Origin of the sequence: Comamonas sp. BIGb0124 (genome assembly GCF_003752175.1) — a bacterium.
Lineage (GTDB): Bacteria > Pseudomonadota > Gammaproteobacteria > Burkholderiales > Burkholderiaceae_C > Comamonas_F.
The window spans coordinates 1-57,671 of the sequence record NZ_RJVF01000009.1 but is presented as its reverse complement, the minus strand read 5'-3'; the positions used below and the strand labels follow the sequence as shown (position 1 = coordinate 57,671).

Here is a 57,671-nt window from a genome sequence, read left to right as displayed (position 1 = left end):
GGCTGTCCAGCAGCGCGGGCTGCACGAAGGCGCTCGAGCCCATGGCGCCCGGTGCAAAGCGGGAGCCTTCCTCGTTGGTCCAGGCGACGATTTCGATCGCCCGGCGGGTGCGGATGCCGGCGTCGTCCAGCGCCCTGCAGACCTCGTAGCCGGCCATCACGCCGTAGGCGCCGTCGAGCCAGCCGCCCACGGGTTGCGTGTCGATATGGCTGCCCACCAGCACGGGCGGCAAAACGGGCTCGCGGCCTTCGCGCCGCAGGATGAGGTTGGCGGCGTCGTCCTGCAGCCAGCGGTAGCCGGGCGCATCAAACAGGCTGCACAGCCATTGTTTGGCGGCCAGTTCTTGCGGGGTGAGCGTCTCGCGCCGCACGCCGTCGTTCAAGGCCTCGCCTCCGCCGAAAGAGGCCAGCCGCACCAGGTGCGCGATCAGCCGTTCGCCATCGACGAAACGCATGGCGTCCGGATGGGCCAGGTTGCCGTTCCGAATGGGCGGGGTTGCGTTCATGCCGGCAGCTCCTGCTGTGCGGTGCCGACGCTCAGGCCGTTGCGTTGCCGCCAGGTCTTCAAGAAGGCGCGCAGGCGGTCGGTTTCGGGGTTCTCGAACAGGGTCTTGGGCGGTCCGGATTCGACGACGCGGCCGGCTTCCATGAACACCACGCGGTCGGAGACCCGCGCGGCAAAGCCCATTTCGTGGGTGACCATGACCATGGTCATGCCATCGGCAGCCAGCGACAGGATGACCGACAGCACCTCGTCGACCAGCTCCGGATCGAGCGCCGAGGTCGGTTCGTCGAGCAGCATGGCCTGAGGTTTCACCGCCAGGGCACGGGCGATGCCCACACGCTGCTGCTGCCCGCCGCTGAGCTGATGCGGAAAGGCCTTGCCCTTGGCGGACAGCCCCACCCGCTCCAGGGCCTGGGCGGCACGGGCCTCGGCCTTGTCGCGCGGCACGCGGTGGGCGACGGTCAGCGGCAGGCAGATGTTGTCGATGACGTCGAGATGGGGCCACAGATTGAACTGCTGGAACACCATCGCCAGCGGCGAGCGCACTTCGGCAATGCTGCGTTCGCTGGCCGGCTGGCGTTGGCCGGCCGGGCCTTCTTCGTAACCCAGCAGGGCGCCGCGGATGCGGACTTCACCCTGCTGATAGGTTTCCAGAAAATTCGCGCAGCGCAAGGCCGTCGTCTTGCCCGAGCCCGAAGGGCCGATCAGGCTGACGACCTCGCCGGGCATGACGTCGAGGCTGAAGTCGTGCAGGACCTGGTGGCTGCCGTACGACTTGCCCACGCCGCGCATCGAGATCATCGGGATCGTGACTTTGTCCATATCAAACCTTTGCAACGAGATGCGCCGACATCCGGGCCTCGGCCAGCAACCCCACCCGGCTGAGCGCCAGGGCGATCACCCAATAGATCAGGCCCAGCAGCAGGTAGGGCTCGACATACGAAAACGTCTCGGCCACGACCGTGCCGGCACGCATGGTGAGCTCGGGCACGGTGATGATGGAAGCCACCGACGACTCCTTCAGCACCAGGATGAACTGGTTGGTCATCAGCGGCAGGGCCAGCCGCAGCGCCTGCGGCAGTTGCACGTGGCGCAGCGTCTGCCAGCGGTCGAGTCCAAAGACCCGTGCCGCCTCGACCTGGCCGGCCGGAATGCCTTGCCAGCTGGCCCGGAAGATTTCTGCAAAATACGCCGAGCTGTAGATGCCCAGGCCGATCACCGTCGCCTCGATCGGCGAGAAGGTGATGCCGATCTGAGGGAAGCCGTAATACAAGACAAACAACTGGATCAGGAACGGCGTGCCCCTGAAGAACCAGACGAACAGTGAATAGAACCGGCGAAACGGAAGCCAGGTGTCTTGCACCACATTGAGCCAGAAGCCCAGCACGACGCCCACCAGCACCGCCCCGGCCGAGACCAGCAGCGTGATGGCACCGGCCTGCGCAAAGGCGGGCAGGATTTGAACGATGAGATTCCAGTCCATGTCTACCTCGCCTGCGCAAACGAATGGCTCAACCGCTTGCCCGCCCATGCCACCAGACTCGTGAGCACCAGATAGGCCAGGGCCACGCACAGATAGACTTCGAGCGGCCGGTAGCTGGTGGCGCTCAGCTGGCGACCGATCCGCATCAGGTCGGTGATGGCGATGACCGAGATCACGGCCGAGCCCTTGATGATGTCGATCGACTCGGAGACCAGCGCCGGGAACGTGAGCCGCACCACCTGGGGCAGTTGCACGTGACGGAAGATCTGCTGCCGGCTCAGGCCGAAGATCTGGGCCGCCTCGATCTGCCCAGGCGGAATCGACTGGAATCCGGCCCGCAGGATCTCGCTCTGAAACGCAGCCGAATTGAGCGCCAGCACGCCGATCGCCGCCACCCAGGGATCGACGTCGATGCCGAACTGGCCGGGCAGGTAGAACAGCATCAAGACCTGCACGAGCAGCGGCGTGCCTCTGAAGAAACTCACATACACACCCACCGCCACCGCCCCGCCGGCCAGGCGCGTACGCAGCAGGTACAGCGAGCAGGCCAGCACGAACCCCAGCACGATGGCCGTGGCAGACAGGCCGGCGGTCACCGCCAGTCCCGATGCCAGGGGCTCGAGATAGGTTTGCAAACGGGTCGGAAAAGACGTCATCGGGCGCGCTCCAGGCTCAGTCGGTCTTGTCTTCTCACATCTCGGGCTTGGGCAGATGGTCGGCCGGCACGCTCATGGTGAAGCCGAACCACTTGGTCTGCAGCTGGCTCATCTGGCCGCCGGTATTGGCCTTGGCAATGCCGTCGCTGAAGAGCTTGACCAGGCTGGCGCTGTCGGCATCCTTGCGGCCCACCCAGGCGTAGTAGGTCTTGGGGCCGATGGCCGGCTGCACCACCGAGAACACATCCGGGCGCGCCTTGACCAGCGGTCCGAGGTTGGAAAGCGATTGCGTCACCGCATCGAGCCGGCCGGCCGCGAGATCGGCATAGGCCTCGTCGAACGACGTGTATTCACGGATTTCCTTGAGGCCCGGCTTGCCCTGCGACTTGAGTTTCTGATCGAACTCGCGTGCCACTTTCAGTTGCGCCGATCCGGCCTGCGAGCCCACCACCTTGCCGCTCAGGTCGTCGGGCTTCTGCACGGCGGCGTTGTCGCTGCGCTTGAGCACGGCCACCGTGGCTTCGGCGATCGGCAGCGTGAAGGCGAACTTGTCGTCGCGCTCTTTCGTGACCGTCACCGAGGTCACGATGAAGTCGAACTTGCGAGCCGCCAGGCCCGGCAGGATGGCTTGGAACGGCACATCCTTGCGATCGGCCTTGACGCCCGGCAGATCCTGCATCACCAGGGCCAGCAGATCGGTGCTGTAGCCGACGATCTTGCCGTTCTCCATGGACTCGAACGGCGCAAACTGCGCTTCGGTACCCAAGGTGAGCAGCTTCTTTTCCTTGACCTTGTCCAGCAGATCCGCGGCGCCGGCATGCGCCAGGAACACTCCGACGCAAAGACCGATAGCCATTCTTGCAAACGCTCGTTGACCCAGACGCATACGACATCCTCTCTGATGGATTTCAAACACAATTCACATGATTCAAGTAACTTGAACAATGTGCATAGAGCATGAAACATGCCAGGCAGCCTGGGCCCGGCACCGCGCGGGCCGACACCCGGGAGAGAGGTGGAAACGGAAGGCCGGCCGGGCAAAGCGCAGCACGCCTTGGTGCTTCGCGCTGCGGCAGGCTGCGCCGGTTTGGTGCAGCGCACGGCCCGATGGCGGCAGCAGGCGCCGGAACGGTGCACTGTAGGCCGCAGCCGCCGGAAAGACCGGGAGGACGAACGGCGAAAGGCGAAAGGCGAAAGGCCGAAGCCTGACGGTTACTCGCGGCGGAAGTGCTGCACGTTGCGAGGCGTGTACGGGTGGGCCAGGCAGCCCTCGGGGTGCAGGGTCACCCCCAGGCCGGGCGCATCCGGAATGACGATGCGGCCGTTCTTGGCCAGCACCTCGCCGGTGACGTACTCGTCGCGCCACGGCGGAATGAAAGGCTCCTTGCGCACAAAGGTCTCGAGCCACGGAAAAGCCGGCGCCGCCGCTGCGAAATGCAGGGTCGCCGCGGCATTGAGCGGACCGATGGCGTTGTGCGGCACCACCGGAATGCCGCGCGCCCAGGCGTGGCCGGCGATGAGCAGCGCTTCGTTCAAGCCTCCCACGTGCGAGATGTCGGGCTGCAGGAAATCCACCGCCTCGCGCTCGACCAGTTCGATGAAGCGCGAGCGTTCGTAGATGCGTTCGCCGGCGGCGATGGGGATGGGGCTTCGGCGCCGCACCTGGACCAGCGACGCGATGTCTTCGGGCGAGACGGGCTCTTCGAACCAGTAGGGGCGGAAGGCCGCGAGTTCGCGCGACACGGTGATGGCGGTCGCGACCTCGAAGCGTCCATGACCGTCGATCATGATCTCCACTTCGTCGCCCACGGCATCGCGCACGGCGGCGACCCGGTCGTAGGCTGCGATCAGCTCGGCCCGGTCGGGGGTGCCCCAGGCCTTGTCGAAGGGATCGAACTTCAGCGCGACAAAACCGTCCGCAACGGTCTCGCGGGCGGCCTGGGCAAATTCATCGGGCGTCTTGGCGGAGCCGAACCAGGCATTGGCATAACAACGCACATCGTCGCGCGCCCGGCCGCCCAGCAGGTCGTAGACCGGAATGCCGAGCGCACGGGCCTTGATGTCGTGCAAGGCCACTTCGATCGCCGACAGGGCCGAGCGCAGCATGACGCCCGTGCGCCAGTAGCTCTCGCGGGTCAGCCTCTCGACATGCAGGGCGATGCGGAAGGGGTCCTGCCCGACCAGGTACCCGGCGGCATGGTGAATGGCGGCCTCGACGGCCAGCTCGCGGAACTCGACGGTGCCTTCGCCGTACCCGACGATGCCGGCATCGGTGCCGATTTCAACAAACACGTGATTGGCCCGCAGGCCGTTCACGACATAGGTCCGCAGGGTTTCAATACGCATGGCAAAGGCGCTCCGGGTGGGCGGCTGGGTGATAAGGGGTGGGCATCATGGGGCCGGGGGCGACAGCAGCGGCGCGTAGAGGCTGGGGTCGAACTCCCGGTCTTCGGGCACGACACGCATGCGCCGTTCATGAACGGCCAGGTCTTCGCGGAAGAAGCTGTCGAACACCGCCTGCGACAGGTGGTTGACCGCGAACCGCATCGACGGCACATCGCCGATGTAGCGGCCGAACGAGAGCCCGGCAGCCGGGGTGAAGGCGTGCAGATTGCCGGCCCAAGGCAAAGGCTCGGCCGGGTCTTTCGGCAGAAACTCGAAGGCCGCCCCCAGATAGGGGTAACGCGAGAGGATCGCGTTGGCTTCGTCCTGGCCCGGCCGATGGCGATCCGACCATTGGGCCAGCCGGTGCGAGACGCCGGACAGCGCCGTGCACGTGTTCGCATCCTGCGCGTAACCGGTCCCGGCGACGATGAAGTCCAGCGCCGGGCCGTCGAAAGGCAGTCGGATGCGGCCGCCTTCGAGCGACAGTCCGCTCAGGTCGCGCCCGGTATGCAGACGAAAATTCGCATGCCCCAGCAAGCGCCGCACCGAGTCTGCCGGGGGCGCCGTGCCGGCTTTCTGGGCCCTGTCGAACAGCGTCCAGCGCAAGGCATCGGGCAGCGTGAAGAAGCGGTCCTGGGCGGCGATGTAGTTGCGCGACTTGTTGATCTGCAAGGTGGGGGGAATGTCCTTGCGGCAGAACATGTGCACGTCGGCGGCCCCCTGCTCCAGCGCCACGGCCGCCGCATCGAAGGCCGATGCGGCCGAGCCGATGATGCCCACCGATCGGCCGCGCAGCGCCTCGAAGTCCAACCGGTCTGCCGTGTGGCCGTAATGGGCCGGCGGCAAGGCCTGGGTCAGGAACGCCGGCAACACCGGCTGGCCCAGTCCGCCGATGCCGTTCGCAAAGACCACCTTGCGCGCCACCTCGGTCCAGGTGCGGCCGGGCGACTCCAGATGGACACGGAAGAACGCGCCCTCGGGCGACAGCCCCGCCACGCGGATCTCGTGCCGCACGCCGATGTGGGCGGCCTGCTCGAACCAGCTCAGATAGTTGCCCCAGTCGATGCGATCGATCTGGCCGACCGAATCGAAGGCGCCTTCGCCCTGATGGGCGTCGTACCAGGTGGCAAAGGACAAGGGCGTGAACCCCATGTCCGGGCCCGTCAGGGTCTTCTGCGTGCGCAGCGTGCGCATGCGCGCCGTATCGTGCCAGATCCCGGCCTGCCCGGCCGGCTTGGCCTCGATGGCCGTCACGCGGCGGATGCCGAGGTGTCTCAGCGTCCAGACCAGCGCCAGGGCGTTCTGGCCGCCGCCGACGATCAGCACGTCGTGATCGGTGCCTGCTGCCGGTTCGACCCAGTTGTCCGGCGGTGCGCCGCGATAACGCAGCGTCCGTTCGATGCCCTGCTGCAGGGCGTTTTCGATGGCATCGTCGCGAATCACGCTCATCCTGCGATTCCTGCGACGGGTGCGGCGACCGGCTCTGCCGCGCTGTCGATCAGCGCCTTGCCGAGCGAGACGGACAATGCATCGGGCTGCTCGCGCATCATGAGGTAACGCAGGTCGTTCGAGCGCAGCGTCAGCTCGCTGTCTGCATCGAAGGCGCTCGGGCCGGCAATGCGCGTGGCGGTCTCGAGCACCTGCTCTGCGGCCTTGACCGCCTGCACCTTGGCCGACTGCGATGCCGGTCCGGCAGCGCCCTCGTCCCGCGTTTCCCACAGTTTGGCGGCCCCGTAGTAGTGCCAGCGGGCCGCCGCCAGCCGCGACCAGGCTTCGCCCAGGCGCAGCTCGACCGCCGGCGATGCGGCGACTCCGCGCCGTCTGGCGGCCCGGACGGTGCTCTCCAGAATGCCGTGGGCCGCCCCCACGTACTGCGCGGCAAAGCCCAGATCGGCCTTGACCGACCAGTTGCCGTCGGCATGCGCACCCGGCGGGCCGATGAGGGCATCCTCGGGCACCTCATGCCGGTCGAAATGCACCAGCGGACTGACGCCGGCACGCATGCCATACGGATTCCAGCCCGTGTCTTCGATCCGCACCCCGGGCGCATCGACCGGCACCAGCAGCGCGAGCCGCTGGCCGGCGACATCGCTGTCGGGGGCGCCATCGACCAGCACCAGCAGGTGGCTGCACGCAGCGGCCAGCGTGGCGAAGTTCTTGGTGCCCGAGATGACAAAACCCTGCCCGTGCCGGTGCGCCAGCGTGGTGTGGCGCGGGCCACGCGCCGTGCGTCCCGGTTCGCTGCTCAGCGTCGTCGTCAGGCCCTCGGCCGCGATGATCGGCGCCAGCAGCCGGCGGCGCTGCGCCTGGGTGGCGCACTGGTCGACGAAATGCAGCGCATGGCTGTGGACCTGCAACGAATGGCTGGTCGCCAGGCCCGCATGGCGTGCGATCTGGTCCAGCACCAGCAGGTAGAGCAGCGGATCCTGCCCCATGATGCCGCTGCCGCCGCCGCCGATGTCCTCGCCTGCAGCCAGATTCAGCAGCCCGGCGCGGGCCAGGTCCTTCAGGTCGTCGACGGGCAGCGTCCGGCTCTCGGCATGGTGGCCGGCGCGGGCCGCAAAACGTTCGTGTGCCAGCAGGCCGGCCTGGTTGTAGGCCGCGCGCTGGCGGGCACTGAGTGGAAGATGATCCACGTTCTAGGTCCTTTCGGAAGATAACAAGCCGGGCAGGACCGACTCGCCGAAGCGCCTGGCTTCGTCGAGCAGCGGCAGCCCGGACAGAATGAAGGTCGATATGCCCTGCGCGCGGTAGCGGTCGATGACCCGGCGCACGGTTTCCGGCCCGCCGACGATGGCGGCCGAATTGCCGGCAAACTGCAGCAGGCCCAGCCCGAGCCACAGACCGGGCTCGATCTCGAGCTCGCGTGCCGCATCGATGCCGCGTCCGGCATACAGGGTGGCCATGCGGCCCATGCCGACCGAATCGCTGGCGGCCTTGGCCGCGGCATTGCGCTGCAGCACCTCGCGCGGCACCGAGCGCAGCAAGGCGTCGGCGGCATCCCAGGCGGCTTCGTCGCTGTCGCGCAGAATCACGTTCAGGCGCACGCCCAGGCCCGGACGGCGGCCCAGGGCCGCAGCGTTTGCGATCAGCGGTGCCAGCTTGTCGCCCAGTGGGCCGGGCGGTTCGCCCCAACTGAGGTAACGGTCGATGTGGCGCGCGGCGATGTCCAATGCCAGCGGCGACGAACCGGCCATCCACAGCTCGGGGAGGGGTACGTCCGGGCCCACCAGCCGGGGAATCCGCCCCTGGGCCGACAGGTGACGGCCGTCCGCCGAATAGGGCTCGCCGGCCACCGCCTGGCGGAACAGCGGCAGCCATTCGTCGGTCAGCTCGTAGCGCGCCTGATGCGACAGCTTCGAGCCCAGGCTCAAGGCCACATCCGAGGTGCCGTTGACGATGTTCAGCGCCAGCCGCCCCGGAGCCGCATGCTCGAAGCTCTGGGCCATCTTGGCCGCCAGGATGGGCGAGATCAGCATCGGATAGGTCGCGATCAGAAACCGCAGGCGGCGCGTCGCCGCGACGACACGGGCGGCCAGCACCCAGGTGTCTTCGGCCCCGGTGCCGATCAGCGCGCCGTGAAACCCGATGCGGTCGAGCTCGCCGGCCAGCCGCAGCGCATGATCGGGATCGAACGGCCGGCTGCCGCCGGGCACCCAGGGCATGGGGCCGTCGGGCGGGCCGATGTACCAGTAGATGTCGGGAGAAGGCAGGGTGGCGGTCATGGCGTGGCCTCGTTCTGCAGCAGAGACAGCGCGCTGCGGATGGCGGCGGCGACCCGGTTGGCCGCACGCCGCAGCCCGATCTCGGCAAAGCGGCGTTGCTCGGCCGGCAGGCCGGGCCAGTCGAGCGCGGCGCTCAGGCCGGGCAACAAGGCGCTTTGGCGTGTCATGTCGAACTCGGTGGCCGAAAGGCCATGGAACAGCACCGGGTTGAGGGTCTTGGTCAACGCCACGCGTTGCCCGTCCGACAGCGCACGCGTGGCCACCGAATCGGCATAGGTCTCGGCCAGCGCAAGCAGCTCGGGGGCCAATGCCAATTCGGGGGCGGATTCGACGACGGCCTGCAGCGCGGCGACCAGGTCCCGTGCCTGTGCGGCCGGGTCGATGGGCAGCGTCTGCGCGTTCACCAGCCCCTCGACCAAGGCCACATGCACCGCCAGATCCCGCGCCAGCACGGCGTGATCGCAATACGCCGGCTTGTCCTCGTCGGTGTGCCACCACCACGGCAAGCCGGTGCCCGGGATGCGGTCGGCAGCGTCTTCGGCCAGCCACGAAGCCACCTGAAGACTGGCCAGACCCAGGCCGCCGAAACTCTGATCGCCGTTGCGTGCCGGACGCGACGCGGGAATGCCGCGATCCTTGCGGGCCGGCAGCAGGGTGCGGGCAAAGCCGGCGGCTGCAGGGTCGAGCGGAGCCAGCCGGTCGCGGATGCCGGTTGCATAGTCGTGCAGCTCGGCCCCGGTGTTCTGCACTTGCCAGATCGTCGCGCCCCGGCTGCCCACGTTGTCCACCGACAGGTAGGCCAACGCATGGGCCGCCAGCACGTCGTGGAACACGTCGGCAAAATGCGCCGAGCCGGCGTAACCGCCCTGCTCGTGTCCCGTCCACCAGGCCAGCCGCAGGCCGAATCGCGGCCTGGGCCCACCGGCATGGCGACGGGCCAGATCCAGCATCAGGGCATTGCCTGCCGCGTTGTCGGTGGCGCCCGGCCCCCAACTGCAGTAGTGACCGCCGATCAGCAGTTCGCCCGCCTCGCGGCCGGGAATCGACACCGTGGGCATGACCACACGGCGCCAGCCGCTGTCGACCGGTGCGACCAGCCTGACGGCGCCTCGATCGCACGCCAGTTGCGCGAGGCGTTCGCCATCGCTGCGCGACACCTGAAGCGCGGGGATCGGCGCCATGCGCGCCAGATCGGCGGCGCGTGCCGGCGAGCCCCAGAGCGGAGAGATCTGCCAGTAATGCGCGTGATCGTCGGCCGAGACCGCGACGACCGCCTGGGCGCCGCGGCTCGCGGCGGCCTCCAGCCGCGCGAGATGCGGCAGGCCGTCCACCAGAACGATGGCACCGTCGAGCCGTCCGGGCTCGTCGAGCCGGCGCAGCGGGCCGCGCACGCCGGCTGCACCGCTGTCGGCGGCAAAGGCGACGCCCTTGCCCGCGATGCGCACCCCGTCGGCGGTCTCGATCCAGGCTTCCTTGGCCGGCAGGCTGATCCAGGCATCCCATTCCAGAAGCTCGGGAGACAGCCCTGCCGCACGCAGCTCGGACACGATGTAGTTGGCCGCCGCGCGCTCGGCAGGCGAGCCGGCCACACGCGGCCCGCAGGCCACCAGCGCCTCGACGTCGCGCAGCAGCGAGGCGCCGGTCTCTTGGGGGTTTTCAAGGCCGGACTGCGTCATATGCCCTCCCCTGCATCCGCACTCGCCCCCGCATTCACCTTCGCACCCGGGCGAAATCGGGCCGCAGGATGGCTGTCCGGCAAGGTCCGCCAACCGAACAGCTTCTCGCGCAGCGTGCCGGGCGCATAACCCGTCTTGTAAGCGCCGCGTGCCTGAAGCTCTGGAACGATCAGGTCGACGAAGTCCGCATAGGTTTCGGGCATGACGGCGTAGGCCAGGTTGAAGCCTTCGATATCGGCGCCCTCGGCCCACCGCAGCATGTCGTCGGCCACCGTCGCCGGCGAGCCGACGAAGACCGGGCCGTATCCGCCGATGCCCATGAAGCGGGCGATGCGCCGGGGAGTCCACACCGTGTCGCTCTCGGTCGTGAACTGGGCCAGTGCCGACGAAACACCATCGTCGCGCGCCTGGTAGCGGATGGGTTCATCCGGCCCGTAGGCCGACAGATCGATGCCGGTCGTGCCGGAGAACAGCAGCAATGCACCTTCGATGCTGACGTATTTCTGGTATTCCTCGAACTTGTCGCGGGCTTCGGCATCGGTCGGCGCGGTGATGACCGTGGCCTTGGGAAAAAACTTCAGGTCGCGCGGATTGCGCCCGTAGCCTGCGGCCAGCCGGCGGATATCCTGCACGGCCGACGCGACCTGCGCGACCGTCATGCCCGAGAGAAAAACGCATTCGGCATGGTGTGCAGCAAAGGCACGGCCCGGTGCAGAAGCACCGGCCTGGAAAAGCACCGGTGCGCGCTGAGGCGAAGGCGTCGAGAGATGAATGCCCTCCATGTCGAAGTGCGCGCCGTGGTGCACGACACGATGGACCTTGGCCGGATCGGCGAACTGCCCGGTTTTGCTGTCCCAGAGCACGGCGTCGTCTTCCCAGCAGCCTTCCCACAGCTTGTAGGTCAGCGCCAGAAACTCGTCCGCGATCTCGTAGCGCGTCTCGCGCGGCGCCACCGCACGCCGGCCCATGCCGCGCGCCGCACTGTTCGATGCGCCGGTGACGACATTCCAGCCCACGCGCCCGTTCGTCAGCTGGTCGAGCGTGGAATAGCGCCGGGCCAGCAGATACGGGTGCTCGAACGAGGTCGTGGCCGTGACGGCAAACCCCAGGTGCGTGGTCGCCTGTGCCATGGCGGGCACCAGCAGCACCGGATCGTTGGTCGGCACTTGCGAACCGGTCCGCAGCGCGGCGTCGGCCGTGCCGCCGAAGTTCTCGTTGACGCCGATGCCATCGGCCAGAAACAGGGTCTCGAACAGGCCGCGCTCGAGCACGCGGGCCAGTTCGCACCAGTGATCGAGACTCTGGTAGTTCCGCGAGGTATCGCGGGGATGCCGCCAAAGGCCCGGCGACTGGTGCACCGGGCGGTTGACGACAAATGCGTTGAAGCGCAATTGACGGGTCATGACGGGCTGCCGCTGCTAGTCGAGGGCCAGGGGCGCAAAACGCACATCGGGATCGCGCGCCACCTGCGCCGGCAAGCCCAGCTCCCAATCGAGATATTCACGGGCATGGGCCGCCTGGTCTCCGCTGCGCTGGGTGGGCGACAGCCAGACGTCGGTGCCGCCCTGGCCCAGGGTACGCGGCGCCCCCGTTTCGAGCGGCAGACCGGCCTCGGCCCAGGCCGCCGTACCGCCCTTGAGCCAGGTCACCGGCCGTGCGGTCGCGGCCGTCAGCGTCGACGCCGCGATGCGGGCCAGCACGCCGTCTTCCGACGTCAGCACGATCCGGGCATCGGCCGGCAGATCGCCGATCACGGTTTCGAGCTCGACCCGCCGGGCCAGCCAGGCACCGGGGACATGCGCCTCGCGATGACGGGCCGAAAGGCCGATATCGATGACTGCCACCGTCTCGGTCTTCGACTTCTCGAACAGTGTTCGGGGCGACTCGGGCCGCTCCCGGGTGGAGACCGATCGAAGGCCGAGCACGGCCGGCCGATGGGGGCCCGTCTTCAAGGCGTGGCCGCCCAGGCCGCCCGACAGCACGTAGACCTCCTTCAGCCCCAGTTGCACCAGCCAGGATCCGGTCAGGCGCGCCTGCGACAGATCGCCGTCGTCCACCAGCACGACCCGCGCGCCATGCACGACGGCATAGCTGTCGGTCTCCTGCACCAGCTGGCCGCCCTGTGCCGGCAGCGATCCGGGCAGATGGCCGTCTTCGTAGGCTTCGGGGCGGCGGACATCGAGCAGATAGGTCGTCCGCGCCGCATCGGCCCGAAAGGCGGCCAGTCCGGCCGCATCGATTTCGCGCACGCCGGCCCGCTCGGCCAGCGCGGCGGCAGAGGCCTGGCCCCAGCGCAGCGCTTCGTCCGTCGGCGAGACCGGCACGCGGTCGGCCCCGACTTCGGGTTCGAGCCCCGCCAGCCGCCAGGCCAGCAGGCCGCCGCGCAGCGAAACCACGGGATTCGGCAGCCGGCCGTTCAGCAACGCCTGTGCACCGATGATGCTGCGCGTGCGTCCCCCGCAATTCACGACCACCGGCGTGGTGTCGTCCGGCACCAGGTCACGGATGCAGCGCAGCAGGTCGGCGCCCGGTATGCCATAGGCCCCCGGAACCGTGTTGCGGCGGTACTCGTCGGTGGTGCGGCTGTCGACCACGACCAGCGGCTCGCCCGACGCCTGCCGCCTCACCAGTTCCTCGACATCGATCGCAGGCGTGTGCAGCGACTCTTCGATGACCTCGGCAAAGGCCTTGCTGGGTGCGTGAACGCCGGTGTACACCGGCAGGCCCGCCGCACGCCAGCCCTCGACGCCGCCGCCGAGCACGTGCACGTCCGTATAGCCCAGCTCGGCCAGCCGGCGTGCACCGTGGCGCGCGCCCTCTGCATGCGTGGCAGGGGCGGCCCGGGGGGCATCGACGATCACGACGCGTGTGTCGAATCTCGGGATGCGGTCCGCGATCAGCAGTTCGATGCGCGAGAGCGGAATGCAGCTCGAAAAGAAGATATGGCCTGTCGAGAAATCGATCTCCTCGCGCAGATCGACGACGGCCAGTTCGCCGGGCAGCCCATACCAGGCGCGCAGCGTCTCGGGGGTGAGGATGTTGACGTCCGCCATGGCTCAGGCCGCCAGCCAGGCTTGGGCAAAGCTGTCGAAGCTTCCGGTCGCAAAGGGCGCATTGCCCTGCACCGAGGTGCGCGAGGTGATGTTGCGCGTGGCCACCACCTGGGGCAGGATCGGGATGTCTCGCAACAGCACCGCCTGCAGCTTGGAGAAGATCTCCCGGCGCTTCTGGGGATTGACCTCGATCGCCGCAGCATCCCACAGCGCATCGGCTTCGGGGTTCTCGTAACGTGCCGGATTCGTGAACGGCACGCCCACCTTGAAGCTTCGGCTGTGATAGAAGCGCTGGGTGCCGACCGTCGGGTCGAAGGTCGAGCCATACCGGTCGATGGCCAGATCCCAGTCGCGATCCGTGTAGATGCGCTTGGTGAAGGCCGCAAAGTCCGAGGTCTGGATCTCTGCGCTGATGCCCACGGCCGCCAGCGCCTGGCGGTAGAGGATGGGCGTCGTCGGGGGAATGGCGCCTTCGGTGTTCCAGGTCAGCTTGATCTTGAAGCGGGTGCCGTCGGCGCCGCGCGGCAGTCCGGCCTCGTCCAGCAGGCGATTGGCCAGCGCGGGGTCGTAGGCATAGGGTTTGAGCGATGCATCGAAGAAGGCCTGGTTGTAGACCGTGATCGCCGTGGGCGACGCAACGGCCTGGCCGTGGTAGATCTTGCGGATGATCTCATCGACATTCAGCGCATGGGCGATGGCACGCCGCACACGCACGTCCTTCAGCACCTCGCGTTCGAGGTTGAAGGACAGACCCTGCTGAATCGAGCCGTAATAGGCATACGGACCCGGATCGATCCGCACGCCCGGCTGCGCCGACACACGCGCGATGTCGGAGATCGGCACCAGGTCTTCGGGCAGCAGGTCGATGTCTCCGGCTTCGAAAGCCGCGACACGCGCTGCCGGGTCGGAAATGAACCGGATGACGATTCGGTCCAGGCGAGGCTGGCCCGCGTTCCAGTAATCGGGATTGCGCTGGAGCAGGATGTGGCTTCCGACCCGCCATTCGGCGATGCGGAACGGGCCCGAGCTGACGATCTTGTCGGCCGGCACGCGTTCGCCCTTCTTCAGCGTTTCGTAGATGTGCTTGGGCACGATCGGGCTTTCGGCCGCCGTCAGGGCCAGGATCAGGTAAGGCACGGGGCGCGAGAGCCGGATCACGGCCGTGCGCGCATCGGGGGTCTCCACCGCCGTCACCGCAGCAAAGGTCGTCTGGCCGCGCGGGTGCACCTCCTTGAGCCTCAGGATCGAGAACGCGACGTCGGCCGAGGTCAACGGCGTGCCGTCGCTGAACTTCACGTCCTTGCGCAGCGTGAAGCTCAGGCTAAGGCCGTCCGCGGCCAGTTTCCAGCTCTCGGCCAGGTTCGGCAGGGGGCGCAATTGCGCGTCGTACGACAGCAGCCCGTCGAACAGTTTGGCCCCCACGAATTGCGTCGAGCCCGAGCTGGTGTTCAGGGGCACGAAATCGGTCGGCTCGCTGCTCCATGCGACACGCAACGTGCCGCCGGCGACCGGCGTGGCGGCCAGACTTCTGTTCGAAAAAGAGGCCAGCGGAACAAAGCCCGAGGCCAGCAAGGCGGCGTTGAATGCACGACGTGACGAATTCATTGAGGTCCACTCCTGTTGGTCGGCGGGACATGGCGCCCCGATCGACTGTTTGCGATGGAGATAAGATTTCCGGCCCCTCGCCGAAAACATAATTTAAGATATGTTTTTCAATTGAAACTTATCGCCGACGGCGGCAATGGTAGCAAGCCGAACCCTTCTCGGCGTCCCCTTTTGGACCCGGTCGCTAGACCGATTGGTAATATGCTTTCTCAAGAAAACATTTAGGAAGACTGGAGAATTCGTCCGCATGTACCCTGGCTCAAATCTTGGACCCGCCTGGCTGGCCGCACGGCTCAACGGCCGGGGGTCGCTGGAGATCTACACCGGCGTTTCCCGCCTGATCGACTCCGGAGAATTGCCTGCGGGCGCCCGCCTGCCGACCGTGCGTGAACTCTCGCCGCTGCTCCAGGTGAGCAGCGCCACCCTGATCGAAGCGTGGACCCGGCTGCGGGACGAGGCGTACATCGAAACGCGGCGGCGCGGCGGCACCATCGTGCTCGAGCGCCCGGGCAGCCAGGGCCTGGGCACGCATCCGCAGGCGCTGGCGATCGACATGTCGCAGTCGATCGCCCGGGCCGAGCTGCAGCCCGACCTGCAGGCGGCGCTGCTCGCCGGGCTCAAGGTGGCCACGCTGCACAGGCCCGAGCGCGAATACATCACGGAAGCGCTGCGCGAGGCGGTCAAGCCCACCTGGCCTTTCAAGCCCGCTGCGCTGACGACCGTGGCCGGGGGCGCAGAGGCCACCTTCTGCGCCATGGCCGCCACACTCGGTGACAGGCGCCACATCGCGCTCGAACACCCGACCAGCCCGACCCTGATCACCGTGGCGGGCGAACTCGGCGCGCGGATTTCATCGGTGCCCTGCGATGCGGAAGGACCCGAGCCGTCGGCCCTGAAGGCCGCACTCGAAGCCGGTGCCGACAGCTTTGTCTACCAGCCCTGCGCACAGGTCCCTGTCGGCCATGCCGTGAGCGAACGCAGGCGCAGCGAACTCGCCGACGTCCTGCGTGCCTACCCACAGGTCAAGGTCGCCGAAATCGACCTCGCCGGCCCCCTGGCCGTGTCGGAGACCCGCAGCCTGGGCCAGGTGCTGCCCGATCAGGTCATCTATTCGCGTGCGTATTGCCGGGCCTTCGGCATCGACCTGAAGAGCGCGGTCATCGGCGGCGCCGAGCCCCTCGTCCGGCGCCTGATCGATCTGCGATGCAAGGGTTACACCGTCACCAGCCGGATTCTGCAGACGGCGTTGGCCTGGCTGCTCACCGATGCGTCCGCGCTGGCCGACCTGCGTTATGCCCGCGATTACTATGCAGCGCGCCGGCTTGCACTGGCCGGTGCCCTGCAGGCCCGCGATGTCGACTGCCGCGCCGAAGACGGATTGTTCGTCTGGGTGCCTGTGCGCCAGGAAGCGGCGGCCCTGAGCTACCTCTCGTCGCACGGCATCGAGGGCAGCCCCGGATCGCGCTGCAATGCAGGGCATGCCGCACTGGCTCCCCACATCCGCCTCGCCGTGACCGGATTGCCCGAGAACGCGGACTTCGTTGCGACGGTCGCCGACGTGGTCCAACAGGCATGCGTCGCGACGGCCGAGCTGGATTGATCCGCAGCGACTGATTTCGGCCAGCCGAGCCGAGCCCGATCGGGCCCGCCCAGGCCGCCCGCACGCCCGCCGATTACACCAGGGGCGTCAGCAGCGCGCGCCCTTCGCGCATGGCGGCGACGTTGGCGCTCAGCAACTCGAACTGCGCCGCCGCTGCGGCAGCCGAGATGCCGGCCACATGCGGCGACAAGACCAGATTGGGGCAGCGCAGCAGACAGTCGGGCACATCGGGCTCGGATTCGTAGACATCCAGCGCGGCGCCGGCAAGCCGCCCCTCGTTGAGCGCATCGGCCAGGTCCTGGGTGTGGACCGATGTCCCCCGCCCCACGTTGACGAAGATGCCGTCAGGCCCCAGCGCCCTGAAAAACTTCGCGTCGACCGCATGCAGCAGATCCTGCGTGCCGGGCAGACTGCAGACGACGATGTCCGAGCCTTCGGCCAAGGCGACGAGCGAACCGCAGTGACGCGCGGACGCGACCCCGCGATCGCTGCGCGAGAAGTACCGCGTCTGCATGCCGAAACCGGCGGCACGCTGTGCCACGGCCTGCCCGATGGCACCGAACCCCAGCAGGCCCAGTCTTTTGCCGTACAGGGTGCCGAGCGCCGGCAGACCCTGCCGCCAGGCGCCTTGCCGCGTGCGGGCGTCCAGCAGGGGCACTTGGCGAACCAGCGACAGCAGCAGCGCCAGCGCATGGTCCGCAACCGTTTCGGCATTCGCGCCGGCCCCCGTGCACACGGCGATGCCTCGGCGCCCGGCCTCGGCGACATCGATGTTTTCGTGGCCGCTGCCCAGGCAGGCGATCAGGCGCAGCGCGGGCAGCACCGCCATCTCTTGCGCCGCCGCCCCGATGGCCCCGCTGGTCACGATCGCATCGATCCGCGCGCGTACCGCAGGATCGAGCGCATCGAATCGGCCCTCGACGAAAAGGATGTCGGGAAAGCGGCGCCTCAGGCCTTGAAACAATCCATCCACGTCCAACCGCGTGGCGACGACAGGTCTCATCATGGTGTTCGGCAACTCCCTCGAATCCTCGGCATTCAAGCCATTTCAGCTTTACATTAAGGAAAGCGGTCCGGCCTGGGGATTGCCGCTTATTTTCAGTTCGATATGACCGTTACGCCACCTATCAAACAGACTTCAGCCGTCAAGCGCAAGTCCGGGACTCAAGCCCGAACCACGACCCTGCAGGGCACCGCAGACCGGGACAAGGAACCGCCTCTCTACCAGCAGGTCGTACATGCACTGCGGCAAGACATTGTGCAGGGAGTCTATGCCGTGGGTCAGAACCTGCCTGCCGAACACGAGCTCTGCGAACGTTTCGGCCTCAGCCGCCATACCGTGCGCGAAGCGCTCCGCGAACTGCGGGCCAGCGGGCTGGTGGTCTCGCGGCAGGGATCGGGCACCACCGTGGCCCGTCAGGACAGCGGGGCCCAGTACTACCTGCATCAATCGGGTTCGCTGTCCGATTTGCTCCAGTACACCAACTCGGCGCGCTGGGATTTCGAACTCACCGAAGAGACGGTCGGAAAATCGATGGCCGCACGACTCGAAAGCCGGCCCGGCGAGCGCTGGCTGCGGCTCGAGGGCGCCCGTTACAGCCCCTCGTCCCCCACCCCCATCTACTGGACCCAGGCCTATCTCCATGGCGACTATGCGGGCGTGGCGCGCCTGCTCGAACGCCGCACCGTACCGATCTTCGAGCTCATCGAAGACATGTACGGCGTACGGGTCGGCGAAGTCAAGCAGGTGATGCGCGGCCGCACCGCCCCTGCAGGCGTGGCGGCCTTGCTGGGGTTGGGCAAGGCAGCGGCAGTGATCGAGCTGACACGGCTGTACCGGCTGACCACCGGCAGGATCGTCGAGCTCTCGACCAACATCTATCCCATCGAGAACTTCAGCATCGAGATGATGCTCAACCGGCGGCCGGACGCCAACTGACGTGGCTTGAATCCCCGGCCGGCCCGGACCGGCTCAGCTCAGCAAAGGCGAACGGCGCAGATGGTGATCGGTCTCGCGCTGGAAGGCGATGCCGGCCTGGAACAGCAGGTCCTCCTGCCACCATGCGGCTTCGAGCTGCATGCCGATCGGCAGGCCCTGGGCATCGAAACCACAGGGCACCGACAGGCCCGGCAGCGCGCCGACACTGCCTGCATAGGTATTGCGTGTGGATGCCTTGGTGGCTTCGAGCAGATTGGCACCGTCGTCGATGAGCGGAGCCGTCTGCGGTGCGGTCGGCGAAAGCACGATGTCGACCTGGCTGTAGATCTCGCGCAGCATCACACGATAGCGGTTGCGGAACGCCAGCGCCTCGGCGTACTGGACGCCCGTCACCGCCAGGCCATGGCGCATGCGCTCGACGACCGATGCGGTGATGGACTCCGGACGGTTCGTCAACGTGTCGTCGAACTGGTGGCAGATGTCGGAAAACACGGCGCGCGACTGATGCAGATGGGCCTCTCCGGCCAAGGGAACGTGAATGTCGACCAGCACCGCACCCGCCTGCTCCAGGATGCGGGCGCCGGCCAGCACGGCCTCGCCGACACCGGGGCCCAGCGCCTCGAAGTAGTGATTGCTGGGCAAGCCGATGCGACGTCCCTGGATACCGGCGTGCAGGTGCGGCAGGAAATTCGGCACCGGCCGGTCGACGCTGACGCCGTCGGCCGCGTCGTAGCCGGCGAGCACCGAAAACAGGCGTGCGACGTCATACACGCTGCGGGCGATCGGGCCCACGGTGTCGTAATGTTCGCTGACCGGCACGACACCGGTGTTGGGAATGCGGCCCAGGGTCGGCCGCAGTCCGCTGACGCCGTTGTAGCAGGACGGCAGCCGCACCGATCCACCGGTGTCGGTTCCGAGCGAGCCGGTGCACATGTCGGCGGCCACGCTGACGGCCGATCCGCCGCTCGAGCCGCCGGGAATGTTGCGGTCGTTCCAGGGATTGCGGCACTGCCCTCCCACTGCGCTGTACGAGCGCGAACCGAAGGCCAGCTCGGCCATGTTGGCCTTGGAGACCAGAATGGCGCCGGCCTGGCGCAGGCGCTGCACGACCGTCGCGTCGCGAGCGGCCAGGTTGTCCCGCAGAAATTCCGCACCTGCGGTGGTGGGCTCTCCGGCTATGTCGATGTTGTCCTTGACGGACACGGTCATGCCATGCAGCACACCCATGGATTCGCCGCGCGAGGCAATCCGGTCCGCCTCCTGTGCCTGCGCGATCGCCTGGTCGCGGCGGATCGCGATGAGCGCATTGAGTCTGGGATTGAGCCGCTCGGATTGCTCCAGATGGGCTTGGGTCTGTTCGACGGCGCTGCCGTAGGGGGTCATGGTTTGCTCCTTTTGGGCGGGGTGAGGTGGCGGGGTGTGGCGATGGAAGCCGTGGCGGCCGAGGGCCCGCGGCGGCGGCAAGCGAGATGCGTCGAAAGACACAACCCGATGCCGGCGAGGCAGAGCGCGGCAAGCACCGCAAAGGCCCAGCGGCAACCGGTCAGGAACTGCAGCACGTCCTCGGGCGTGGTCTGATCGAGCCGGCCGTCGTAGACGGCGCGCTGCACGTCCGGGGCGAGGCCGGCGATGGCGATGCTCATGGCAAGCGCAGCGCCCAATACGAGGCCGGCGTTCTGCAGCGTCGAACGGATGGCGTTGGCGACACCGCGCCGCTGGGCCTGCACGCCGCCCATGATTCCGCTGTTGTTGGCGGTCAGGAAAAGACCGGTTCCCAGGCCGATGGCCAGAAGGCCGACACCCAGCATGGCGGTGTGCACTTCGGCGTGCAGTTGCCAGACCAGCCAGCACAGGCCCACCATGACGAACAGCAGCCCGGTCGCGCTGAGATGCAGACTCGAGAAGCGCCCCATCAGCCGGCCTGCCACCGGCGAGGCCAGCATCATGCCGACCGGCACGGGCGCGACGCTCAGGCCGGCGTGAAACGCATTGGCACCCTGCACACCCTGCAAAACCAGGGCGACGAGCAACACGCTCGAGGTCTGTGCCATGCAGATGAGCAGCACGCAGGCATACGCAGTTGCACGTTCACGGTCGGCAAACAGACCGAGATCGATCAGCGGGTGGCGGGTGCGCCGCTGCGCGGCCACGAAGACCGAGAAGCACAAGACCGACAACGCCAGCGCCAGCCAGCAATGGGGGCTGCTCCATCCCTTCGGGCCCGCCATCGACAGCCCATAGACCAGACCGGACAGAGCCATCATCGACAGCAGTGCCCCCCTCACGTCGAACGGTTCGTTCTGGCGCGGCAGCACATCCTTCAGCGTGCGATGGGCGCGGTGCAGCGCGTAAAGGCCCAGCGGCAGATTGAGCAGGAAAATGGCCCGCCAGCCGAGCGTCGAGACCACGGCCCCGCCGAGCATGGGACCGAAACTCTGCGCGGTTGCCGAGAGGGTCGAGTTGAGCCCCAGTCCGAAAGCCAGCGTCCGCGATGAAAACGCATCGGTCAGCAACGCCGTGGTATTGGTGATGACGGCGGCAGCGCCCACCGCCTGCAGACACCGGAACAGCAGCAGCCAGGCGGTATCGGGGGCCAGGCCGCAGCCGACACTGGCCCCGGTCAGCAGCGCCAGCCCGCCCATGTACAGCCGCCGGCGTCCGAACAGGTCGGCCAGACGGCCGCAGACAGGGATCAGAGCCGTGGTCACGAGCATGTACGACAGCAGGATCCAGCTGGCCTGGGCACTGCTGCTGCCGAGATCGTGGCTGACCACGGGCAGCACCACGTTGAGCGTACTGGCATTGACGAAGCACAGCATGACCCCCAATGCAGTGACCGAGAGCACCCGCCAGCCGTAGCGGTCGGCCTGCCGGTCGGCGGCTTCGGCCGATCCGACAAGGACTGCATCCTCGTGGTCCGTCTTCAGGGGCATAGCCGGGCCATCGCATCGCGCACCATGGGCGGCACGGACAGGTGGTGGGCGGTGGCCGACTGGTAGTGGGCACCGAGCGCGAGCACCCGCGCGTCGTGCCAACGCGGCGCAATCAACTGGATGCCCACCGGCAGGCCGTTCGCGGCATGCCCGCACGGCACCGACAGCGCCGGCGTGCCCGCCATCGCCCAGGCATAGGTGAAGCGCGAGATCTTGCGTGTGGTCTCCAGCATGCGCGCGGTGTCGGTGCGCAGAGGCGCGGTCACCGGACAGGTCGGTGTGAGGACGACATCGACCTGCCTGAACACGTCGTCCAGCACCCTCAGCCAGCGCTCCTTGAAGCGCATCGATGCCGCGTACTGGGGACCGGTGACGGCTTGGCCGTGGCGCATCCGGTCCAGCACATCCGCACCGAACACCTCGGGCTGCTCGGCAAGACGCCGTGCATGCACCTGGGCCGCATCGGCGTGCACCATGGGCATGAGATGGGCCTGTGCCTGCTCGACACCCGGCAATTCGATTTCGACGACCTCCACGCCCATGGCACGCAGATCGGCAATGGCCGCACGCACCAGCCGTTCGACATCCGTCTCGATGTCGCCGAAACACCAGTGTGCCGGCACCCCGACCCGCAAGCCGCGAACGCCCCGCGTGTACGCATGCGCCCAGCTCTCGACAGGCCGGTCTTCGCAGCAATCGTCGCCCGGCGCCAGGCCCGCGATGGCTTCGTGGGCCCACGCGACCTCGGCCACCGTACGCGCCAGCGGGCCGATCGTGTCGTATGCGGCACTCACCGGAAAGCAGCCTGTATTGGGCACGCAGCCATGGGTCGGGCGCAGCCCGGCCACGCCGTTGAGGGCCGCCGGAATGCGGATCGAGCCGCCGGTGTCCGTCCCCAGGGAGATATCGCACATTCGCGCGGCTACGCTCGAGCCCGAACCGCCGCTGCTGCCTCCCGGTATGGCGTCGGCATTCCAGGGATTTCCGCCCAATCCGTGGTGCGGGTTCTGGGTGGTTCCGCCAAAAGCGAACTCATGCAGGTTGGCCTTGCCGATGATGACGGCGCCGGCCGCACGCAAGCGGGTCGTGACCGGTGCATCGGCCACCGGTACGTGGTCGCGGAAGAACGCCGACCCCATGGTGGTGGTCCATCCTGCAGTGTCGATGTTGTCCTTGAGACTGACCGTCAGGCCCGACAGCGGCGTGAGCGGAGCGTGAGCCGCGCGCTCGGCCACCGCCTGAGCTTGCGCCAGGGCATCGGGGTTGGAAGAGATCAAGGCCTTGAGCGCAGGATTGAGCGCTTCGGCCATGGCCAGGTGCAGCCGGGTACGGGCGACCGGATCGAAAGAAGTCATGATGCTCTCGTATCGTGATGGGGGCTGGACGCTCAGGCCATGCGGATCGGGGTGAGATCCTGGAACCAGGACTGCGCCTGGACAAAACCCTGCACCTTGCCGCTGAGCGCGCGAGGATTGAGGTCGTGTGCCGCATACAGGAACAGCGCACGGTCCACCACTTCGCCATGAACCTGGGCCAGCAGCGCGTCCTGCTTGGCGCTATCGGTCTCGGTCTGGATCTGGGCAAACAGCTTGTCCAGCCCCGCATCGCTGAACTTGCTCCAGTTCACGCCGGCCGGCGCGGCCATGTTGGTCTGCAGGATGCGCGCGAAGGCCCGGAACGGGTCGAACGGGCCCTGGGAGATGTTCAATGCATGGCAACCGCGCGCACTGGGCGATCCGGCTCCGGCCTTCCAGCATTCGATGAGAGCCTGCCATTCGAAGACTTCGAATTCCACCTCGATGCCGATCTCGCGCAGGTTCTGCTGGATGAACTCGTTCATCGGCAGGGGTTGCATCTGGCCCGAACCGCTGCTGGAGATCGCAACCTTGGTACGAAGCGGTTTCTGCGGGCTGTAGCCGGCCTCGGCCAGCAGCTTGCGCGCCGCGTCGGGGTCGTGCTTGAGCTCGAAAGTGGGCTTGCCATACCAGGGGTGCCCCTTGGGTACGACGCCCTGCCCTTCGACCATGAGCCCGCCCAGCAGGGTTTTCAGGCCCGAGCGGTCGATGCCCAGGTTGGCCGCCTTGCGCACACGCAGGTCGGTCCAGGGCGAACCCGGAATCTGCGCAAGGAACCAGGTCCAGTTGTGCGGATAGATATTGGTGACGATCTGCATGCCTGCCGCCTTGAGGGACGGAACCGCATCGGGAGCCGGTGCCTCGATGAAGTCGACCTGCCCGGAACGCAATGCCGCGACACGCGCATTGGCATCCGGAATCGGCATGAGGATGAGTCGGGCCGATTTGGGTATGCGGTCCTTGTTCCAGTAGTCCGCATTGCGTACCAGCACCGCGCGCTCGCGCTGGTTGTAGCTCTCGAGTTTCCAGGGGCCGGTGCCTATCGCCTTGTTGGTGTAGGCGTTCCAGTCCTTGCCCGCAGCTTCCCATGCGCCGCGATGCACGATACCCATCCAGGTCAACGCATAAGGCAGCGTTGCATCCACCACGGCGGTTTCGACCCAGAACGTGTTCTTGCCCTCGGCACCCCAGGCCACCACCCCGGGGATCTGAGGCAGCGCCTGGCTGAAGGCGCGCTGGTCGAACCAGGCGGCATCGCGCTTGAAGGCCCGATCGAAGCTGAAGACGATGTCGTCGGCCACCAGCTCATGGCCGTCGTGGAACTTGACGCCTTCCCGCAGCGTGAAAACCCAGCGCTTCGGATTGCCGGCATCTGTCTTCCACGCCGTGGCGAGACAGGGCATGAGCCGGGCAGGACGATCGGCGTGCGACAGCTCCCAGGCCACAAGTTGATCGTACAAGGTGACATTCATGAAGCGCGCCCCTTCGCCGCCCTGGTCGGGGATGCCGTTGGTATTGGGCACTGCGCCCACGGTCATGCCCACGCGAAGGGTGCCCGAAGCGGTCTGCGCCTGGGCCAGATCGATACCGAGAAGGGCCGGTGCTGCCGCGGCCGCACCGCTGAGCAACAAGCTTCGCCGATTGATCGTGTATGCCATGAAAAACTCCTATGTGGTCGGGACTGGATAAAGTTGTCCATGCAACTTGTGCGCCAGTTTTTTCGTATGCCCGATTGAAACCCCACCCATAGGCAATGTTGTACGTACAGAAAAAACGATCAATCAGCCCCTGACTGGTGCAATTCCACGTTGCGACTCGGTGCACCGCGCCCTGTGCTTGTGCACATCGTCGACCCCATGACTCGTCCGTACAAGTTGGCGAGACCTGGCCTGCCAATTGCTTGGAGGCCTTCATGAATCCAATCCCCACGAATCCAGCCACCCAGGCCTTGGCCGCATCCCTCGCACCGCTGCCGGATGTCGGCGGTCCGGCGCAACCGTTGCTCAGCGTGCGTGGTCTGTACAAGCACTACCCCTTGGGCAAACGCTCCGGCACGGTCCGGGCGGTCGACGGCATCGATTTCGATGTACGCAAGGGCGAGACCTTGGGCGTGGTCGGAGAATCCGGCTGCGGCAAGTCCACGACTTCGCGGCTGATCATGTCGCTGGTGCAACCGACGCAGGGCGAGATCGTGTTCGACGGCTTGGCCGTCGGCAGCCGGCAACTGCCCATGAAGGAATACCGCCGGCAGGTACAGATGGTGTTTCAGGACAGCTATGCCTCGCTCAACCCTCGCCTGACGATCGAAGACGGCGTCGCCTTTGCACCGCAGGTCCACGGCATGTCGCGCAGTCATGCACGCGCACAGGCACGCGAGCTGCTGGAAGCCGTCGGTCTCGACCCCGCGCTGTTCGGTCCGCGCTTTCCTCACCAGCTCTCGGGTGGCCAGCGTCAGCGGGTCAACATCGCACGGGCGCTCGCCCTGAAGCCGCGGCTGCTCATCCTCGACGAACCCGTTTCGGCCCTCGACAAATCGGTCGAGGCCCAGGTCCTGAACCTGTTGGTCGAGCTCAAGGCGCGCTACGGACTCACCTATCTCTTCATCAGCCACGACCTCAACGTCGTGCATTACATGGCCGATCGCGTGCTGGTGATGTATCTGGGCCGACTGGCGGAAATCGGCGACGTTCAGTCCATCTACCGTCACCCCGCGCACCCCTACACCCAGGCGCTGCTGGAGAGCCGCCCGTCGATGGACCCCGCGCGCAGGCGCGAACGGGCACCGCTCTCGGGCGATCCGCCCAACCCCATCGATCCCCCTTCGGGATGCCGATTCCGCACGCGCTGCGTCCATGCGCAGGATGTCTGCGCATCCACGCTGCCCCCTCTGGTCGAGGCCGGTCCGGGTCAGCAGGCCGCGTGTCTCATGGCTCAGCCCGGCAGCGGCTGGCACTCGCCTCAATCCCTGTCGGAGGTCCGATAATGATGCAACCCTTGCTTCAGGTCGACGACCTGACAGTGACATTCCATCCCAAGAAAGGCGAAGGCCTGCCTGTACGGGCCGTGGGCGGCGTGAGCTTCTCGCTCGATTCCCGCGAAACCTTGTGCATCCTGGGCGAATCGGGATCGGGAAAATCGGTGACGCTGCGTGCCCTGATGGGACTCAACCCGCCACGGCGGACCGAGCTGGGCGGCCGCGTGAGACTGGCCGGCCAGGACATCGTGGGGGCCAGCGAATCACGGCTGAGCGCCCTGCGCGGCGGCACGGTGGCCATGATCTTCCAGGAACCGATGACCGCGCTCGATCCGGTATTCACCATCGGCACGCAGATAGCCGAGACCGTTCGTCGTCACGAGGGAATCGGCAGGCGCGAGGCCCGTGCGCGTGCGCTGGAATTGCTGGAACGGGTCCAGATCCCATCGGCTGCGCGCCGCCTGGACGCCTACCCTCACGAGCTCTCGGGCGGACTGCGCCAGCGCGCCATGATCGCCATGGCCCTATCGTGCCGGCCACGCCTGCTGCTGGCGGACGAGCCGACCACCGCACTCGACGCCACGGTACAGATCCAGGTTCTGCTGCTGCTGAGGCAATTGCAGCAGGAACTCGGCATGGGCCTCATTTTCGTGACGCACGACCTGGGCGTGGCCAGCGAGGTCTCGGATCGCATCGCGGTGATGTATGCGGGACGCTTCGTCGAGGAAGCCCCGATTGCGCGCTTCATGGCCGGCCCCCTGCATCCCTATGCCAAGGGCCTGCTGGGCGCGACGGTGCATGGCGACTCCAAAGGGATGCCCCTCACCACCATCGGCGGCGCACCGCCCAGACTCGATCGGCCGCCGCCCGGATGCGCATTTGCCCCGCGCTGCACCGCGGCCCGCCCCGAGTGCTCGCAGGCATTGCCCGAACTGCGTGAGGTCGGCCCGGCCCGCACCGCGCGCTGCATCCTCGTGCCCGGCACCCGTCACACCGAGCTGGAGGCCGCATGATCGTCTACCTTCTTCGACGCGTGCTCTACGCCGTGCCGATCGCACTGGCGGTCAGCATCGTCTGCTTCCTGCTGGTGCATCTCGCACCGGGCGACCCGGTGAACGCCATCGTCTCGGCCGATGCCCCCGCCGATGTCGTGGAACAGGTGCGCCGCGCCTACGGCCTCGACCGCCCCCTGCCCGTGCAGTTCTGGCTGTGGCTCGGACACGTGGTGCAGGGCGACTTCGGACAATCCCTGGCCAGCGGTCGTCCCGTCTGGGAGGAGATGTCCGGCGCGATCGTCAACACGCTGCGCCTGTCGCTGGTCGCGGCAGGACTGGGCTTCGCCATGGGCAGCCTGCTGGGCGTGCTGGCTGCGGCACGCCGCAACACCCGGATCGACAAACTGGTGGTCGGCCTGGCCGCTGCCAGCGTGTCGGTGCCGCACTACTGGCTCGGCATGGTCATGGTGGTGATCTTCAGCGTGCGGCTGAACCTGCTGCCTGCGCTCGGCGCCGGCGCCGGGGGTTCCGAGGCCTGGACCTGGGACTGGGAGCACCTGCAGTACATGGTGCTGCCGGCCGCCACGCTGGCCGTGATCCCCATGGGCATCGTCGCCCGCACCGTGCGCGGCGTGGTCATCGACGTCCTCACCCAGGACTACATCACCACCTTGCGGGGCAAGGGACTGGGCCGCACGGCCACGGCGCTGCATGTGCTCAAGAACGCCGCTCCCGCCGTGCTGTCGGTCATGGGGCTGCAGCTCGGCTACCTCATGGGGGGCTCCATCCTGGTCGAGACCGTGTTCTCCTGGCCGGGCACCGGCTTCCTGCTCAACGGCGCGATCTTCCAGCGCGACATTCCCGTGCTGCAGGGCACGATCCTGATCCTGGCCCTGATCTTCGTGTTGATCAACCTCGTGGTCGATTGCCTCCAGACCGTTCTCGACCCTCGCATCAAACGCCAATGAACACCACCGTCGCCTCTTCTTTCGATTTCGCGTCCGCGCCCGCTGCGGCCACACCGGCCCCCGACCAGGAAACCTACTGGCAGGGCGTGTTCAGACGCGTGCGCCGCGACCCCGTCACGCTGGCCTGCGCGCTGGTGCTGGCGCTGCTGTTGCTGGCCGTGCTGCTGGCACCGTGGATCGCGCCCTACAGTCCGTATCAAGGCAGCATGCTGCAGCGGCTGCAGCCCATCGGCAGCGCCGGCCATTGGCTCGGCACCGACGAACTGGGCCGGGACATGCTGACGCGCCTGCTCCACGGCGGGCGGCTTTCCTGGTTCCTGGGGATCACGCCCGTGCTCATCGCCCTCGCCATCGGCGGCGGACTGGGCATCCTGGCGGGTTATGCAGGCGGGGCCGTCAACATGTTCATCATGCGGCTGACCGATGTCTTCTATGCCTTTCCGTCGGTGCTGCTGGCCGTCGCCATCAGCGGCGCGCTCGGTCCCGGTCTGACCAACGCCATGCTGTCGCTGTGCCTGGTCTTCATTCCGCAGTTGATCCGTGTGGCGGAGTCGACCACCACCGCAGTGCGCAACCTCGACTACATCGAAGCGGCCCGCTCCAGCGGAGCCAGCGGCTTCACCATCGTGCGGGTGCACCTGCTGCCCAACGTCATCGGTCCCATCCTGGTGTACGCCACCAGCCTCATCAGCGTCTCGATGATCCTGGCTTCCGGTCTGTCGTTCCTCGGCTTGGGCACCCGGCCGCCCGAAGCCGAATGGGGCCTGATGCTCAATACGCTGCGCACGGCCATCTACAACCAGCCCTGGGTCGCCATGCTGCCCGGCCTTTGCATCTTCGTGACCAGCACCTGCTTCAACGTGCTCAGCGACGGCTTGAGAGCCGCGATGGAGGTGCGCGACTGAAGCCTCGGATCAGATCACATCGGCCGGCCGGCTGCGCGAGCGGCTCATGGCCAGCGCCTGCTCGATGGCCGTCTGCAATTGCTCGGCCACCACTTTCACCAGCGGCGGCAAGGGATGACGGGCATCGACTGCGATGCTGATGGTCTGCGGCTCCGCGCCCCGATCGCGCACCGGTACAAAACGCAGCGAGCCGTCGGCCAGTTCCTGCGCGGCATCGAGCTCCGAGGTGAACACCACATAGCGGCCGCTGCGGGCCAACTGCTTGGTCAACTGCAGCGAGTTGCTCTCGAACCGCCCCCGGCTTTGATCGAACAGCCAGCCATACTGGGCTTCGAGGTAGCGGCGAATGGCCAGTGCACGGCTTTGCAGCGCCACCGGATAGGCGGCCGCCTCCTGCAGGCTCACCGAACGCGCATCGGCCAGCGGATGCGTCGGTGCCACCACGCAACCGAAAGGCAGTTCGGCGCGCCACAGCACGAGCACCTCGCGCCGCGGCGGCAGGTTGAATGCCGCAACCAGATCGGCCGTGCCGGAGAGCAACGCAGCGGCCGCTTCGTCGGTGCTGCTCAAGTGAACCGACAGCGCGATCAGCGGGTGGGTGCTGCCCAAGGACTCGACCAGCAGCGGCAGGATGCTGGTCGAATGGCTGTCCATGGCGTGCAGGTTGACGTGCCCCTGGTGCACGCCCTGGTAACGCCGGATCTCGGCCGTCATGTGCCGTTCGTCCTGGCGCCAGCGGCGAGCCAGCGTCACCACGGCATCGCCGGCCACCGTCAACCGCATGCCGCGCGGCAGACGCTCGAACAACGGCGCCTCGAGCTCTTCCTCGAGCTGCAGGATCTGCCGGTTGATGGCCGACGCGGCCACGTGCAGCTCGCGTGCGGCAGCCTGGATCGAGCCCGACCGGGCGACCTGGTCGACATAACGCAGCTGGGCAGGGACAAGGGAATGCGGCATGCAGGCTCCAGGGTGGGGACGCTGAATCAAGCATACACATTATTCGAATGCAGGAGGCTGAATTCGGTGATGGACGGCAATGGTCGGCTTTCCTACGATGCGTTCCATGCAAGCCGATCGCCGGTCTTGCCCACCCCGCGTACCGCCCCACGCCACTCAGGAGTTTCCTGCCATGTCCGTCTTCTCCTCGCTCAAATCCGCCTTGACCCTGGCCGCGCTGGCCGCCTGCGCGCTCGCCCCCATGCAGCAGGCCTCCGCGCAGACCGCGGCCTGGCCCAGCAAGCCTGTTCGCATCATCGTCAGCTTCCCGCCCGGCGGCACCAGCGACATCGTCGCCCGCCTGATCGGCCAGCACCTCACCGACAAGCTGGGCCAGCAGTTCATCGTCGACAACCGCCCGGGGGCCGGCGGCACGCTGGCCGGCGAACTGGTGCACAAGGAAGCGCCCGACGGCTACACCCTCATCCTGGCCAACAACGCGCCCTTCACGATCGCGCCCACCCAGTTCAAGAAGATTCCCTACGATCCGGTGGCCGACTTCACCCACATCGGCTACATCGGCGCCTCGGCCCCCGGCCTGCTGGTGCAGCCCTCTCTGGGCGTGAAGAACCTCGGCGACTTCATCGCGCTGGCCCGCAAGGATCCCAAGATCAGCTACGGCTCCAGCGGCGTCGGCTCCATCAGCCACATCCTCGGCGAAGGCGTGAAGAAAAAGGCCGGCATCGCCATGGTCCACGTGCCGTACAAGGGCAGCGCCCCGGCCATCCAGGATTTCAAGGCCGGCGTGCTCAAGACCTACTACGACCTGCTGGCCCAGAACGTACCCATGATCAAGGCCGGCGAGGCCGTGGCGATCGGCGTCGCGTCGGCGCAGCGCATCTCGCAGGCCCCCGATGTGCCCACGTTTCGCGAACAGGGTCTCGACATCGTGCTCGAGAACTGGCTGGGCGTCTCGGGCCCCGCAGGCATGCCGGCCGACCTGACCCGAAAGATTCACGACTCGGTCGCCGAAGCCGTGGCGCTGCCCGCCGTGCAGGAAAAGCTGCTGTCGTGGGGTGTCGAGAGCAAGACCATGAGCACGGCCGAATACACCCAGTTCGTCGCGCAGCAGATCGATGTCTGGCGCCCGCTCATCATCGAGGCCGGTGCGCAGGAAAAGTAAGCCCAGGCGTCCACTCCATCATTGACACGAGCGAGCCATCATGATGAATGCCCTGCGTCGACTCCTGAACCACCGCGAGGTGCTGGCCGGACTGTTCGTGCTGCTGCTCGGCCTCGTCTGCCTGGCGGCCGTCGGCGATCTCGACATCGGCAGCGCCAGCGAAATGGGGCCCGGTTATGTGCCGCGTGCCCTCGCCTGGATGCTGATCGCCGCCGGCACCGGCATGGCGCTCGTGGCGGCGCTGCGAACGGCGCCCGAAGCCCTGCCGGCGCTGGTCCTGCGGCCCCTGCTGGTGATCTCGCTGTCGGTGCTGCTGTTCGGCGCCATGGTCGACCGCCTGGGCATCGTGCTGGCGGTGGTGGTCTCCACGGCTGTGGCCTCGCTGGCCAGCCCCATCAGCCGCCGGCGCGAGACACCGCTGCTCTGCGCCGCGCTGGCGGCCCTGTCGGCCCTGGCCTTCGTCAAGGGGCTGGGCCTGGCGATCCCCATCTGGCCGCGCTGACACCCCCACCGGAGAAATCGACCATGGACCTGCTCAGCCACATCGGCATGGGCCTGCAAGTCGCAGCCCTGCCCGAAAACCTGCTGTTCTGTTTTATCGGCGTGCTCATGGGCACGCTGATCGGGGTGCTGCCGGGCATCGGGGCCGTGGCCACCATGGCCATGCTGCTGCCCATCACCTTCCATCTGCCGCCGGCCACCTCGCTCATCATGCTGGCGGGCATCTACTACGGCGCGCAGTACGGCGGCTCGACCACCGCCATCCTGGTCAACCTGCCCGGCGAGGCCAATTCGGTGGCCACCACGCTCGACGGTTATGCCATGGCGCAGCGTGGCCGCGGCGGCGCGGCCCTGGCCATCGCCGCCATCGGCTCCTTCGTCGCAGGCACGGTTGCGACCCTGCTGATCGCGGCCTTCGGCCCCGGCATGGCTTCGCTGGCCCTTCAGTTCGGCCCTGTCGAGTATTTTTCGCTCATGCTGCTCGGCCTGGTCTGCTCGATCGTGCTGGCCAACGGATCGGTCTTCAAGGCCATCACCATGATCGTGCTGGGCATGTTCCTCGGCCTGGTCGGCGCGGATGCGAATTCGCCGATGCCTCGGTTGACCTTCGGTGCCATGGAACTGGCCGACGGCATCGACTTCGTGGCCGTCGCGGTCGGTCTCTTCGGATTGACCGAGATCATGCTCAACCTCGAGCAAAAGCCGCGCGAAGTCAAGGCCGTCCCCATGCACGAACTGCTGCCGACGCGTGAGGAACTGCAGGCCAGCATCGGGCCGATCCTGCGCGGCACCCTGTTGGGCTCGCTGCTGGGCGTCTTGCCGGGCGGTGGCGCGTTGCTCGCCTCGTTCGGTGCCTATGCCCTGGAAAAGAAGATCAGCCGCACACCGCAGCGCTTCGGCCATGGCGCAGTCGAGGGCGTTGCCGCTCCCGAGGCCGCCAACAACGCAGGGGCGCAGACCTCGTTCATCCCCCTGCTCACGCTGGGCGTGCCCTCCAACGCCATCATGGCCGTCATGGCCGGCGCCATGACCATCCAGGGCATCGTGCCCGGCCCGCAGGTCATGACCGAACACGCCACGCTGTTCTGGGGAATGATCGCCAGCATGTGGATCGGCAATCTCATGCTGGTCGTTCTCAACCTGCCGCTGGTCGGCCTCTGGGTCAAGCTGCTGCAGGTGCCCTACCGGCTGCTCTACCCGGCCATCGTTTTCTTCTGCGCGATCGGCATCTACAGCATCAACAACCGCGCGCTCGACGTCTATCTGGCCGTCGGCATCGGCGTGCTGGGCTACCTCATGATCAAGCTGGGTTTCGAGGCGACGCCGCTGGTCCTGGGTTTTGTGCTCGGACCGATGATGGAAGAGAACTTCAAGCGCGCCATGCTGCTGTCCGGCGGCGACGCCGGCACGTTCATCGAACGCCCCATCAGCACCGGCCTGCTGCTCGCCGCGCTGATCGTGCTCACCGCCATGCTGCTGCCCAGCGTCAAGCGCACCCGAGCGGTCGCGCTCAAGGAAGACTGAACCCACGCCGACCCGCATCGACCTCAGGAGACACGACCATGACCCAGACCCTCCCCACCCCACCCGGGCAGGCCCTGCGCCTGCGCTTCATCCTCAACACCTTCTATTCCGGCCCGCAGGCCTGGTTCTTCGTCGCGCAGGATCGCGGCTACTTCGCCGAAGAAGGCCTGGACATCGACTTCACCGAAGGCGACACGCTCGCCAATGCCGTGCCTCGCCTGGCCGACGGCCTCTACGACGCGGGCTACGGCGACATGAACGCCCTCATCGAATGCGCGGCGGCCCGTCCCGAAGAAGCCCCGGTGGCCGTCTTCGCCATGCACAACCGCTCGCCCTACACCATCGCCGTTCCGGCGAACGGCCGCATTCGCCGGCCGCAGGACCTGGCCGGCAGCCGGCTCGTCACCCACCCCAACGATGCGGCCTGGCGCATGTTCCCCGAGTTCTGCGCGGCCTGCGGCATCGATCCCGCCAGCCTGAACATCGAGGTCAGCGAGCTGCCGCACAAGGACATCGTGCCCCGGATGCTCGCGGGCCGGTGGGACGGCCTGTTCGGCTTCGTCAACACGATCGGCGCACAGACCCTCGAGGCGGGACTCGACCCGGCCGCGGTCCTGCGCCATTTCGAATGGCAGCACTACGTGCCGTCGCTGTACGGCGCCGCAGTGATGGTCACGCCCGACCTGCGCGAGCGCCACCCGCAGGCGGTGGCCGGGCTGGTCAGGGCCGTGCATCGCGGCCTGGTCGACACGGTGGCCGATCTCGATGCCGCCATCGACGCCGTGGCCCGCCGCAACCCCGCGCTCGACCGAGCCGCCAACCGATCCCGCCTGGCCGGCACGCTCGCCCTCGAAATGGCCCACCCCGAAGGGGCACGCCTGGGCATCGGCGCCGTCAATCCCGAACGCATCGCCGCCACGGTCGCCCTCATGGCCCAGGCCAAGGCCCTGCCCGGCCTGCCGGCACCCGACAGGCTCTTCGACGACCGTTATCTGCCGCCGCTCGACCAGCGGGTCCGGACACTGTCGGTCTCGGACTGAAACGCCCCGCAACGACCCTGCCCCCGTCTGCCCTCGCCGGCCCCCTTCGACACGCCACGCACATGCCCGTCACTCTGCCCACGCCCGACACCCTCGATGCCCTCAACACCTGCGAACCGGCCGCCTTCGTGGCGGCCATCGGCGAGGTCTTCGAACATGCGCCTTGGGTCGCAGCCGCCGTCGCCGGCCTGCGGCCCTTTGCCGACGCTCAATCCCTGCACCAGGCCATGATGCGGGCCGTGGCCGACAAGTCCGAAGACGAGCGGGTCGCGCTGTTCTGCGGCCACCCCGAACTTGCGGGCGAGGCCGCGCGAAGCCAGCGGATGACGGCAGACTCGCAGCAGGAACAGGGCACGCTCGGGCTGGCCGAACTCGATGGCGACAGCGCAGCGCAATGGGACGAACTCAACCGCCGGTACCGCGACCGTTTCGGTTTTCCGTTCATCCTGTGCATCAAGCGCCACACCCTGGCTTCCGCCCTGCAAGTCTTCGCGCAGCGGCTGGCACACGACCGGGCCGACGAACTCGAAGCCACCTTGCAAGAGATCGGACGCATCACCCGGCTGCGGCTGGGCCAGCGCATCCGCGATCACGCCCTGCCCGAGCTGCACGGCCAGTTGACCACCCACGTGCTCGACATCGGCCGTGGCCAGCCCGCAGAAGGCCTGCACATCGAGCTGTTCGAAGTCGCCCGCGACGGCCGGGCCGCACCCGGTGCGCCGGCCCTCGCCCGCTTCGTCACCGACCGCCATGGCAGCAGCGAGCGCCCCCTGCTCCACGGCCAGCCGTTGCGCATCGGCCGCTACGAGATGCGCTTTCACGTGGGAGACTACTTCCGCGCACAAGGACTTGCGCAGGGCCCCTGGCCCTATCTCGATATCGTGCCGGTGGTCTTTGCCATCCAGCAATCGGAAGCCGACTACCACGTGCCCCTGACCATCACGCCCTGGGCCTACGGCACGTACCGGGGGCAGTGAAGACCCCCCCTCGTGCGGAACCGGCGTCACAGCCGGCCCAGCAACACCTTTGCCGTCTCGGCCGAAGACGACGGATTCTGGCCGGTGACGAGCAGTCCGTCCGTGACCACGTAAGAAGCCCAATCCGCGCCCTTGGCGTAGAGGCCGCCCTGGGCAATCAGTTCGTCCTCCACCAGGAAAGGCACCACCTTCGTCAGGCCCACGGCTTCTTCTTCGGTGTTGGTGAATCCCGTGACCTTCTTGCCCGCGACCAGGGCTCGTCCATCGGCCGCCTTCACGTGGCGCAGCACGCCCGGTGCGTGGCACACCAGCGCCACCGGCTTGCCGGCGGCGACAAAGGATTCGATCAACGCGATGGAATGGCGGTCTTCTGCCAGATCCCACAAGGGTCCATGGCCGCCCGGATAGAAGACGGTGTCGAAGTCGGCCTGCGAGACGCTGTCGAGGCGAACCGTGGCAGCCAGTTGGGCCAGCGCCTGGGCATCGGCTTCGAAACGCCGGGTCAGATCCGTCTGGAACGAAGGCTCGTTGCTCTTGGGGTCGAGCGGCGGCTGCCCACCCTTGGGCGAGGCCAGCACGACTTCGGCGCCGGCGTCCTTGAAGGCGTAATAAGGGGCAGCCAGCTCTTCGAGCCAGAAACCGGTCTTGAGGCCGGTGCTGCCCAGTTCGTCGTGCGAGGTGAGGACCATGAGGATTTTCATTTGATTTTCCCGGTGATGCATTTCTGCGTGAAAATAATAGACCAGTCGGCTAGTAGATCGGTCTGAAAAAGCACTTCATTCGAAGTGCCTGCGGAGACCTGCCCGGTCAGTCGGGCAAGTGGAGGATCCGTTTGGTGCTGCCCATCGCTGCCTCGAAAGGTTGGCGGTTGCGGACGATCTTCACCATCACGCTGGCGCCCAGCCACAGTTGGTAAAGGCTCTCGGCGGTACGGCCCGGGTCGCCGTCGATCGACAGCGATCCTTCGGCCGCACCGGTCTCTATCGCCCGGGCCAGGCGCGACGTGATGCCCGAGGTTCCCTGCTTCAGCGCCAGCCGCATGGACTCCGACAGATCGGCGACCTCGGCCCCCAGCTTCACCGCCAGGCATTTGCCCTGGCAATCGAGAAACGACTGGGTGTCTTGCCAGTTCTGCCAATAGTTCATCAGACGCTGAGCCATGTTCAGGCCCGGCTTGCGCAGCGTCTCGTCGAGTTCGGCCAGGTAGTCGTCGAAATAGCGGTCGAGCAGCGCCTCGCCGAAGGCTTCCTTCGACGCGAAGTAGTGATAGAACGAGCCTTTGGGCACACCGATGTCGCTCAGAATCTCGTTGAGCCCGACCGCGGAAAACCCCTTGCCGGCCATCAGGCGCTGACCGGCTTGCAGGATGCTGGTACGGGTTTCGGACGATTCTTTGACAGAGGATGAAGCCATGGCGAGACTCTAGCACCAATTAGACCAGTCGTCTACAACCCATCCCGATTACCCCAACTGCCCGGCCCGTGCATCTTCATCACCCTGCATCACCGACATCGGCTTCACGGTGCGAACGACGATTCGAAGGCCGCATTCGAGATTCGTGCCGGACGCTCGGCTGCACCCGCCTGGGCAGTTCCTGCTCTAGGTCAATCTCAAGCTCTCGTGTTTGGAGATGGCATCGACCACGAAGTCGATGACCGTTCTGACCGGGGCGGAATGCCGCAGATCGCGGTGCACCGCCAGCCAGAGATCCGGCACGAAGGGCACCGGAGGCGGCGGCAACCGCACCAGGCCGGGCTCGGCATCGCCGATGAAACACGGCAAGCCGACGACCCCTGCACCATGCCGAGCGGCGGCGACATGGCTGCTGATGTCGCTCAGCAAACACGAAATGGCCCTGCCCGCAGCCACGCGATGCAACCACTGCGGCTGCGGCATGTCGGCCATTTCGGCGCTGTAGCCGATGAAGGCCCAATCGTCCGGCCTGTGCCGTGCGCCGTAGTCGTGGCTCGAATAAAGGGCAAACGGCATGCGCCCCACTTTTCGGATCACGCAGGTCGGCTCCTGGGGCCGCACGATACGCAGTGCCAGATCGGCCTCGCGGCGGCTCAGCGAGACCTGCTGGGTCTGGGCCAAAACCGACAGGCGAACCTGCGGCGTGGCCGCGTGAAACGCCGCGACCCGCGCGGCCAGAAGAAAGACGGCCAGCGACGGCGGCGCGCTCAGGGAGACATCGCCCGCCAGCGACTGCCGGGTGGCCCGCGCCACCCTTTCGATCCCGAAAGCCGATTCGTCCATGGCCTCGGCCTGTTCGAAGATCTGACGGCCGATCGGCGTGAGCCGGCAGGAGCGAGGCAACCGTTCGACCAAAACGACCTCGAGCTCGGTTTCGAGTGCGGCCAGGCGTCGGCTCACGGTCGCATGATCGACCTTCAGCGCCCGCGCCGCCCCCGAGAGCGTGCCCGCGCGCCCCACGGCAAGGAAATGGCGGAGATTTTCCCAATCCAACATCTGTGCAAATTCGCCAGTGAGCTGTGAGTTTTTTTGGAGTTTACGCGGACAGTGCCGATTTCTACCATGGCTGACCGATTCCTTCTGAATGCCTCCATGCCCAACCTGCCGCCCTCGCCCAGAGGCACGCTTTTCGCTTCGGCCCTCGGTTTTGTCGTTGTCCTGCTGGACGTGAGCGTGGTCAACGTCGCCCTGGACGACTTGAGACGCACCTGGCATGCGGACATGGCCACCCTGCAGTGGGTGGTCAACGCCTACACCCTCGTTTTCGCGGCGCTGCTGCTAACCAGCGGCGCATTGGGCGACCGCCTGGGGGCGCGACGCGTTTTCCTGGCCGGCTTCGCAGTCTTCACCCTGGCGTCGGTGGCCTGCGGGCTGGCGCCGGGCGAGCAGACACTCATTGCGGCCAGGTTGCTCCAGGGTCTCGGCGCCGCCTTGCTGGTGCCGAATTCGCTGTCGATGCTCGAGCGAGCCTTCAAGAATCCGCAAGCCCGCAGCCACGCCGTGGGCTGGTGGGGCGCGGCAGGCGGCATCGCCCTGGCTGCAGGCCCGGTGCTGGGCGGCATCTTGGTCGAGCACTGGGGCTGGAGAAGCATCTTTCTCATCAATCTGCCTGTCGGTGTCGTCGGCATGCTTCTCACGCAACGGTTTGCCGATCGGCACGAGATCACGCATCCGCGGCGCTTCGATTGGCCGGGTCAGGTGACGGCGATCCTCGCCCTGGCTGCGTTCGCATCGGCCATCGGCCTGGCGACGAGCCTGGGCTGGAGCAATTTATCGGTGTGGGGCGGGCTGTTGGCGGCGGTTGCGCTTGTCTTCGGCTTCGTCTGGATCGAAGCGCGCAGCCCCTCGCCGATGTTGCCGTTGTCGCTGTTTCGGCAAACGACGTTCAGCGCGGTCTCGATCACGGGCATCGCCGTGAACTTCGCCTATTACGGCCTGATCTTTGTGTTCAGCCTGTTCTTCCAGGTCCACCAACACCTCTCGCCGCAGCAGACCGGGCTGGCGTTCCTGCCCATGACGCTGGTTCTCATGCTGGGAAACATCGCAGCCGGGCAGCTCATGCCCCGTTGGGGTGCCCGCCGGCTGCTGGTGGCCGGCCTCACGCTGGCGGCCCTCGGCTACTGGCTCACGGCCTTCGCCCTCGAAGGTCCTGACTGGCCACTGGCCCTGGCGATGATGCTCGCGGCAACCGGCATCTCGCTGACCGTTCCGACCATGACCAACGTCACCCTCTCGGCCGTCGATGCCTCGCGCACCGGCATCGCATCGGGTGTACTCAACTCGGCACGGCAAGTCGGGGGCATGCTGGGAGTGGGTGTCTGTGGTTACCTGATACAGGACCCATCCCCGGACGCCTTCCTGGCCGGCATGCGCACCGCCATCGGCCTCTCGGTTGTCCTGCTGGTACTGGCAGCGCTGCTGTGTCTAGGCAAGATCACGCGCGAGACGGCGCACGAGACCGCTGCTCCGGCAGCGCGGAAGAACGACGGCTGAAGGGCCCGTATCGAACACATCTCAGGCGGCCCGCGAGGCCCGCAACGGACGCGGGCGAACGATTCATTTCCGAATGCACTGCGCCGCCGACATCCGACCGACAACCCAAAAGAAAACGGGCTGCGTCGTTAAACGCAACCCGTTGAATTCTTGGTGGCCTGGGGCGGAATCGAACCACCGACACGCGGATTTTCAATCCGCTGCTCTACCGACTGAGCTACCAGGCCTTAAGAAGATCAATCATAGCACGCCAAATCCCGCTCTCCGGATTCGCATGCGATTTTTTCTGTTCGGGTACCTCAACCCAGTGCCCGCTTGTTGCGCGACAGGTCGACACCCAGTTGTTTGAGCTTGCGGTACAGGTGGGTGCGCTCCAAGCCGGTCTTCTCGGCCACGCGGGTCATCGAGCCGCCTTCCTTGGCCAGATGGAACTCGAAGTACGCTTTCTCGAAATCGTCGCGGGCTTCGCGCAGCGGCTTGTCGAGCGAAAAACTCTGCTCGGCAACCGGTCCCTGGTGAATCACGCCGACGGGCGCGACCGCCGCACCGGGGGTGCGCAGCGATTCCAGCGGCAGGCTGTCCGGGGCCTGCACCGCCGCAGGGCCCGCCGAACCGCCGATCGGGGGCAGCCGTCCGCCCTTCAGGCCGAGGCTGGCCGGCGCGGCGGCTGCGGTCTGCACCTTGGTCAGTCCCTGCTCCACCGCCTTGAGCAGCTTCTGCAGGGTGATGGGCTTTTCCAGGAAGGCATAGGCGCCGATCTTGGTCGCCTGCACGGCGGTGTCGATCGATGCGTGGCCGCTCATCATGATCACGGGCATGGTGAGCTGGCCGCTGCCGGCCCACTCCTTGAGCAGGGTCACGCCGTCCGTGTCGGGCATCCAGATGTCGAGCAGCACCAGATCCGGCTGCTGCCGGCTGCGTGCCGCGCGCGCCTGTGCCGCGTTCTCCGCCAGCTCGACCGCGTGCCCTTCGTCGTTCAAGATTTCAGAGAGCAGGTCACGAATGCCCAGCTCGTCGTCCACCACCAAGATATTCGCCATAACGTATCCCGTCAGTGCAGGCAGCGATGCCCACAGTCCCAACGCAACCCTGCCTCGGGGCTGGATCAGCCCCTGCGCAGACAGTGTTGTCAGGGAGCAACTTTAAACGAAAGTGAGACCTGTGCGCCACGGACTTGTCCATCGATGATGCGATTGGCGATATCCACGCGTGCGCTGTGCTCCTCGGCGATCTTCTTGACCATGGGCAAACCGAGGCCGGTCCCCCGCACCTTGGTGGTCACATAAGGCTCGAAAGCGCGCTTGAGGATGGGCTCGGCAAAGCCCGGTCCGCTGTCCCGCACCTGCAGCCGCACACGGGCCAGATCGGCACTCCAGTGGGTGCGTATCACCACGTCGGGCAAGCGGGCATCGGCTGCGGCATCGCCCTCCGGCGCATCGGGCTGCAAGGCCTGTGCGGCCACCGCAAGCGCCTGGCCTTCGGTGGCGTCCTGCGCGTTCTGCAGCAGGTTGTGGATCACCTGGCGCAATTGCTGCGCATCGCCCAGGATGAGCGGGCAGGCCGGATCCAGCTCGGCGCGGATCGCCACGCGGGCCTGCTCCGACTCGTAGAGATGCAGCACATCGCTCACCAGGGCATTGATGTCCAGCCGCTCCAGGTTGGCCTTGGGCAGGCGGGCGTAGTCGCGGAACTCGTTGACCAGCCGTTTCATGGCATCGACCTGGTCGACGATGGTCTTGACCGACTTGAGCAGCATGGCGCGGTCGCTGCCCTGCAGCTTGTCCTGCAGCTTGATTTCCAGCCGCTCGGCCGAAAGCTGGATGGGCGTGAGCGGATTCTTGATCTCGTGGGCCAGGCGCCGCGCCACCTCGCCCCAGGCCTGGGTGCGCTGGGCCGACACGATTTCGGAAATATCCTCGAGCACCAGCAGCCGCCGCTCGCCCGGCAGCAGCGCGCCCCGTGCGATCAGGTTGCTGACGCCATGGTCCACCTCCGCATGGCCGGCGTTGAGCTCGAAAGCCTGCTGCCAGTGGTCCAGCGCATGCTGGCCCTGATCGCCCAGGAAAGCGGCGAACTGGGCATTCACGCCCTGCGCCAGGTCGGCCATGCCGTCGACCTCGCCGAGCGGCCGACCTTCGTTCGCCGCCAGCGGCACACGCAGAATGCGGGTCGCGCCCGGATTGCTGGTCACGATGCGGCCCTGCGGATCGAGCACGACCACACCCGAGGTCAGGTTGTCCAGAATGGTCTGCAGATTGGCCCGCGCTTCGCTCACCTGCCGGATGCTGGCCTCCACCGTGGCCCGTGCATCGGCCAATTGCTGTGTCATCGAGGCAAAGGAGCGCGTCAGGCCCGACAGCTCGTCCTTGCTTTTCATGACGTCGCGCGGGGTCAGGTTGCCGCCGGCGACCTCGCGCACGCCGTCGGCCAGCCACAGCAGCGGACGCACCAGCTGGTTGCCCAGCAGCACCGCCAGCAGAATGGCACCGAACACCGCCAGGAACAGACTGAGCGTCAGTGTGCCGATATAGACACCACGCAGGCCCTCCCGCCCCAGGGCACGCTCCTGGTACTCGCGGTAGACCTCCTGCACCTGCAGCGCATTGCGCACCAGCGACTCGGGCAGCCGCTGGGTGATCTGCAGAAACCGGGCCTCGGCCAGCAGGTCGAAACCCGAGGCCGGCACCACCGCCAGCGTCACCACCCGCACATGGCTGGCGGCGGCCACGCCGCCCTCGTCCAGCCCTTCGATGACCGAGACCGCCTGCTGCGAGCGCGCTTCGCGCATCTGCTGGGCCGACGGCCGGCGCGGGCTGAGCTGGAACCGCGAATCTCCGGCACTGGCCAGCAATTGGCCGCTCACGCTCCACAGTTGCAGGTCGTCCACATCGAGTTGCGAACGCATGCGCTCGAGCGCCAGCGCGGCCCCGGTGTTCGAGGTGCCGGCCAATTGCTGGGCATTGACGCGGCCCTTGTTCGACAGGTCGTTCGACAGCGCCTCCAGGCTCAGGCGCCCCAGGCTCAGGCCCGATTCCAGCGCGGCCTCGACCCGGACATCGAACCAGCTCTCGATCGAGCGCGACACGAACTGGTAGGACACGAAATAGATGAGCAGCCCCGGGGCAAAACCCACCAGGGCAAAAATGCCGGCCAGCTTGAGCAGCAGCCGGCTGCCGAACTTGTTGCGCCGAACCCGGCTCAACAGACGCAAACCGCCCCACAGGATGATGCCGCCCAGCAGCGCCGCGACGGCGGCATTGATGGTCAGCAAGCGGCTGTAGTTCACCTCGTACAGCGCCTGGTTGCTGGTCGCCAGCGTCAGCATGAAGAACAGCACCAGCCCGATGCCGACCATGGCGGCGGCACCCAGCACCAGCGCCCAGCGCACGCTGCGGGCATTGTTGAGCAGGCGCGGCGGCATGTGGCCGTGCGAGACCTGCTGGGCCGGAGCCGGCGGCTGCGCCGGGTCGCGAGGCTCGCGGGGCTCGGTCACCGGGCGCCTTCCGTGGCGGCCGGCGCCTCGGTGCGCGACGGCACAGGCGGCGATGCGGGCGGCTCATGGGCCGGCTCGGCAGGCGCTGGATGCACCGGTGCCGGCGGAGCGGCGGGCCGTGCTACCGCCGGCCGCGACGAAGGCGACCACTGGAAATCGATCAATGCACCCAGGCGCCAGTCGGTCTGACCGGTCATGCCGATCTGCAGGGGCCGCGGCAATTGCGACACATCGAGCTGCAGCCCGAACTCGACCGTGTACACATCCTGCGTGGAAAAGTCGGCCGCGTTGGCCAGCCGCCAGTCCACGATGCGCCGCAGCACGGCGAGCGCCTGCTCCAGGTTGTCGAAATTCTGGCCCAGCGCCCATCCGCCGCCGGATTGCGGCCGCTCGCCGCTCACGCTCAGGCGCCAGCGGTCGGTCAGGGGCTGGTAAGACAGCCGGTAATACCGCTGCACCTGGGCCATGACCCGGTCCGACCAATACCAGCGCTCGCGCAGGATGCGGGTCTGGGCCACGAAAAAGATCGGAATGCCCTTGTGCAGGGCTTCGTCGACCAGCTCGGGCAGCACGATGTCCAGGCTGGCACTCAACAGCAGGGTCGAGTCCCGGGCATGCACAAAGGCTTCCATGACCTGTACCGTGCCGCCACGGCCGGCTTCGGCCTGCGCCCGGACCGGCATTGCGGTCCCCAGCAGCAGGCACAACAGGACGGCCAACAGCGCCGTGCCGCTCTTAAGCCTCACGTTTTTCAAGCAATGCGTGATAAAAACCATCGTGCTCACGCAGGAGATTGTCAGCGATATCCTGCTGCGGCTCTGGGCTGTGCGGGAATAAATGCCCGGGCGCGGGCAGGCGACGGGCATCGCTGTTGCTTGCAAGAAACGCTTCGATCCGGTCGTCGCCTTCGGCCTTGAACACCGAACAGGTGCAATACAGCAGCCTCCCACCCGGCCGGACCAGCGGCCACAGACGCTGCAGCAGCCGGCTCTGGATGGCGGCCAACTGCTCGATGTCGGCAGCACGGCGCAGCCAGACGATGTCGGGATGCCGCCTCACGATGCCCGAGGCGCTGCAGGGTGCATCCAGCAGGATGCCGTCGTAGAGCTGCCCGTCCCACCAGGCCTTCACCTGCTCGGCATCGGCCACGTGCACCGCCTCGGCCTGCAGTCCCAGGCGATCGAGCGTGTCGTGGATGCGTTCGGCGCGCCGGGCATCCACTTCCAGAGCGGTGACGCGGGCATCGGCCAGTTCCAGCAGATGGGCCGTCTTGCCGCCCGGGGCGGCACAGGCATCGAGCAGCCGCAGCGGACCCCGATCCGGCTGCAGGCCATCCAGCAGCAGGGGCGCGGCCATCTGCGCCGCCGCATCCTGCACCGACGCCCAGCCCTCGGCAAAATGCGGCAGTTCCTGCACCGGCACCGGGTAGTCCAGCACCAGTCCGCTGTGTCCGGTGCGCCGCGAGCCCAGCCCCTGGGCCTCCAGCAACGCCTGGTAGGCCTCCGCGGTGGTGCGGCGCACATTCACGCGCAGCGTCATGGGGCCGCGGGTCAGGTCCTGCTGCAGGATGGACTGCCAGTGGTCGGGGTGATCCGCCGCCAGACGCTGCACCCACCAGTCCGGATGGTTCCAGCGCGCCAGGCTGCTCTCGTCGGTCACGGCCCACAGGGCGTCCGTCTCGCGCAGGTAGCGGCGCAGGCAGGCATTGATGAAACCGGCCTGGTTGCGGGTGGCCGACAGGCGCTTGGCGGCTTCGGTCGTCTGGTCCACCACCGTGTGGATCTCGTAGGCCGCACGCTCGCTGCCCACCCGGCGGGCGCACAGCAGCGCCAGGGCCAGGCACAGCAGCATGTCGGCACGCGGCGCCGGCGCCCGGGGCGCCAGTTGCGCCCGCAACGCCTGCGCACGCCCCCAATGGCGCAAGGCATCGAAAGCCAGGGCCTGCACGCCCGGGCGCGGTACGCCTTCGGTCTGCTGCAGGGCTTCGGTCAAGGATCGGCCCTGGCGCACGGCCAGCAGCACTTGGCTGGTGGCCTGCATCTGCCGCCAGAGGGGTACAGTCGAAAAATCGTTCATAGGCTTGAAATAGGAGTCGTGAGAGCCTTGGGCAGTTCCACCAAAGGCACAGGACGGAAGCTTGCGGCCCAAGCCATGATCACCGCGGGAAACTGGCGCACGGCTTCGTTGTAGCCGTGCACCAGGTCGTTGAATTTTTCGGTCGTCAGCCGGTGCTGGGCCTGGGCCTGTTGCCACTGGCTGGCCAGCACCTGATAACCGGCGCCGAGCCCATCGTCGAGAAGCGTGTCCGCCGGCCCGCCCGGCGCAGGCAGCACGGACTGCTCTCGGCCCGCCCAGACCTCCAGCAACAAGGCCTGCGCCGCGTTGAAGGCTCCGACGGCCTCGGTCGACAGCGGCCGGCTCTGCACCACGGCCAGCGCCGCCACGTATTGCATCAGCGCGCCGCGCAGCAACTGGGCCTCGGCCGACAGCGTGGCCGGTCCGCCCGGCTCGGCTTGCCGGGCCTCGTCGCTCTGCAAGGCCGCATCCGACACGCGCGCCGCCGCGGCCGCCTCGAGGTCGAGCGCGGCATGCACCACGCCCGACAGACGCTGCGACGTCTCGGCCACCGAGGCAAAGCCGCCGCTCACCGCAGCCCGCAACCGGACGAGCCGGTTGTAGGCTCCGGTCGCCCAGCACAGCAGCACGGCGGCCAGCGTGCCCCACAGCCACGCGCTCACCGCAGCCCCTCCGGCACGGGCAGCCGGGGATCCGACTGGGGAATGGGATGGGCATTCGTCATCTCTCGCGCCTCCTGGGTCAAAAAAAAGCCTCCCGCCCATCGTAATGGGGGGAGGCGGCGGCCGGCGGCCGTCTAGCGGGCTAGAGGTTGCCGGATGCGGCCGTACAAGGGCCGCATGTCCGTCCTTACTCGGCGGCGGGCGCCTCGCCGGCGCCTTCCACCACTTCGGTCTCCGAGGCAGCGACCTCGGCGGCCTCGGCTTCGGCGATCGCACGGCGTTCGGCTTCGTCCATGGCATCCTTGGCCTTGCGGGCATCGTGGTACGCCAGGCCGGTACCGGCCGGGATCAGACGACCCACGATGACGTTTTCCTTCAGACCGCGCAGCTCGTCGCGCTTGCCCATGATCGCCGCTTCGGTCAGCACCCGGGTCGTTTCCTGGAAGGAAGCGGCCGAGATGAACGAATCGGTCGACAGCGAAGCCTTGGTGATGCCCAGCAGCACGTTGCTGTAGGTCGCCGGTTGCTTGCCATCGGCACGCAGCGCGTCGTTGGTGTTGAACATTTCCGAACGCTCGACCTGTTCACCGGAGATGTAGGTCGAATCGCCCGAGTTCTCGACCACGACACGGCGCAGCATCTGGCGAACGATCACCTCGATGTGCTTGTCGTTGATCTTCACACCCTGCAGGCGGTAGACGTCCTGCACTTCGTCGACGATGTAGCGCGAGAGTTCCTCGATGCCCAGCAGGCGCAGGATGTCCTGCGGATCGGCCGGACCGTCCACCACGACTTCGCCCTTGTTGACCACCTGGCCTTCGTGCACCAGGATGTTCTTTTCCTTCGGCACGAGTTCGTCCCAGACCTTGCCGTCCGGATCGGTGATCTGCAAGCGGACCTTGCCCTTGGTTTCCTTGCCGAACGACACGGTACCGGTCATTTCGGCCAGCATGCCCTTGTCCTTGGGTGAACGGGCTTCGAACAGCTCGGCCACACGCGGCAGACCGCCGGTAATGTCGCGGGTCTTCTGGCCTTCGACCGGGATACGGGCCAGCACTTCGCCGGGGCCCACGTCCTGACCGTCACGCACCTGGATCAGAGCGCCGACCTGGAAGCCGATCGTCACCGAGTGATCGGTGCCGGGGATCTTCACTTCGTTGCCCTGGGCATCGGCCAGCTTCACCTGCGGACGCACCACCTTGGTGGAGCCGCGGCGCTTCGGATCGATCACCACCAGCGTGGACAGACCGGTCACTTCGTCGACCTGCTTGGCAACCGTCAGGCCTTCCTCGACGTTCTCGAACTTCACCTGACCGGCGAATTCCGTGATGATCGGGCGGGTCAGCGGGTCCCAGTTGGCCAGGATCGTACCGGCCTTGATCGACTGGTCGGCCTTGATCGTCAGCGTGGCACCGTAAGGCACCTTGTGACGTTCACGCTCGCGGCCATGCTCGTCCTGGATGATGATTTCGCCGGAGCGGGCAATCACCACCAGTTCGCCACGCGTGTTGGTCACGTAGCGCATGGTCGAGTTGAAGCTGATCAGACCGCTGGACTTGGCTTCCACGCTGGAGGCCACGGCCGCACGCGAAGCCGCGCCACCGATGTGGAACGTGCGCATGGTCAGCTGGGTACCGGGTTCACCGATCGACTGGGCAGCGATCACACCCACGGCTTCGCCGCGGTTGACCAGCGAGCCGCGGCCGAGGTCGCGGCCATAGCAGCTGGCGCACAGGCCGAAGCGGGTCTCGCAAGTCAGGGCCGTACGGACCTTGACTTCGTCGACCGCCGCTTCTTCCAGCATGTCCAGCGCGTCTTCGTCGAGCATGGTGCCGGGCGGCAGCAGCAGTGCACGCGTTTCCGGGTGCAGCACTTCTTCGGCCGTGGTGCGGCCCAGCACGCGGTCGCGCAGCGACTCGATCACTTCACCGCCTTCGACGATGGCGCGCATGTAGTTGCCGTTCGAGGTCCCGCAGTCGTCTTCGGTGATGACCAGATCCTGCGTCACGTCCACCAGACGACGGGTCAGGTAACCCGAGTTGGCCGTCTTCAGCGCCGTATCCGCGAGACCCTTACGGGCACCGTGGGTGGAGATGAAGTACTGCAGCACGTTGAGGCCTTCGCGGAAGTTCGCGGTGATAGGCGTCTCGATGATCGAGCCGTCGGGCTTGGCCATCAGGCCACGCATGCCGGCGAGCTGGCGAATCTGGGCTGCGGAACCGCGAGCACCCGAATCGGCCATCATGTAGATGGAGTTGAAGGACTCCTGATCCACCTCGTTGCCGTGGCGGTCGGTGGTCTTCTGCTTGGCCAGCTGGGCCATCATCACCTTGGACACGGCGTCGCCCGCCTTGCCCCAGATGTCGACCACCTTGTTGTAGCGCTCGCCGGAGGTCACCAGACCCGAGACGTACTGCTGCTGGATTTCCTTGACCTCTTTTTCGGCCGCATCGATGATGCCGACCTTTTCGGGCGGCACCAGCATGTCCTCGATCGCGATCGAGATACCGGCGCGCGTGGCCAGACGGAAACCGGCCTGCAGCAGCTTGTCGGCGAACACCACGGTCTCCTTGAGACCGCAGCGACGGAACGACACGTTGATCAGACGCGAGATTTCCTTCTTCTTCAGCGCCTTGTTGATGTTCTCGAACGCCAGGCCCTTGGGCAGGATTTCGGACAGCAGAGCGCGGCCCACCGTGGTCTGCACCAGGTTGACTTGCGGCTCGAACTCACCGGTTTCCTTGTTCTTGACCCATTCGGTCAGGCGAACGCTGATCTTGGCGGTCAGCTCGGCCACACCGGCATCCAGCGCACGCTGGACTTCGCCGATGTCGGCAAAGACCATGCCTTCGCCCTTGCCGTTGATGCGGTCGCGGGTCGTGTAGTACAGACCCAGCACCACGTCTTGCGAAGGCACGATGGACGGCTCGCCGTTGGCGGGGAACAGCACGTTGTTGGAGGCCAGCATCAGCGTGCGGGCTTCCATCTGCGCTTCCACGGACAGCGGCACGTGAACGGCCATCTGGTCACCGTCGAAGTCGGCGTTGAAAGCCGCGCAGACCAGCGGATGCAGTTGAATGGCCTTGCCTTCGATCAGCATGGGCTCGAAAGCCTGGATGCCCAGTCGGTGCAGCGTCGGTGCGCGGTTGAGCATCACCGGATGCTCCTTGATCACCTCTTCGAGGATGTCCCACACCACCGGCGTACCGGCGTCGACTTCCTTCTTGGCCGCCTTGATCGTGGTGGCGATGCCCATGGCTTCCAGGCGCGAGAAGATGAAGGGCTTGAACAGTTCGAGCGCCATCAGCTTCGGCAGACCGCACTGGTGCAGCTTCAGGGTCGGGCCCACGGTAATCACCGAACGACCCGAGTAGTCGACGCGCTTGCCCAGCAGATTCTGGCGGAAGCGGCCGTTCTTGCCCTTGATCATGTCGGCCAGCGACTTCAGTGCACGCTTGTTGGCGCCCGTCATGGCCTTGCCACGGCGACCGTTGTCCAGCAGCGAGTCGACGGCTTCCTGCAGCATGCGCTTTTCGTTGCGCGCGATGATTTCAGGCGCCTTCAGCTCGAGCAGGCGACGCAGGCGGCTGTTGCGGTTGATGACGCGGCGATACAGGTCGTTCAGGTCGGAGGTCGCGAAGCGGCCGCCGTCCAGCGGCACCAGCGGACGCAGGTCCGGCGGCAGCACGGGCAGCACGTCCAGCACCATCCACTCGGGCTTGATCTTGGACTTCTTGAAAGCCTCGATCACCTTCAGGCGCTTGGCGTTCTTCTTGAGCTTGACTTCGGAACCACCGGCACTGATGTCGTTGCGCAGGCGTTCGATCTCGGTGTCGAGGTCGATGTCCTCGAGCAGATCCTTGATGCCTTCGGCACCCATCTTCGCCACGAACTCGTCGCCGTATTCCTTGCGCTTGGCGTCGTAGTCGTCCTCGGACATGATGCTGAACTTCTTCAGCGGGGTCATGCCCGGGTCGATCACCACGTAGGCTTCGAAGTACAGCACGCGTTCGATGTCGCGCAGCGTCATGTCGAGCACCAGGCCCAGACGCGACGGCAGCGACTTCAGGAACCAGATGTGCGCGCAGGGCGCGGCCAGGTCGATGTGACCCATGCGCTCGCGGCGCACCTTGGCCTGCGTCACTTCCACGCCGCACTTCTCGCACGTCACGCCGCGATGCTTGAGGCGCTTGTACTTGCCGCACAGGCACTCGTAGTCCTTGATCGGGCCAAAGATCTTGGCGCAGAACAGGCCGTCGCGTTCGGGCTTGAACGTACGGTAGTTGATGGTTTCCGGCTTCTTCACCTCACCGAAAGACCAGGCACGGATCTTCTCGGGAGAAGCCAGGCCGATCTTGATGGCATCGAAGTGCTCATCGGGCGAAAACTGCTTGAACAGGTCGAGTAGTGATTTCATAGAACTCTTGCCCTTTCAAATTAAGAGCGTTCCAGCTCGATATCGATACCGAGCGAACGAATTTCCTTGACCAGCACGTTGAACGACTCGGGCATGCCGGCGTCGATCGAATGCTCGCCCTTGACGATGTTCTCGTACACCTTCGTACGGCCCACCACGTCGTCGGACTTCACGGTCAGCATTTCCTGCAGCACGTAGGAAGCGCCATACGCTTCCAGCGCCCACACTTCCATCTCCCCGAAACGCTGGCCACCGAACTGGGCCTTGCCGCCCAGCGGTTGCTGCGTCACCAGCGAGTACGGACCGGTCGAACGGGCGTGCATCTTCTCGTCGACCAAGTGATGCAGCTTCAGGTAGTGCATGTAGCCGATGGTCGTCGGACGCTCGAAGCGATCGCCCGTGCGGCCGTCGTACAGATAGGCCTGGGTACGGCTGGCCGTCAGACCCTTCGCCTGGGCGACTTCTTCCGGGAAAGCCAGTTGCAGCATGTCGGCGATGTCCTGCTCCTCGGCACCGTCGAACACCGGGGTCGCGAACGGCACGCCCTTGGAGAGTTCGACCGCCATTTCGCGGACTTGATCGTCGTCGAGCTGCTCCAGCTCTTCCTTGTGACCGGCGACGTTGTAGACCTTGTCGAGGTAGGAGCGCAGTTCGGTGGCCTTGGCTTCACGCTGCAGCAGATCGCCGATGCGTTGGCCGATGCCCTTGGCTGCCCAGCCCAGATGGACTTCCAGCACCTGACCCACGTTCATGCGCGAAGGCACGCCCAGCGGGTTCAGCACGATGTCGCACGGCGTGCCGTCGGCCATGTAGGGCATGTCTTCGACCGGAACGATCTTCGACACCACACCCTTGTTGCCGTGGCGGCCGGCCATCTTGTCGCCGGGTTGCAGGCGGCGCTTGACGGCCAGGTAGACCTTGACCATCTTCAGCACGCCGGCGGGCAGCTCGTCGCCTTGCGTGAGCTTCTTGCGCTTCTCTTCGAAAGCCAGGTCGAAGCTGTGGCGTGTCTGCTCCAGCGAGTTCTTGATCGACTCGAGCTGGTTGGCCACTTCGTCTTCGGCCGGACGGATGTCGAACCAGTGGTACTTGTCCACCGACGACAGGTAGGCCTTGTCGAGCTTGCTGCCCTTGGACAGCTTGTTCGGGCCGCCGTTGGCGGTCTTGCCGGTCAGCAGCTTTTCGATACGGTCGAACGCGTCGAGCTCCACGCTGCGCAGCTGGTCGTTGAGGTCCAGGCGGAAACGCTTGAGTTCGTCGTCGATGATCTGCTGTGCACGCTTGTCGCGCTGGATGCCTTCACGGGTGAAGACCTGCACGTCGATCACGGTGCCCGAGCTGCCCTGGTCCACGCGCAGCGAAGTGTCCTTCACGTCGGAGGCCTTCTCGCCGAAGATGGCGCGCAGCAGCTTTTCTTCAGGCGTCAGCGTGGTTTCGCCCTTGGGCGTGACCTTGCCGACCAGCGTGTCGCCGGGCTGCACTTCGGCGCCCACGTACACGATGCCCGACTCGTCCAGACGGCCCAGTTGCTGTTCGGACAGGTTGGGGATGTCGCGCGTGATTTCCTCGGCACCCAGCTTGGTGTCGCGGGCCATGACCACCAGTTCCTCGATGTGGATCGAGGTGTAGCGGTCGTCGGCCACCACGCGTTCGGAGATCATGATCGAATCTTCGAAGTTGTAGCCGTTCCAGGGCATGAAGCCGATCAGCATGTTCTGGCCGATGGCGATTTCACCCAGATCGGTCGATGCGCCGTCGGCGATCACGTCGCCCTTGGCCAGCAGATCGCCCTTCTTGACGATGGGACGCTGGTGGATGTTGGTGTTCTGGTTGGAACGCTGATACTTGATCAGGTTGTAGATGTCCACACCGACTTCGCCGGCCACCGCTTCCGTGTCGTGCACACGGATCACGATACGGGTCGCATCGACATAGTCCACCACGCCGCCGCGGCGAGCCGTGACCACCGTGCCGGAGTCGACCGCGGCCACGCGCTCGATGCCGGTACCGACGAACGGCTTCTCGGGACGCAGCACAGGCACGGCCTGACGCGACATGTTGGCGCCCATCAACGCGCGGTTCGCATCGTCGTGCTCCAGGAAGGGCACGAGCGAAGCGGCCACCGACACGATCTGCGCCGGCGACACGTCCATGTACTGCACGCGCTCGGCGTTCACCAGCGTCGAGTCGCCCTTTTCACGGGCCGACACCAGGTCGCCCGTCAGGCGGCCTTCGCCGTCCAGCGTGGCGTTGGCCTGGGCGATCACGTACTTGCCTTCCTCGATGGCCGACAGGTAGTCGATCTGGTCGGTCACCTTGCCGTCCACCACGCGGCGATACGGTGTTTCGATGAAACCGTATTCGTTGAGGCGGGCGTACAGGGCCAGCGAGTTGATCAGGCCGATGTTCGGACCTTCAGGCGTTTCGATAGGGCACACGCGGCCGTAATGCGTGACGTGAACGTCGCGCACTTCGAAGCCTGCGCGTTCGCGCGTCAGACCACCCGGGCCCAGTGCGGAAACACGGCGCTTGTGGGTGATTTCGGCCAGCGGGTTGGTCTGGTCCATGAACTGCGACAGCTGCGACGCACCGAAGAACTCCTTGAGTGCCGCGGAAATCGGCTTGGAGTTGATCAGGTCGTGCGGCATCAGCGGATCTTGCTCGGCCTGGCCCAGACGTTCCTTCACGGCCTTCTCGATACGCGCCAGACCGGTGCGGTACTGGTTCTCGGCGAGTTCGCCCACGCAACGCACGCGGCGGTTGCCCAAGTGGTCGATATCGTCGACTTCGCCGTTGCCGTTGCGCAGATCGACCAGGATCTTGACCACGGACAGGATGTCGTCGTTGTCCAGCACCATGGGACCGGTCGACTCGTTGCGACCGATCTTGGCGTTGAACTTCATGCGGCCGACGCGCGACAGATCGTAGGTGTCGGCGTTGTAGAACAGGCGCTGGAACAGGGCCTGCACGGCTTCTTCGGTCGGCGGCTCGCCGGGGCGCATCATGCGGTAGATGGCCACGCGCGCAGCGAACTCGTCGACGGTTTCGTCGATGCGCAGGGTCTGCGAGATGTACGCGCCCTGGTTGAGTTCGTTGGTGTAGAGCACCTGAAGGTCGACGATGCCGGCCGAACGCAGCTTCTTGAGCAGCAGTTCGGTCAGTTCTTCGTTGGCCTTGGCGATGATCTCGCCGGTGTCTTCGTCGACGATGTTCTTGGCGACCACGCGGCCGATGAGGAAGTCCTCGGGCACGCTGATGTGGGTCGTGCCCGACTGCTCCAGCTCACGCGTGTGGCGTGCGGTGATGCGCTTGTCCTTGGCCACGACGACCTTGCCGGACTTGTCGGTGATGTCGAAACGCGCGACTTCGCCACGCAGGCGGTCGGCCACGAACTCGAGTTGTGCGCCTTCGTCCTGCAGGCGGAAGTTGTCGTTGACGAAGAAGTTCGCCAGGATCGATTCCGGGTTCAGGCCAATGGCCTTAAGCAGGATGGTGACCGGCATCTTGCGACGGCGGTCGACACGGAAGTACAGCACGTCCTTCGGATCGAATTCGAAGTCCAGCCACGAGCCGCGGTAGGGGATGATGCGAGCCGAGAACAGCAGCTTGCCCGACGAGTGGGTCTTGCCCTTGTCGTGTTCGAAGAACACGCCAGGCGAACGGTGCAGCTGGGAAACGATCACCCGCTCGGTGCCGTTGATGATGAAGGAACCCTTGTCCGTCATGAGCGGTACTTCGCCCATGTAGACTTCCTGCTCCTTGACTTCCTTGACGACCTTGGACTGCGAGGTCGAGGACTCACGATCGTAGATGATCAGCTGAACCTTGGCCCGTACGGCCGAGGCAAACGTCAGGCCACGGGTCTGGCACTCGCGGACGTCGAACGCGGGTTTGGCGAGGTTGTACTCGACAAACTTCATCTCCACAAAACCGTTGTGCGAGACAATGGGGAATGCCGATTCGAAAGCGGCCTGCAGCCCTTCGTGGGTGCGTTTCTTGGGGGCGACACCTGCTTGCAGGAATGCCGTGTAGGCATCGCGTTGCATCTGCAGCAGATAAGGGATTTCAAGCACGCTTTCGCGGCTGCCGAAACTTTTGCGGATGCGCTTGCGTTCGGTAAAGGAATAGGCCATGAGATCTCCGGTTGAGGCTCTGGCGACTGTCGCGCCTCACGCAAACCCTGCGTATACGTGGGCAGACTTGGTGGTTGGCCACTACCAACCAATGGCGGACGGCGATGCATTGCACATCGCCCGAACCAAGGCATTCTCTGCAGTCACATCAGAGAACACTGCAAAAAAGACTGGTCGGCCAGTCCCTTTTGCAGTGCCGTCTCACAAGCACCAAAGGCAGGTGTCGCCACCTGCCTTGGTTTGCCTTGCGGCGCAAGGGATTTTCACCCTTGCAGCTCGCAAAACGAGGGCCTTGCTTACTTGAGCTCGGCCTTGGCGCCGGCGTCGACCAGCTTCTTGAGGGCGGCTTCGGCGTCGGCCTTGGCAATGCCTTCCTTGACGTTCTTCGGAGCGCCGTCGACCAGGTCCTTGGCTTCCTTGAGGCCCAGGCCGGTGATTTCGCGCACGGCCTTGATGACGGACACCTTGTTGGCGCCGGCTTCGGTCAGAACGACGTTGAATTCCGTCTTTTCTTCCACGACAGCAGCGGCAGCGCCGCCAGCAGCGGGAGCGGCCATTGCAGCTGCGCTCACGCCAAACTTCTCTTCGATGGCCTTGACCAGGTCGTTGAGTTCGAGGACCGTCATGCTGTCGAGCGCGGTCAGGAATGCGTCTTTATCGAATGCCATTTGGATTTTCCTAAATCGAAAAAATTGGTTTTAAGCTGCGGCTGCGGCTTCTGTTTCTGCCTCGGGGGCAGCAGCGCCTTCGCCACGTTGTTCCGCCAGCGCGGCCAGCACACGTGCCGTACGCGAGATCGGGGATTGCATCAAGCCCAGCAGCTGGGCCAGCAGCACTTCCTTGGAAGGGATGTTGGCCAGTTGCTTAACGCCGTCGACGTCCAGGCTCTTGCCACCGAACACACCACCGCGAATGACCAGCTTGTCGTTGGTCTTTGCGAAGTCGGCCACAACCTTGGCTGCGGCGACGGCGTCTTCAGAGAAGCCATAGATCAGCGGACCGGTCAGCTGGTCTGCCACCACTTCGAAGCTGCTGCCGGCCAGAGCACGGCGTGCCAGGGTGTTCTTCAGAACACTCAAGGTCACACCCTTGCTGCGGGCATCGACACGAAGCTTCGTCATGCTGGCGACCGTGATGCCACGGTATTCCGCAATCACGAGCGTTTGAGCTTGAGCGGCGAGGCTGGTCACTTCTGCAATGACCGCTTCTTTCTCACTGCGATTCAGACTCAAGGTCTACTCCTTAAAAAGCGCAATCCGGGATCGGGATCCCTTCATGCGCACCTCAATGCAGCGACCAACTGTTTCAAGAAAATCTCGTTTTCCATCTGCAGTGGGATCGCCATCTGCGTTGGCTTGTCTTTTAAGCGGCACCGGTCGAAACCGGCGTCGCACCAACGGTCTTGGATGGCTCACCGGACTTGCGCCCGGTGACCCACCAGCTCGGTCTGCCGCACGGCCCGAAGGCACCTGCGACCGACCGAATTTCTACGTTCACACCGCGATGGACGACGTGTCGACTCGCACGCCCACACCCATGGTCGAGGACACGGCAACCTTGCGCAGGTAGACACCCTTGCTGGAAGCCGGCTTGGCCTTGTTCAGCGCATCGATCAGCGCAGCCAGGTTGCCCTGGAGCTTGTCGGCGTCGAACGAACGACGGCCGATGGTGCCGTGCACGATACCGGCCTTGTCGACGCGGAACTGGACCTGGCCAGCCTTGGCGTTCTTGACGGCGGTTGCGACGTCAGGGGTCACGGTGCCAACCTTGGGGTTGGGCATCAGGCCGCGGGGGCCCAGGATCTGGCCCAGCGTACCGACGACGCGCATGGCGTCCGGTGCAGCGATGACCACATCGAAAGGCATGTCGCCGGCCTTGACTTGAGCAGCCAGGTCTTCGAAACCGACGATGTCTGCGCCTGCGGCACGGGCTTCTTCAGCCTTGGCGCCTTGGGCGAACACGGCCACGCGCTTGACCTTGCCGGTGCCGTTGGGCAACACGACGGCGCCGCGCACGACTTGATCCGACTTCTTGGCGTCCACGCCGAGTTGCACGGCCACGTCGATGGATTCATCGAACTTGGCCGTAGCGGCTTCCTTGACCAGCGCCAGAGCGTCCGTCAGGGAATACAGCTTGGTCGACTCGACCTTGCCCGCGAGGGCTTTTTGTTTCTTGGTCAGCTTGGCCATTACACGCCCTCCACCGTCACGCCCATCGAGCGAGCCGAACCAGCGATGGTCCGAACTGCGCCGTCGATGTCAGCAGCGTTCATATCTTTCATCTTGGCCTTTGCGATCTCTTCGAGCTGTGCACGAGTGATCTTGCCCACCTTGTCGGTGTGCGGCTTGGCCGAACCCTTGTCGAGCTTGATCGCCTTCTTGATCAGCGTGGTCGCCGGGGGCGACTTGATGATGAAGGTGAAGCTCTTGTCTGCAAAAGCGGTGATGACCACCGGCAGGGGCAGACCCGGCTCGATACCTTGAGTCTGCGCGTTGAACGCCTTGCAGAACTCCATGATGTTCAGACCGCGCTGACCCAGTGCAGGGCCGATAGGCGGCGACGGATTGGCCTTGCCAGCTGGCACTTGCAGCTTCACAAAACCGACGATTTTTTTCGCCATGGTTTACTCCTTGCGGGTACGAACGCCGCAGCGAACGCTGCGACTCCCCGGGGTTGGGGCTCTGGTCTTGATGGTCTTGCCCGAGCCGAAAATGGCAAGACCCCACAAACTACCGAATCAGGCTCAGGTTTTTTCGACCTGAGCGAACTCGAGCTCGACCGGCGTGGCGCGACCGAAGATGGTCACCGACACACGCAGCTTGCTCTTCTCGTAATTGACTTCCTCGACCGAGCCGTTGAAGTCCGCGAACGGGCCTTCCTTGACGCGAACCAGCTCGCCGACCTCGAACTCCACCTTGTGGCGGGGCTTGTCGGTGCCTTCCTGCATCTGGCTGACGATCTTCTGCACTTCCTCTTCGGAAATGGGCGAAGGACGGTTGCGCGCGCCCCCCACAAAACCGGTCACCTTGCTGGTGTGCTTGACCAGATGCCAGGTGTCGTCGTCCATCACCATCTCGACCAGCACGTAGCCGGGGAAGAAACGGCGTTCGGTCGTACGGCGCTGGCCGTTCTTGATCTCGACCACTTCTTCGGTCGGCACCATGATGCGACCGAACTTGTCCTGCATGCCGGCGCGGTTCACGCGCTCGGTGATGTTGCGCTCAACAGCCTTCTCCATACCGGAGTAGGCGTGGACCACATACCAACGCATATCAGGGTGCGGCACGGCACCCTGGTTGGCTTGATCCACAGACTCCACCGAAGAACTCTCAGTCATACTTATCTCCAGCCCAGAATCAGGCCATACAGCACCCATTCCAGCGTTTTATCGGTCAACCACAAAAACAGCGACATCACCACGACGAACGCAAAGACGTACAACGTCATCTGCGTCGTTTCCTGGCGAGTGGGCCACACGACTTTTTTGACTTCTCGGACAGAATCTTGGCCAAAAGCAATCAGCTGACGACCATGCTCGGCACTCAGAAACACAGCGACGGCCGCAACCAGGCCGACCAGCAGCGCAGCCCAGCGGACCAGCGCACCATGGCCGGACAGCAAATAATAGGCAACAACAGCCAGGACAACCAAACCGACTGCAGCAGTCAGCTTGAGTTTGTCAGCCGTTGACGTGACGGTCTCAACCTGTGTAGTGGCCATTTTTGGCAAATTTCCAGCAAATAAATGCGCCTGGCTAAGACGCATAAGCCCGCTAAATCATTAGCGGGCTATATGACCATCTAGATGATGGTGGCAGGGGCAGAAGGAATCGAACCATCAACCTTCGGTTTTGGAGACCGACGCTCTGCCAATTGAGCTATACCCCTAGATTCTAACAGTCAGATCGCTTAGGCAACGATCTTGGCAACCACACCGGCGCCGACGGTCTTGCCGCCTTCGCGGATGGCGAAGCGCAGGCCTTCTTCCATGGCGATCGGGGCGATCAG

The 57,671-nt window shown here is 66.0% G+C and carries 47 protein-coding genes, 2 tRNA genes and 1 pseudogene (1 of these 50 running past the window's edge); 12 read left to right on the top strand and 38 right to left on the bottom strand.

Annotated elements, in window-relative coordinates; all coding sequences use genetic code 11:
• The 13 genes from EC845_RS06500 to EC845_RS06440 form a co-directional block, all read right to left on the bottom strand.
• A protein-coding gene (locus EC845_RS06500; protein WP_233597965.1) for a hydantoinase/carbamoylase family amidase crosses the window boundary here: on the bottom strand, positions 1-505 show its 5' portion. It extends 782 nt beyond the left edge of the window; 505 of the gene's 1,287 nt are visible here — the first part of the coding sequence; the start codon lies at positions 503-505; its stop codon lies beyond the left edge, outside the window.
• On the bottom strand, positions 502-1,326 hold the full coding sequence (locus tag EC845_RS06495) for an amino acid ABC transporter ATP-binding protein (RefSeq protein WP_123296432.1): 825 nt from the start codon (positions 1,324-1,326) through the stop codon (positions 502-504). The genes EC845_RS06500 and EC845_RS06495 overlap by 4 nt, the downstream gene beginning before the upstream one ends.
• Position 1,327: 1 nt before the next feature.
• Positions 1,328-1,987: an amino acid ABC transporter permease gene (locus EC845_RS06490; RefSeq protein ID WP_123296431.1), complete on the bottom strand. Its 660-nt coding sequence runs from the start codon at positions 1,985-1,987 to the stop codon at positions 1,328-1,330.
• A gap of 2 nt (positions 1,988-1,989) precedes the next feature.
• On the bottom strand, positions 1,990-2,643 hold the full coding sequence (locus EC845_RS06485) for an amino acid ABC transporter permease (RefSeq protein ID WP_123296430.1): 654 nt from the start codon (positions 2,641-2,643) through the stop codon (positions 1,990-1,992).
• A gap of 34 nt (positions 2,644-2,677) precedes the next feature.
• A complete protein-coding gene (locus EC845_RS06480; protein ID WP_233597964.1) occupies positions 2,678-3,499 on the bottom strand; it encodes a transporter substrate-binding domain-containing protein in 822 nt (273 codons plus the stop codon).
• 356 nt (positions 3,500-3,855) lie between these two features.
• Positions 3,856-4,989 carry a mandelate racemase/muconate lactonizing enzyme family protein gene (locus EC845_RS06475; RefSeq protein ID WP_123296428.1) on the bottom strand — a complete coding sequence of 378 codons (1,134 nt, stop codon included), beginning with the start codon at positions 4,987-4,989 and terminating at the stop codon, positions 3,856-3,858.
• 45 nt (positions 4,990-5,034) lie between these two features.
• Entirely contained in the window at positions 5,035-6,477 is a 1,443-nt protein-coding gene (locus EC845_RS06470; RefSeq protein WP_123296427.1) for an NAD(P)-binding domain-containing protein, read from the bottom strand.
• Complete coding sequence (locus tag EC845_RS06465) at positions 6,474-7,664, bottom strand: acyl-CoA dehydrogenase family protein (RefSeq protein WP_123296426.1); 1,191 nt, start codon at positions 7,662-7,664, stop codon at positions 6,474-6,476. Before EC845_RS06465 ends, EC845_RS06470 begins: the two co-directional genes overlap by 4 nt.
• A 3-nt stretch (positions 7,665-7,667) precedes the next feature.
• Positions 7,668-8,753 (bottom strand): LLM class flavin-dependent oxidoreductase, encoded by a 1,086-nt coding sequence (locus tag EC845_RS06460; protein WP_123296425.1) that lies wholly within the window; start codon positions 8,751-8,753, stop codon positions 7,668-7,670.
• Complete coding sequence (locus EC845_RS06455) at positions 8,750-10,429, bottom strand: M28 family peptidase (protein ID WP_123296424.1); 1,680 nt, start codon at positions 10,427-10,429, stop codon at positions 8,750-8,752. The genes EC845_RS06460 and EC845_RS06455 overlap by 4 nt, the downstream gene beginning before the upstream one ends.
• Positions 10,426-11,832, bottom strand: coding sequence for an LLM class flavin-dependent oxidoreductase (locus EC845_RS06450; RefSeq protein ID WP_123296423.1), 1,407 nt, complete (start codon positions 11,830-11,832; stop codon positions 10,426-10,428). Before EC845_RS06450 ends, EC845_RS06455 begins: the two co-directional genes overlap by 4 nt.
• A 15-nt stretch (positions 11,833-11,847) precedes the next feature.
• Positions 11,848-13,482: a rhodanese-like domain-containing protein gene (locus tag EC845_RS06445; protein WP_123296422.1), complete on the bottom strand. Its 1,635-nt coding sequence runs from the start codon at positions 13,480-13,482 to the stop codon at positions 11,848-11,850.
• A gap of 3 nt (positions 13,483-13,485) precedes the next feature.
• Positions 13,486-15,087 carry an ABC transporter substrate-binding protein gene (locus EC845_RS06440; protein WP_158615644.1) on the bottom strand — a complete coding sequence of 534 codons (1,602 nt, stop codon included), beginning with the start codon at positions 15,085-15,087 and terminating at the stop codon, positions 13,486-13,488.
• Between the two features lie 247 nt (positions 15,088-15,334).
• Between EC845_RS06440 and EC845_RS06435 the strand changes: the two genes are divergently transcribed.
• A complete protein-coding gene (locus EC845_RS06435; RefSeq protein ID WP_158615643.1) occupies positions 15,335-16,687 on the top strand; it encodes an aminotransferase class I/II-fold pyridoxal phosphate-dependent enzyme in 1,353 nt (450 codons plus the stop codon).
• A 73-nt stretch (positions 16,688-16,760) separates the two neighbouring features.
• On the opposite strand, the gene EC845_RS06430 is transcribed toward EC845_RS06435, so the two are convergent.
• Positions 16,761-17,693 carry an NAD(P)-dependent oxidoreductase gene (locus EC845_RS06430; protein WP_123296419.1) on the bottom strand — a complete coding sequence of 311 codons (933 nt, stop codon included), beginning with the start codon at positions 17,691-17,693 and terminating at the stop codon, positions 16,761-16,763.
• Between the two features lie 102 nt (positions 17,694-17,795).
• Between EC845_RS06430 and EC845_RS06425 the strand changes: the two genes are divergently transcribed.
• On the top strand, positions 17,796-18,626 hold the full coding sequence (locus EC845_RS06425) for a GntR family transcriptional regulator (protein WP_123296418.1): 831 nt from the start codon (positions 17,796-17,798) through the stop codon (positions 18,624-18,626).
• A gap of 33 nt (positions 18,627-18,659) precedes the next feature.
• On the opposite strand, the gene EC845_RS06420 is transcribed toward EC845_RS06425, so the two are convergent.
• Genes EC845_RS06420 through EC845_RS06405 form a run of 4 tightly spaced genes read right to left on the bottom strand, consistent with a single transcriptional unit; the run spans position 18,660 to position 24,572 of the window.
• Positions 18,660-20,009: an amidase gene (locus tag EC845_RS06420; RefSeq protein WP_123296417.1), complete on the bottom strand. Its 1,350-nt coding sequence runs from the start codon at positions 20,007-20,009 to the stop codon at positions 18,660-18,662.
• Positions 20,006-21,559 (bottom strand): DHA2 family efflux MFS transporter permease subunit, encoded by a 1,554-nt coding sequence (locus tag EC845_RS06415; RefSeq protein ID WP_123296416.1) that lies wholly within the window; start codon positions 21,557-21,559, stop codon positions 20,006-20,008. Before EC845_RS06415 ends, EC845_RS06420 begins: the two co-directional genes overlap by 4 nt.
• Complete coding sequence (locus EC845_RS06410; protein ID WP_123296415.1) at positions 21,550-22,914, bottom strand: amidase; 1,365 nt, start codon at positions 22,912-22,914, stop codon at positions 21,550-21,552. Before EC845_RS06410 ends, EC845_RS06415 begins: the two co-directional genes overlap by 10 nt.
• A gap of 32 nt (positions 22,915-22,946) precedes the next feature.
• The gene (locus tag EC845_RS06405; RefSeq protein ID WP_123296414.1) at positions 22,947-24,572 is read right to left on the bottom strand and encodes an ABC transporter substrate-binding protein; all 1,626 of its coding nucleotides are present in this window, start codon (positions 24,570-24,572) and stop codon (positions 22,947-22,949) included.
• A gap of 254 nt (positions 24,573-24,826) precedes the next feature.
• Between EC845_RS06405 and EC845_RS06400 the strand changes: the two genes are divergently transcribed.
• From EC845_RS06400 to EC845_RS06385, 4 genes are read left to right on the top strand one after another with little or no spacing between them, the layout of a single operon-like run.
• A complete protein-coding gene (locus EC845_RS06400; protein ID WP_123297928.1) occupies positions 24,827-25,897 on the top strand; it encodes an ABC transporter ATP-binding protein in 1,071 nt (356 codons plus the stop codon).
• Positions 25,897-26,901, top strand: a complete 1,005-nt coding sequence (locus EC845_RS06395; protein ID WP_199739747.1) for an ABC transporter ATP-binding protein — start codon at positions 25,897-25,899, stop codon at positions 26,899-26,901. The genes EC845_RS06400 and EC845_RS06395 overlap by 1 nt, the downstream gene beginning before the upstream one ends.
• Positions 26,898-27,851 carry an ABC transporter permease gene (locus EC845_RS06390; protein ID WP_123296413.1) on the top strand — a complete coding sequence of 318 codons (954 nt, stop codon included), beginning with the start codon at positions 26,898-26,900 and terminating at the stop codon, positions 27,849-27,851. The genes EC845_RS06395 and EC845_RS06390 overlap by 4 nt, the downstream gene beginning before the upstream one ends.
• A complete protein-coding gene (locus EC845_RS06385; RefSeq protein WP_123296412.1) occupies positions 27,848-28,756 on the top strand; it encodes an ABC transporter permease in 909 nt (302 codons plus the stop codon). Before EC845_RS06390 ends, EC845_RS06385 begins: the two co-directional genes overlap by 4 nt.
• Positions 28,757-28,765: 9 nt before the next feature.
• Here EC845_RS06385 and EC845_RS06380 read toward each other — a convergent pair whose 3' ends face one another.
• Positions 28,766-29,713 carry a LysR family transcriptional regulator gene (locus tag EC845_RS06380; protein ID WP_123296411.1) on the bottom strand — a complete coding sequence of 316 codons (948 nt, stop codon included), beginning with the start codon at positions 29,711-29,713 and terminating at the stop codon, positions 28,766-28,768.
• Between the two features lie 172 nt (positions 29,714-29,885).
• Here EC845_RS06380 and EC845_RS06375 point away from each other — a divergent pair, with 172 nt between their 5' ends.
• The 5 genes from EC845_RS06375 (at position 29,886) to uraD (ending at position 34,917) form a co-directional block, all read left to right on the top strand.
• On the top strand, positions 29,886-30,875 hold the full coding sequence (locus EC845_RS06375) for a tripartite tricarboxylate transporter substrate binding protein (protein WP_158615641.1): 990 nt from the start codon (positions 29,886-29,888) through the stop codon (positions 30,873-30,875).
• A gap of 40 nt (positions 30,876-30,915) precedes the next feature.
• Positions 30,916-31,377: a tripartite tricarboxylate transporter TctB family protein gene (locus tag EC845_RS06370; protein ID WP_123296409.1), complete on the top strand. Its 462-nt coding sequence runs from the start codon at positions 30,916-30,918 to the stop codon at positions 31,375-31,377.
• A 23-nt stretch (positions 31,378-31,400) separates the two neighbouring features.
• Complete coding sequence (locus EC845_RS06365) at positions 31,401-32,900, top strand: tripartite tricarboxylate transporter permease (RefSeq protein ID WP_123296408.1); 1,500 nt, start codon at positions 31,401-31,403, stop codon at positions 32,898-32,900.
• A 38-nt stretch (positions 32,901-32,938) separates the two neighbouring features.
• Positions 32,939-33,940: an ABC transporter substrate-binding protein gene (locus tag EC845_RS06360; protein WP_123296407.1), complete on the top strand. Its 1,002-nt coding sequence runs from the start codon at positions 32,939-32,941 to the stop codon at positions 33,938-33,940.
• Positions 33,941-34,002: 62 nt separating this feature from the next.
• Positions 34,003-34,917, top strand: a complete 915-nt coding sequence (gene uraD, locus EC845_RS06355) for a 2-oxo-4-hydroxy-4-carboxy-5-ureidoimidazoline decarboxylase (protein WP_123296406.1) — start codon at positions 34,003-34,005, stop codon at positions 34,915-34,917.
• A 26-nt stretch (positions 34,918-34,943) separates the two neighbouring features.
• Here uraD and EC845_RS06350 read toward each other — a convergent pair whose 3' ends face one another.
• From EC845_RS06350 to EC845_RS06340, 3 genes are all read right to left on the bottom strand, one after another.
• Complete coding sequence (locus EC845_RS06350; protein ID WP_123296405.1) at positions 34,944-35,618, bottom strand: type 1 glutamine amidotransferase domain-containing protein; 675 nt, start codon at positions 35,616-35,618, stop codon at positions 34,944-34,946.
• Between the two features lie 106 nt (positions 35,619-35,724).
• Positions 35,725-36,330 (bottom strand): TetR/AcrR family transcriptional regulator, encoded by a 606-nt coding sequence (locus EC845_RS06345; protein ID WP_123296404.1) that lies wholly within the window; start codon positions 36,328-36,330, stop codon positions 35,725-35,727.
• Positions 36,331-36,516: 186 nt separating this feature from the next.
• Positions 36,517-37,386 carry a LysR family transcriptional regulator gene (locus EC845_RS06340; RefSeq protein WP_123296403.1) on the bottom strand — a complete coding sequence of 290 codons (870 nt, stop codon included), beginning with the start codon at positions 37,384-37,386 and terminating at the stop codon, positions 36,517-36,519.
• A gap of 66 nt (positions 37,387-37,452) precedes the next feature.
• Here EC845_RS06340 and EC845_RS06335 point away from each other — a divergent pair, with 66 nt between their 5' ends.
• Entirely contained in the window at positions 37,453-38,883 is a 1,431-nt protein-coding gene (locus tag EC845_RS06335; RefSeq protein ID WP_233597962.1) for an MFS transporter, read from the top strand.
• Between the two features lie 151 nt (positions 38,884-39,034).
• Here EC845_RS06335 and EC845_RS06330 read toward each other — a convergent pair.
• From EC845_RS06330 to EC845_RS06255, 16 genes and pseudogenes are all read right to left on the bottom strand, one after another.
• Positions 39,035-39,110 (bottom strand) — tRNA-Phe (locus EC845_RS06330).
• 72 nt (positions 39,111-39,182) lie between these two features.
• Positions 39,183-39,923 (bottom strand): response regulator, encoded by a 741-nt coding sequence (locus tag EC845_RS06325; RefSeq protein WP_123296401.1) that lies wholly within the window; start codon positions 39,921-39,923, stop codon positions 39,183-39,185.
• 89 nt (positions 39,924-40,012) lie between these two features.
• Complete coding sequence (locus EC845_RS06320) at positions 40,013-42,304, bottom strand: ATP-binding protein (protein ID WP_123297924.1); 2,292 nt, start codon at positions 42,302-42,304, stop codon at positions 40,013-40,015.
• Between the two features lie 68 nt (positions 42,305-42,372).
• Complete coding sequence (locus EC845_RS06315; RefSeq protein WP_233597961.1) at positions 42,373-43,122, bottom strand: DUF4390 domain-containing protein; 750 nt, start codon at positions 43,120-43,122, stop codon at positions 42,373-42,375.
• Complete coding sequence (gene rsmB, locus EC845_RS06310; protein WP_123296400.1) at positions 43,112-44,452, bottom strand: 16S rRNA (cytosine(967)-C(5))-methyltransferase RsmB; 1,341 nt, start codon at positions 44,450-44,452, stop codon at positions 43,112-43,114. The genes EC845_RS06315 and rsmB overlap by 11 nt, the downstream gene beginning before the upstream one ends.
• Positions 44,449-45,114 (bottom strand): hypothetical protein, encoded by a 666-nt coding sequence (locus EC845_RS06305; protein WP_123296399.1) that lies wholly within the window; start codon positions 45,112-45,114, stop codon positions 44,449-44,451. The genes rsmB and EC845_RS06305 overlap by 4 nt, the downstream gene beginning before the upstream one ends.
• A gap of 187 nt (positions 45,115-45,301) precedes the next feature.
• On the bottom strand, positions 45,302-49,531 hold the full coding sequence (gene rpoC, locus EC845_RS06300) for a DNA-directed RNA polymerase subunit beta' (RefSeq protein ID WP_123296398.1): 4,230 nt from the start codon (positions 49,529-49,531) through the stop codon (positions 45,302-45,304).
• Between the two features lie 20 nt (positions 49,532-49,551).
• The gene (rpoB, locus tag EC845_RS06295; RefSeq protein WP_123296397.1) at positions 49,552-53,664 is read right to left on the bottom strand and encodes a DNA-directed RNA polymerase subunit beta; all 4,113 of its coding nucleotides are present in this window, start codon (positions 53,662-53,664) and stop codon (positions 49,552-49,554) included.
• Positions 53,665-53,960: 296 nt separating this feature from the next.
• Complete coding sequence (gene rplL, locus EC845_RS06290) at positions 53,961-54,332, bottom strand: 50S ribosomal protein L7/L12 (protein ID WP_123296396.1); 372 nt, start codon at positions 54,330-54,332, stop codon at positions 53,961-53,963.
• Between the two features lie 30 nt (positions 54,333-54,362).
• Positions 54,363-54,896, bottom strand: a complete 534-nt coding sequence (gene rplJ, locus EC845_RS06285) for a 50S ribosomal protein L10 (protein WP_123296395.1) — start codon at positions 54,894-54,896, stop codon at positions 54,363-54,365.
• Between the two features lie 261 nt (positions 54,897-55,157).
• Entirely contained in the window at positions 55,158-55,853 is a 696-nt protein-coding gene (gene rplA / locus EC845_RS06280) for a 50S ribosomal protein L1 (RefSeq protein WP_123296394.1), read from the bottom strand.
• A complete protein-coding gene (rplK, locus tag EC845_RS06275; protein ID WP_123296393.1) occupies positions 55,853-56,284 on the bottom strand; it encodes a 50S ribosomal protein L11 in 432 nt (143 codons plus the stop codon). Before rplK ends, rplA begins: the two co-directional genes overlap by 1 nt.
• A 123-nt stretch (positions 56,285-56,407) precedes the next feature.
• A complete protein-coding gene (gene nusG / locus EC845_RS06270; RefSeq protein ID WP_123296392.1) occupies positions 56,408-57,001 on the bottom strand; it encodes a transcription termination/antitermination protein NusG in 594 nt (197 codons plus the stop codon).
• A gap of 2 nt (positions 57,002-57,003) precedes the next feature.
• Complete coding sequence (secE, locus tag EC845_RS06265) at positions 57,004-57,384, bottom strand: preprotein translocase subunit SecE (protein WP_123296391.1); 381 nt, start codon at positions 57,382-57,384, stop codon at positions 57,004-57,006.
• Between the two features lie 91 nt (positions 57,385-57,475).
• Positions 57,476-57,551 (bottom strand) — tRNA-Trp (locus EC845_RS06260).
• Positions 57,552-57,572: 21 nt separating this feature from the next.
• Positions 57,573-57,671: pseudogene (locus EC845_RS06255) on the bottom strand (elongation factor Tu); the annotation flags it as partial.

Excerpts from the sequence above, each read along its gene's own strand:
- EC845_RS06495 (WP_123296432.1), bottom strand. The coding sequence starts at position 1,326 with ATGGACAAAGTCACGATCCCGATGATCTCGATGCGCGGCGTGGGCAAG.
- EC845_RS06490 (WP_123296431.1), bottom strand. The coding sequence starts at position 1,987 with ATGGACTGGAATCTCATCGTTCAAATCCTGCCCGCCTTTGCGCAGGCC.
- EC845_RS06485 (WP_123296430.1), bottom strand. The coding sequence starts at position 2,643 with ATGACGTCTTTTCCGACCCGTTTGCAAACCTATCTCGAGCCCCTGGCA.
- EC845_RS06480 (WP_233597964.1), bottom strand. The coding sequence starts at position 3,499 with ATGGCTATCGGTCTTTGCGTCGGAGTGTTCCTGGCGCATGCCGGCGCC.
- EC845_RS06475 (WP_123296428.1), bottom strand. The coding sequence starts at position 4,989 with ATGCGTATTGAAACCCTGCGGACCTATGTCGTGAACGGCCTGCGGGCC.
- EC845_RS06470 (WP_123296427.1), bottom strand. The coding sequence starts at position 6,477 with ATGAGCGTGATTCGCGACGATGCCATCGAAAACGCCCTGCAGCAGGGC.
- EC845_RS06460 (WP_123296425.1), bottom strand. The coding sequence starts at position 8,753 with ATGACCGCCACCCTGCCTTCTCCCGACATCTACTGGTACATCGGCCCG.
- EC845_RS06455 (WP_123296424.1), bottom strand. The coding sequence starts at position 10,429 with ATGACGCAGTCCGGCCTTGAAAACCCCCAAGAGACCGGCGCCTCGCTG.
- EC845_RS06450 (WP_123296423.1), bottom strand. The coding sequence starts at position 11,832 with ATGACCCGTCAATTGCGCTTCAACGCATTTGTCGTCAACCGCCCGGTG.
- EC845_RS06445 (WP_123296422.1), bottom strand. The coding sequence starts at position 13,482 with ATGGCGGACGTCAACATCCTCACCCCCGAGACGCTGCGCGCCTGGTAT.
- EC845_RS06440 (WP_158615644.1), bottom strand. The coding sequence starts at position 15,087 with ATGAATTCGTCACGTCGTGCATTCAACGCCGCCTTGCTGGCCTCGGGC.
- EC845_RS06435 (WP_158615643.1), top strand. The coding sequence starts at position 15,335 with ATGTACCCTGGCTCAAATCTTGGACCCGCCTGGCTGGCCGCACGGCTC.
- EC845_RS06430 (WP_123296419.1), bottom strand. The coding sequence starts at position 17,693 with ATGATGAGACCTGTCGTCGCCACGCGGTTGGACGTGGATGGATTGTTT.
- EC845_RS06425 (WP_123296418.1), top strand. The coding sequence starts at position 17,796 with ATGACCGTTACGCCACCTATCAAACAGACTTCAGCCGTCAAGCGCAAG.
- EC845_RS06420 (WP_123296417.1), bottom strand. The coding sequence starts at position 20,009 with ATGACCCCCTACGGCAGCGCCGTCGAACAGACCCAAGCCCATCTGGAG.
- EC845_RS06415 (WP_123296416.1), bottom strand. The coding sequence starts at position 21,559 with ATGCCCCTGAAGACGGACCACGAGGATGCAGTCCTTGTCGGATCGGCC.
- EC845_RS06410 (WP_123296415.1), bottom strand. The coding sequence starts at position 22,914 with ATGACTTCTTTCGATCCGGTCGCCCGTACCCGGCTGCACCTGGCCATG.
- EC845_RS06405 (WP_123296414.1), bottom strand. The coding sequence starts at position 24,572 with ATGGCATACACGATCAATCGGCGAAGCTTGTTGCTCAGCGGTGCGGCC.
- EC845_RS06400 (WP_123297928.1), top strand. The coding sequence starts at position 24,827 with ATGAATCCAATCCCCACGAATCCAGCCACCCAGGCCTTGGCCGCATCC.
- EC845_RS06395 (WP_199739747.1), top strand. The coding sequence starts at position 25,897 with ATGATGCAACCCTTGCTTCAGGTCGACGACCTGACAGTGACATTCCAT.
- EC845_RS06390 (WP_123296413.1), top strand. The coding sequence starts at position 26,898 with ATGATCGTCTACCTTCTTCGACGCGTGCTCTACGCCGTGCCGATCGCA.
- EC845_RS06385 (WP_123296412.1), top strand. The coding sequence starts at position 27,848 with ATGAACACCACCGTCGCCTCTTCTTTCGATTTCGCGTCCGCGCCCGCT.
- EC845_RS06380 (WP_123296411.1), bottom strand. The coding sequence starts at position 29,713 with ATGCCGCATTCCCTTGTCCCTGCCCAGCTGCGTTATGTCGACCAGGTC.
- EC845_RS06375 (WP_158615641.1), top strand. The coding sequence starts at position 29,886 with ATGTCCGTCTTCTCCTCGCTCAAATCCGCCTTGACCCTGGCCGCGCTG.
- EC845_RS06370 (WP_123296409.1), top strand. The coding sequence starts at position 30,916 with ATGATGAATGCCCTGCGTCGACTCCTGAACCACCGCGAGGTGCTGGCC.
- EC845_RS06365 (WP_123296408.1), top strand. The coding sequence starts at position 31,401 with ATGGACCTGCTCAGCCACATCGGCATGGGCCTGCAAGTCGCAGCCCTG.
- EC845_RS06360 (WP_123296407.1), top strand. The coding sequence starts at position 32,939 with ATGACCCAGACCCTCCCCACCCCACCCGGGCAGGCCCTGCGCCTGCGC.
- uraD (WP_123296406.1), top strand. The coding sequence starts at position 34,003 with ATGCCCGTCACTCTGCCCACGCCCGACACCCTCGATGCCCTCAACACC.
- EC845_RS06350 (WP_123296405.1), bottom strand. The coding sequence starts at position 35,618 with ATGAAAATCCTCATGGTCCTCACCTCGCACGACGAACTGGGCAGCACC.
- EC845_RS06345 (WP_123296404.1), bottom strand. The coding sequence starts at position 36,330 with ATGGCTTCATCCTCTGTCAAAGAATCGTCCGAAACCCGTACCAGCATC.
- EC845_RS06340 (WP_123296403.1), bottom strand. The coding sequence starts at position 37,386 with ATGTTGGATTGGGAAAATCTCCGCCATTTCCTTGCCGTGGGGCGCGCG.
- EC845_RS06335 (WP_233597962.1), top strand. The coding sequence starts at position 37,453 with ATGGCTGACCGATTCCTTCTGAATGCCTCCATGCCCAACCTGCCGCCC.
- EC845_RS06325 (WP_123296401.1), bottom strand. The coding sequence starts at position 39,923 with ATGGCGAATATCTTGGTGGTGGACGACGAGCTGGGCATTCGTGACCTG.
- EC845_RS06320 (WP_123297924.1), bottom strand. The coding sequence starts at position 42,304 with ATGCCGCCGCGCCTGCTCAACAATGCCCGCAGCGTGCGCTGGGCGCTG.
- rsmB (WP_123296400.1), bottom strand. The coding sequence starts at position 44,452 with ATGAACGATTTTTCGACTGTACCCCTCTGGCGGCAGATGCAGGCCACC.
- rpoC (WP_123296398.1), bottom strand. The coding sequence starts at position 49,531 with ATGAAATCACTACTCGACCTGTTCAAGCAGTTTTCGCCCGATGAGCAC.
- rpoB (WP_123296397.1), bottom strand. The coding sequence starts at position 53,664 with ATGGCCTATTCCTTTACCGAACGCAAGCGCATCCGCAAAAGTTTCGGC.
- rplL (WP_123296396.1), bottom strand. The coding sequence starts at position 54,332 with ATGGCATTCGATAAAGACGCATTCCTGACCGCGCTCGACAGCATGACG.
- rplA (WP_123296394.1), bottom strand. The coding sequence starts at position 55,853 with ATGGCCAAGCTGACCAAGAAACAAAAAGCCCTCGCGGGCAAGGTCGAG.
- rplK (WP_123296393.1), bottom strand. The coding sequence starts at position 56,284 with ATGGCGAAAAAAATCGTCGGTTTTGTGAAGCTGCAAGTGCCAGCTGGC.
- nusG (WP_123296392.1), bottom strand. The coding sequence starts at position 57,001 with ATGACTGAGAGTTCTTCGGTGGAGTCTGTGGATCAAGCCAACCAGGGT.
- secE (WP_123296391.1), bottom strand. The coding sequence starts at position 57,384 with ATGGCCACTACACAGGTTGAGACCGTCACGTCAACGGCTGACAAACTC.